At 61.5% G+C, this 57,671-nt stretch carries 46 protein-coding genes, 1 tRNA gene and 1 pseudogene (1 of these 48 running past the window's edge); 24 read left to right on the top strand and 24 right to left on the bottom strand.

Annotated elements, in window-relative coordinates; translation table 11 throughout:
- The first annotated feature begins 12 nt into the window (after positions 1-12).
- The 8 genes from AB8B20_RS29715 (at position 13) to AB8B20_RS29680 (ending at position 9,071) form a co-directional block, all read left to right on the top strand.
- Positions 13-645: a hypothetical protein gene (locus tag AB8B20_RS29715; RefSeq protein ID WP_439070728.1), complete on the top strand. Its 633-nt coding sequence runs from the start codon at positions 13-15 to the stop codon at positions 643-645.
- Between the two features lie 29 nt (positions 646-674).
- The gene (locus tag AB8B20_RS29710) at positions 675-1,127 is read left to right on the top strand and encodes a DsrE family protein (protein WP_439070727.1); all 453 of its coding nucleotides are present in this window, start codon (positions 675-677) and stop codon (positions 1,125-1,127) included.
- 365 nt (positions 1,128-1,492) lie between these two features.
- A complete protein-coding gene (locus AB8B20_RS29705) occupies positions 1,493-4,345 on the top strand; it encodes a bifunctional transaldolase/phosoglucose isomerase (protein ID WP_439070726.1) in 2,853 nt (950 codons plus the stop codon).
- A gap of 64 nt (positions 4,346-4,409) precedes the next feature.
- Positions 4,410-5,438 carry a phosphogluconate dehydrogenase (NAD(+)-dependent, decarboxylating) gene (gene gnd / locus AB8B20_RS29700; RefSeq protein ID WP_439070725.1) on the top strand — a complete coding sequence of 343 codons (1,029 nt, stop codon included), beginning with the start codon at positions 4,410-4,412 and terminating at the stop codon, positions 5,436-5,438.
- A 5-nt stretch (positions 5,439-5,443) separates the two neighbouring features.
- Positions 5,444-6,970 carry a glucose-6-phosphate dehydrogenase gene (gene zwf, locus AB8B20_RS29695; RefSeq protein ID WP_439070724.1) on the top strand — a complete coding sequence of 509 codons (1,527 nt, stop codon included), beginning with the start codon at positions 5,444-5,446 and terminating at the stop codon, positions 6,968-6,970.
- Positions 6,971-6,974: 4 nt separating this feature from the next.
- Positions 6,975-7,715, top strand: a complete 741-nt coding sequence (gene pgl, locus AB8B20_RS29690) for a 6-phosphogluconolactonase (protein WP_439070723.1) — start codon at positions 6,975-6,977, stop codon at positions 7,713-7,715.
- Between the two features lie 55 nt (positions 7,716-7,770).
- Positions 7,771-8,250, top strand: a complete 480-nt coding sequence (locus AB8B20_RS29685) for a gluconokinase (RefSeq protein WP_439072975.1) — start codon at positions 7,771-7,773, stop codon at positions 8,248-8,250.
- An 11-nt stretch (positions 8,251-8,261) separates the two neighbouring features.
- Entirely contained in the window at positions 8,262-9,071 is an 810-nt protein-coding gene (locus tag AB8B20_RS29680) for an HAD family hydrolase (protein WP_439070722.1), read from the top strand.
- Between the two features lie 41 nt (positions 9,072-9,112).
- Here AB8B20_RS29680 and AB8B20_RS29675 read toward each other — a convergent pair whose 3' ends face one another.
- Positions 9,113-10,912, bottom strand: a complete 1,800-nt coding sequence (locus AB8B20_RS29675) for a glycoside hydrolase family 15 protein (protein WP_089267451.1) — start codon at positions 10,910-10,912, stop codon at positions 9,113-9,115.
- 24 nt (positions 10,913-10,936) lie between these two features.
- Positions 10,937-12,889, bottom strand: a complete 1,953-nt coding sequence (gene malQ, locus AB8B20_RS29670; protein WP_439070721.1) for a 4-alpha-glucanotransferase — start codon at positions 12,887-12,889, stop codon at positions 10,937-10,939.
- 198 nt (positions 12,890-13,087) lie between these two features.
- On the opposite strand from malQ, the gene AB8B20_RS29665 reads away from it, so the two are divergent.
- Genes AB8B20_RS29665 through treY form a run of 6 tightly spaced genes read left to right on the top strand, consistent with a single transcriptional unit; the run spans position 13,088 to position 27,125 of the window.
- Positions 13,088-15,040, top strand: a complete 1,953-nt coding sequence (locus AB8B20_RS29665; protein WP_439070720.1) for an alpha-1,4-glucan--maltose-1-phosphate maltosyltransferase — start codon at positions 13,088-13,090, stop codon at positions 15,038-15,040.
- Positions 15,041-15,050: 10 nt separating this feature from the next.
- Complete coding sequence (gene treS, locus AB8B20_RS29660) at positions 15,051-18,350, top strand: maltose alpha-D-glucosyltransferase (protein WP_439070719.1); 3,300 nt, start codon at positions 15,051-15,053, stop codon at positions 18,348-18,350.
- On the top strand, positions 18,347-20,488 hold the full coding sequence (glgB, locus tag AB8B20_RS29655) for a 1,4-alpha-glucan branching protein GlgB (RefSeq protein WP_439070718.1): 2,142 nt from the start codon (positions 18,347-18,349) through the stop codon (positions 20,486-20,488). Before treS ends, glgB begins: the two co-directional genes overlap by 4 nt.
- Before the next feature lie 3 nt (positions 20,489-20,491).
- Positions 20,492-22,570, top strand: a complete 2,079-nt coding sequence (gene glgX, locus AB8B20_RS29650) for a glycogen debranching protein GlgX (RefSeq protein WP_439070717.1) — start codon at positions 20,492-20,494, stop codon at positions 22,568-22,570.
- Positions 22,567-24,333, top strand: coding sequence for a malto-oligosyltrehalose trehalohydrolase (gene treZ / locus AB8B20_RS29645; protein WP_439070716.1), 1,767 nt, complete (start codon positions 22,567-22,569; stop codon positions 24,331-24,333). Before glgX ends, treZ begins: the two co-directional genes overlap by 4 nt.
- On the top strand, positions 24,333-27,125 hold the full coding sequence (gene treY / locus AB8B20_RS29640) for a malto-oligosyltrehalose synthase (protein WP_439070715.1): 2,793 nt from the start codon (positions 24,333-24,335) through the stop codon (positions 27,123-27,125). Before treZ ends, treY begins: the two co-directional genes overlap by 1 nt.
- Positions 27,126-27,355: 230 nt before the next feature.
- Here treY and AB8B20_RS29635 read toward each other — a convergent pair whose 3' ends face one another.
- Complete coding sequence (locus AB8B20_RS29635; RefSeq protein ID WP_231077666.1) at positions 27,356-27,667, bottom strand: polyhydroxyalkanoic acid system family protein; 312 nt, start codon at positions 27,665-27,667, stop codon at positions 27,356-27,358.
- Positions 27,668-27,822: 155 nt separating this feature from the next.
- On the opposite strand from AB8B20_RS29635, the gene AB8B20_RS29630 reads away from it, so the two are divergent.
- The gene (locus AB8B20_RS29630) at positions 27,823-27,987 is read left to right on the top strand and encodes a DUF3309 family protein (protein WP_081422059.1); all 165 of its coding nucleotides are present in this window, start codon (positions 27,823-27,825) and stop codon (positions 27,985-27,987) included.
- Positions 27,988-28,094: 107 nt separating this feature from the next.
- Here AB8B20_RS29630 and ligD read toward each other — a convergent pair whose 3' ends face one another.
- Complete coding sequence (gene ligD, locus AB8B20_RS29625; protein WP_439070714.1) at positions 28,095-30,818, bottom strand: DNA ligase D; 2,724 nt, start codon at positions 30,816-30,818, stop codon at positions 28,095-28,097.
- Positions 30,819-30,961: 143 nt separating this feature from the next.
- Between ligD and AB8B20_RS29620 the strand changes: the two genes are divergently transcribed.
- Positions 30,962-31,849, top strand: coding sequence for a non-homologous end joining protein Ku (locus tag AB8B20_RS29620; RefSeq protein ID WP_439070713.1), 888 nt, complete (start codon positions 30,962-30,964; stop codon positions 31,847-31,849).
- Positions 31,850-31,868: 19 nt separating this feature from the next.
- Entirely contained in the window at positions 31,869-32,105 is a 237-nt protein-coding gene (locus tag AB8B20_RS29615; protein WP_439070712.1) for a hypothetical protein, read from the top strand.
- 149 nt (positions 32,106-32,254) lie between these two features.
- Here AB8B20_RS29615 and AB8B20_RS29610 read toward each other — a convergent pair.
- Positions 32,255-32,509 (bottom strand): annotated as a pseudogene (locus tag AB8B20_RS29610) (DUF6496 domain-containing protein); the annotation flags it as partial.
- Between the two features lie 184 nt (positions 32,510-32,693).
- On the opposite strand from AB8B20_RS29610, the gene AB8B20_RS29605 reads away from it, so the two are divergent.
- Positions 32,694-32,963: a hypothetical protein gene (locus tag AB8B20_RS29605; RefSeq protein ID WP_439070711.1), complete on the top strand. Its 270-nt coding sequence runs from the start codon at positions 32,694-32,696 to the stop codon at positions 32,961-32,963.
- A 10-nt stretch (positions 32,964-32,973) separates the two neighbouring features.
- Positions 32,974-33,948, top strand: a complete 975-nt coding sequence (gene dapA, locus AB8B20_RS29600; protein ID WP_439070710.1) for a 4-hydroxy-tetrahydrodipicolinate synthase — start codon at positions 32,974-32,976, stop codon at positions 33,946-33,948.
- Here the strand turns inward: dapA and AB8B20_RS29595 are convergent.
- The 5 genes from AB8B20_RS29595 to AB8B20_RS29575 form a co-directional block, all read right to left on the bottom strand.
- The gene (locus AB8B20_RS29595; protein ID WP_439070709.1) at positions 33,945-34,133 is read right to left on the bottom strand and encodes a hypothetical protein; all 189 of its coding nucleotides are present in this window, start codon (positions 34,131-34,133) and stop codon (positions 33,945-33,947) included. The two genes, dapA and AB8B20_RS29595, sit on opposite strands and share 4 nt — an antisense overlap.
- Entirely contained in the window at positions 34,130-34,426 is a 297-nt protein-coding gene (locus tag AB8B20_RS29590) for a hypothetical protein (RefSeq protein WP_439070708.1), read from the bottom strand. Before AB8B20_RS29590 ends, AB8B20_RS29595 begins: the two co-directional genes overlap by 4 nt.
- Positions 34,427-34,585: 159 nt before the next feature.
- Positions 34,586-34,849 carry a hypothetical protein gene (locus AB8B20_RS29585; RefSeq protein WP_439070707.1) on the bottom strand — a complete coding sequence of 88 codons (264 nt, stop codon included), beginning with the start codon at positions 34,847-34,849 and terminating at the stop codon, positions 34,586-34,588.
- Between the two features lie 87 nt (positions 34,850-34,936).
- On the bottom strand, positions 34,937-36,595 hold the full coding sequence (locus AB8B20_RS29580) for an OFA family MFS transporter (RefSeq protein ID WP_175367285.1): 1,659 nt from the start codon (positions 36,593-36,595) through the stop codon (positions 34,937-34,939).
- A 200-nt stretch (positions 36,596-36,795) separates the two neighbouring features.
- Positions 36,796-37,044 carry a sulfurtransferase TusA family protein gene (locus AB8B20_RS29575; RefSeq protein ID WP_093760742.1) on the bottom strand — a complete coding sequence of 83 codons (249 nt, stop codon included), beginning with the start codon at positions 37,042-37,044 and terminating at the stop codon, positions 36,796-36,798.
- 70 nt (positions 37,045-37,114) lie between these two features.
- Between AB8B20_RS29575 and mobA the strand changes: the two genes are divergently transcribed.
- Together mobA and AB8B20_RS29565 are read left to right on the top strand one after the other, a co-directional pair.
- The gene (gene mobA, locus AB8B20_RS29570; protein WP_439070706.1) at positions 37,115-37,747 is read left to right on the top strand and encodes a molybdenum cofactor guanylyltransferase MobA; all 633 of its coding nucleotides are present in this window, start codon (positions 37,115-37,117) and stop codon (positions 37,745-37,747) included.
- Positions 37,748-37,801: 54 nt separating this feature from the next.
- The gene (locus AB8B20_RS29565; protein WP_439070705.1) at positions 37,802-39,010 is read left to right on the top strand and encodes an ABC transporter substrate-binding protein; all 1,209 of its coding nucleotides are present in this window, start codon (positions 37,802-37,804) and stop codon (positions 39,008-39,010) included.
- A 214-nt stretch (positions 39,011-39,224) separates the two neighbouring features.
- On the opposite strand, the gene AB8B20_RS29560 is transcribed toward AB8B20_RS29565, so the two are convergent.
- A complete protein-coding gene (locus AB8B20_RS29560; RefSeq protein WP_439070704.1) occupies positions 39,225-40,196 on the bottom strand; it encodes a TAXI family TRAP transporter solute-binding subunit in 972 nt (323 codons plus the stop codon).
- Between the two features lie 148 nt (positions 40,197-40,344).
- On the opposite strand from AB8B20_RS29560, the gene AB8B20_RS29555 reads away from it, so the two are divergent.
- The gene (locus AB8B20_RS29555; RefSeq protein WP_439070703.1) at positions 40,345-41,322 is read left to right on the top strand and encodes a Bug family tripartite tricarboxylate transporter substrate binding protein; all 978 of its coding nucleotides are present in this window, start codon (positions 40,345-40,347) and stop codon (positions 41,320-41,322) included.
- A 16-nt stretch (positions 41,323-41,338) separates the two neighbouring features.
- Here AB8B20_RS29555 and AB8B20_RS29550 read toward each other — a convergent pair whose 3' ends face one another.
- The gene (locus AB8B20_RS29550; protein ID WP_093760748.1) at positions 41,339-41,551 is read right to left on the bottom strand and encodes a DUF1328 domain-containing protein; all 213 of its coding nucleotides are present in this window, start codon (positions 41,549-41,551) and stop codon (positions 41,339-41,341) included.
- Positions 41,552-41,702: 151 nt separating this feature from the next.
- On the opposite strand from AB8B20_RS29550, the gene AB8B20_RS29545 reads away from it, so the two are divergent.
- A tRNA-Ile gene (locus AB8B20_RS29545) sits at positions 41,703-41,778 on the top strand.
- Positions 41,779-42,806: 1,028 nt separating this feature from the next.
- Here the strand turns inward: AB8B20_RS29545 and AB8B20_RS29540 are convergent.
- Both AB8B20_RS29540 and AB8B20_RS29535 read right to left on the bottom strand, forming a co-directional pair.
- The gene (locus tag AB8B20_RS29540; RefSeq protein WP_439070702.1) at positions 42,807-45,947 is read right to left on the bottom strand and encodes a superinfection immunity protein; all 3,141 of its coding nucleotides are present in this window, start codon (positions 45,945-45,947) and stop codon (positions 42,807-42,809) included.
- 215 nt (positions 45,948-46,162) lie between these two features.
- The gene (locus tag AB8B20_RS29535) at positions 46,163-46,327 is read right to left on the bottom strand and encodes a hypothetical protein (RefSeq protein WP_439070701.1); all 165 of its coding nucleotides are present in this window, start codon (positions 46,325-46,327) and stop codon (positions 46,163-46,165) included.
- 10 nt (positions 46,328-46,337) lie between these two features.
- Between AB8B20_RS29535 and AB8B20_RS29530 the strand changes: the two genes are divergently transcribed.
- Complete coding sequence (locus tag AB8B20_RS29530; RefSeq protein WP_439070700.1) at positions 46,338-46,682, top strand: KTSC domain-containing protein; 345 nt, start codon at positions 46,338-46,340, stop codon at positions 46,680-46,682.
- 382 nt (positions 46,683-47,064) lie between these two features.
- On the opposite strand, the gene AB8B20_RS29525 is transcribed toward AB8B20_RS29530, so the two are convergent.
- From AB8B20_RS29525 to AB8B20_RS29480, 10 genes are all read right to left on the bottom strand, one after another.
- Positions 47,065-47,520: an SRPBCC family protein gene (locus AB8B20_RS29525; RefSeq protein WP_439070699.1), complete on the bottom strand. Its 456-nt coding sequence runs from the start codon at positions 47,518-47,520 to the stop codon at positions 47,065-47,067.
- 91 nt (positions 47,521-47,611) lie between these two features.
- Positions 47,612-48,811, bottom strand: coding sequence for an ABC transporter substrate-binding protein (locus tag AB8B20_RS29520; protein WP_439070698.1), 1,200 nt, complete (start codon positions 48,809-48,811; stop codon positions 47,612-47,614).
- Positions 48,812-48,841: 30 nt separating this feature from the next.
- Positions 48,842-49,825, bottom strand: a complete 984-nt coding sequence (locus AB8B20_RS29515; protein WP_439070697.1) for a zinc-dependent alcohol dehydrogenase family protein — start codon at positions 49,823-49,825, stop codon at positions 48,842-48,844.
- A 14-nt stretch (positions 49,826-49,839) separates the two neighbouring features.
- Positions 49,840-50,808, bottom strand: coding sequence for a polysaccharide deacetylase family protein (locus AB8B20_RS29510; protein ID WP_439070696.1), 969 nt, complete (start codon positions 50,806-50,808; stop codon positions 49,840-49,842).
- 73 nt (positions 50,809-50,881) lie between these two features.
- The gene (locus AB8B20_RS29505) at positions 50,882-53,431 is read right to left on the bottom strand and encodes a xanthine dehydrogenase family protein molybdopterin-binding subunit (RefSeq protein WP_439070695.1); all 2,550 of its coding nucleotides are present in this window, start codon (positions 53,429-53,431) and stop codon (positions 50,882-50,884) included.
- Complete coding sequence (locus tag AB8B20_RS29500; RefSeq protein WP_439070694.1) at positions 53,353-53,835, bottom strand: (2Fe-2S)-binding protein; 483 nt, start codon at positions 53,833-53,835, stop codon at positions 53,353-53,355. The genes AB8B20_RS29505 and AB8B20_RS29500 overlap by 79 nt, the downstream gene beginning before the upstream one ends.
- Complete coding sequence (locus AB8B20_RS29495; RefSeq protein ID WP_439070693.1) at positions 53,832-54,710, bottom strand: FAD binding domain-containing protein; 879 nt, start codon at positions 54,708-54,710, stop codon at positions 53,832-53,834. The genes AB8B20_RS29500 and AB8B20_RS29495 overlap by 4 nt, the downstream gene beginning before the upstream one ends.
- A 10-nt stretch (positions 54,711-54,720) precedes the next feature.
- Positions 54,721-55,419, bottom strand: coding sequence for an ABC transporter ATP-binding protein (locus AB8B20_RS29490; protein ID WP_439070692.1), 699 nt, complete (start codon positions 55,417-55,419; stop codon positions 54,721-54,723).
- The gene (locus AB8B20_RS29485) at positions 55,412-57,166 is read right to left on the bottom strand and encodes a branched-chain amino acid ABC transporter ATP-binding protein/permease (RefSeq protein WP_439070691.1); all 1,755 of its coding nucleotides are present in this window, start codon (positions 57,164-57,166) and stop codon (positions 55,412-55,414) included. The genes AB8B20_RS29490 and AB8B20_RS29485 overlap by 8 nt, the downstream gene beginning before the upstream one ends.
- Positions 57,163-57,671, bottom strand: partial view of a branched-chain amino acid ABC transporter permease gene (locus AB8B20_RS29480; RefSeq protein ID WP_439070690.1) — the 3' portion only. Its footprint extends 361 nt past the window's final position; only the last 509 of its 870 coding nucleotides appear in the window; the start codon falls outside the window, past its right edge — the gene reads right to left on this strand; the stop codon is at positions 57,163-57,165. The genes AB8B20_RS29485 and AB8B20_RS29480 overlap by 4 nt, the downstream gene beginning before the upstream one ends.

Genomic DNA, 57,671 nt, shown 5'->3' with positions numbered 1-57,671 from the left:
TGCGAGACGTCGATGACCATCCGTGTGCTGTCCCTTGTGGTTCTCACTACCGCTTTGATCATGAGCGGCCCGCTGACGCGCGCCGAGGACGAGCCGGCCAAGGTCGACGCCGTGAAGGCAGCCGAATTCAACAAGCTCATGTTTGCCGGCCCGCTGGGTCCGAAGCTGACCTATGCCTGCTTCGTCCGGCGCTATGACGCCGAGCATCTGGCGCGGCATCCCAAGCAGAAGGTCAGCACCATGAAGCTGCTGGTAGTCGCCGGGCATCCGCCCGAGGAAAGTTACACGCCCTACTCGTTCCGGCTCGGCTTCAAATATCGCCATCGCAAAGGCGACTGGGATTCCAGCGGCTCCTGCGGCCATATCCAGGATACCGACAAGGGCCAGGAGGTGAAGTTCGCATGCAGCGTCGATTGCGATGGCGGTGGCATTGCGATCGGCCTGGCCAAGGGAAACGACGCGACGCTGGTCCGCGTCGAGCGCGTCCGCATCTGGCAGAACAGCAAACCCGATGAAGAACCCGGCACAGACGCGCTTACCGGCGGCGAAGACGACAAGATTTTCCGGCTCGATCGCACGGACCTGAAGGAATGTGAATCGTTGATCACGGACCGCAAGGAACTCGCCGCGATGCGCAGCAAGTGAACGTGATTGACGCCAAAGCGGAGCGAACCATGAATCGACGCAGCCTATTGTGGACCGCCCTGTCGTCGGTCGGCGCGGGACTATTGGCATCGCGAGCGAATGCCGTGACGGCCGACAACAAGCCGCCCACCAGGCTCAAGGTCGTCTATCATCTCGCCGATGCCGACAGGGTGAATTTCGCCCTCGGCAATATCCAGAACCACTTCGATGGCGTCGGCGGCCCCGACAACGTTACCATCGCGCTGGTCGTGCTCGGCCCGGCGCTGAAGTCATTTGCCCGGGCTTCCGCCAATCCCGACATTACCGCGCGGGTCAGCAAATTCACCAAGGCAGGCCTGCAACTGGCCGCCTGCGGCAACACCATGAAGGCGCAGGATGTTACGCTGGACGGCCTGCTGCCGGGCTTCACTGTCGCCGACCGCGGCGGCGTGGTCCGGATCGCAGAGCTGCAGTCGCAAGGGTATGCGTATATCCGGCCTTAGAATGCATCCCAGGCTACTTGTTGAAACTCGTCATGCCCGGCGCACGCCGGGTATCCACGCCTTGGCAGCGCGTGAGAGAAGACGTGGATGGCCGGGTCAAGCCCGGCCATGACGTGGGGAGAGGTTCGTGCTTCCCCACACAAGGACCCTCCACATCGCCGCCCACAAAACCGACGCACAAAATTTACACAATCGTCATTCACGCACCGTTCTGGCCAAACACGGAATTGCGATCCGGCTCCCGCGCCCTGAATGGAACCGTTCGGCTTGCCATGCGTATGGGTTTGGGGCGATCATTGGAACCGGGCCGCGGCACGTTCACGCGGCGATCGGCCTTTTGATAATTGTAAGCAGAACAAGGCATCATGAATCCCGTCAAAGCACTCGAATCCCATGGTCAGGCCGTCTGGCTCGACTTCCTCGCCCGCGGCTTCGTCGCCAAGGGCGACCTCAAGAAGCTGATCGACACCGACGCCGTGAAAGGCGTGACGTCGAACCCGGCGATCTTCGAGAAGGCGATCGGAAGTTCGGACGAATATGATGCCCCGATTGCCGAGGCCTTGAAGTCCGGCGACAAGTCGCCGGCCGACCTGTTCGAGCACATCGCCGTCGAGGACATCCAGCACGCCGCCGACGTGCTGAAGCCGGTCTATGACAAGATGAAGGGCGATGACGGTTTCGTCAGCCTCGAAGTCTCGCCCTATCTCGCCAATAACACCAAGGGCACGGTCACCGAGGCGGAGCGCCTGTGGGCGAGCGTCAAGCGCCCGAACCTGATGGTGAAGGTGCCGGCGACGCCGGAGGGCCTGCCTGCCATCCAGCAACTGATCGGCGAAGGCATCAGCATCAATGTGACGCTGCTGTTCGCGCAGAAGACCTATGTCGAGGTCGCCGAGGCCTATCTCAATGGTCTCGAAAAATACGTCGCCGGCGGCGGCGATCCCTCCCATGTGGCGAGCGTCGCCTCTTTCTTCGTCAGCCGCATCGATGCGCAAGTCGACAAGCAGCTCGACGAGAAGATTGCCAAGGCCAACGATCCATCCGAGAAGGCGCGGCTCAAGGACCTCAAGGGCAAGGTCGCCATCGCCAATGCCAAGCTCGCTTATCAGGAATATCTGAAATTGTTCGCCGGCCCGCGCTGGGAGAAGCTGAAGGCCAAAGGCGCAAAACCGCAGCGCCTGCTCTGGGCCTCGACCGGCGTGAAGAGCAAGGACTATCGCGACACGCTCTATGTGGAAGAGCTGATCGGCAAGAACACTGTCAACACCGTGCCGCCCGCCACGCTGGACGCGTTCCGCGACCACGGCGAAGTGCGCGACAGCCTCGAAGAGAATGTCGAGGACGCGAAGAAGGTGCTGGCCGATCTCGCCAGGACCGGTATTTCGCTGGACAAGATCACCACCGAACTGGTGATCGACGGCGTCAAGCTGTTCGCCGATGCGGCCGACAAGCTGTATGGCGCGGTGGCGCACAAGCGCGCGACGTCGCTGGGTAACGGGATCGGATCGCAGAAGCTCGCGCTCGGCGACGGCATCACGAAGAAGGTCGCAACCTCCACCGAAGAGTGGCGCGGTTCGGCGAAGATCCGCCGGCTCTGGCACAAGGACAAATCGGTCTGGACCGGCGCCGATGAAGACAAGTGGCTGGGCTGGCTGAACAGTGCCTTTGCCGAGAAGGCCAAGCTCGCCGACTACAACGACTTCGCCAAATGGGTGAAGGCGCAGGGATTCACCGATGCGGTCGTGCTCGGCATGGGCGGCTCGAGCCTCGGGCCGGAAGTGCTGGCGCAGACCTTTGCCAAGGTGTCGGGCTTCCCGAAACTGCATGTGCTGGATTCCACCGATCCCGCGCAGGTGGCGGCCATGGGCAAAGCCGTGAAGATCGCCTCGACGCTGTTCATCGTCTCCAGCAAGTCCGGTGGCACCACCGAGCCGAATGTGATGAAGAACTATTTCTTCGACGAGGTGACCAAGGCGGTCGGTGCCGACAAGGCCGGATCTCATTTCGTCGCCGTGACCGATCCCGGCTCATCGCTGGAGAAGGTCGCGAAGACCCAAAAATTTGCACGCATCTTCCACGGCGACCCGACCATCGGCGGGCGCTATTCGGTGCTGTCGCCATTCGGCCTTGTGCCGGCCGCTGCTGCAGGCGTCGACCTCACCAAACTGCTGGATCTCACGCTATCGATGGTCCGCTCCTGCGGGCCCGACGTGCCGCCCGCTGAAAATCCCGGCGTGCAGCTCGGCCTTGCGATGGGCAATGCCGGGCTCGATGGCCGCGACAAGGTCACCATCCTGTCCTCGAAGAAAATCGCCGATTTCGGCGCATGGGCCGAACAGCTCATCGCCGAGTCCACCGGCAAGGACGGCAAGGGCCTGATCCCGATCGACGGCGAGACGCTGGGCGAACCTTCCGTCTATGGCACGGACCGCTTCTTCATCGACCTGCGCACATCTGGCGAAGACGACAAGGCGCATGACGACAAGCTCGCCGCGCTTGAAAAGGCGGGCCATCCCGTCGCACGCCTCGTGATGCCGTCCGTCGACCATCTCGGCCAGGAGTTCTTCCGCTTTGAGATCGCGACAGCCGTTGCCGGCTCCATACTCGGCATCAATCCGTTCAACCAGCCGGACGTCGAGGCCGCCAAGATCAAGACACGCGAGCTGACGGAAGCCTTCGAGAAAACCGGTTCGCTGCCGCCGGAAACGCCGGTGGTGTCGTCGAAGGATGCCGATCTCTATACCGACGACAGCAATGCCGAACTGCTGAAGAAGGCCGGCGCCGATGGCGATCTGACGTCATGGTTGAAAGCGCATTTCCGGCGCGTCACGCCCGGCGATTATGTCGCCCTGCTCGCTTATGTCGAACGCGACGGCGCGCATATCGACACGCTGCAGCAGATGCGGATGGCGGTGCGCGACAAGAAGAAGGTGGCGACCTGCGCCGAATTCGGCCCCCGCTTCCTCCACTCGACCGGTCAGGCCTATAAAGGCGGGCCGGATACCGGTGTCTTCCTGCAGATCACCGCGGACGATGCCAAGGATCTCGCCATCCCGGATTACCGCGCCTCGTTCGGTGTCATCAAGGCGGCACAGGCGCGTGGTGACTTCGGCGTGCTGACGGATCGCAACCGCCGCGCGCTGCGCGTCCATCTCAAGGGCGATCTCAAGGCCGGACTTGCTGTTCTCGACAAGGCGATGACTGCCGCATTGAACTAAACGACGATCCGCATGGCCCGGACATTGCTTCGGGTCATGCGCAATCAATAAAGGACATCACACAATGCAGCTCGGCATGATCGGTCTCGGCCGAATGGGCGGAAATATTGTCCGCCGCCTGATGAAGAACGGTCACACCGCCGTCGTCTATGACAAGGACGCCAAGGCCGTCAGCGGCCTTGCCTCCGAAGGTGCCACCGGCGGATCGTCGCTCGAAGATTTCGTGAAGAAGCTCGACAAGCCGCGCGCGGTCTGGGTCATGCTGCCGGCCGGCAAGATCACCGAAACCACCATCGATGCGCTGACTAGGCTGCTGGAGCCCGGCGATACCATCATCGATGGCGGCAATACCTTCTGGCAGGACGATGTTCGCCGCGGCCAGGCGCTGAAGGAGAAGGGCCTGTATTACATCGACGTCGGCACGTCCGGCGGCGTCTGGGGCATCGATCGCGGCTATTGCATGATGATCGGCGGTGAAAAGAGCGTCGTTGATCGGCTCGATCCGATCTTCAAGACACTGGCGCCGGGCATCGGCGACATCCCGCGCACGCCGGGCCGCGACAACAGCGATCCGCGCATCGAGAACGGCTACATCCATGCCGGCCCGGTCGGCGCCGGGCATTTCGTCAAGATGGTCCATAACGGCATCGAATACGGACTGATGCAGGCCTATGCCGAGGGCTTCGACATCATGAAGAACGCCAATATCGAGGCGCTGCCGGAGGCGCATCGCTTCGATTTGAATTTGCCTGACATCGCCGAAGTCTGGCGCCGCGGCAGCGTGATCCCGTCATGGCTGCTCGACCTCACATCGTCCGCGCTGGCCAAGAACGAGACGCTCGACACCTATTCGGGCTTTGTCGAGGATTCCGGCGAAGGCCGCTGGACGGTGAATGCCGCCATCGACGAAGCGGTCCCCGCCGAAGTTCTGACGGCGGCGCTGTTTGCGCGGTTTCGGTCGCGCAAGGAGCACACATTTGCAGAGAAGATTCTATCCGCGATGCGCGCCGGTTTCGGCGGCCACAAAGAGCCCGATCAGCATCCGGATCCAAAACGGCAGGACGCGCCTGATATCATCAAACCAAAGGCGTAGCCCGCATGACCGAGATACAAGCTCCAGGCCCTGCCAAATCCAAGAAGAAGCCAGACCCTTGCGCATTCGTGATCTTCGGCGTCACCGGCGATCTCGCCCACCGGCTGGTCATCGCGGCGCTGTATAACCTGCAGGCGGCCGATCTTCTGCCGGAGAAATTCTGCGTCGTCGGCATCGCCCGCAAGGACATGACCGGCGCGGAACTCCGCGACGACCTGATGAAGGGCCTGAAGCAATATGCGACGCGCCCGGTTGACGACGCCATCGCGCAGAAGCTGCTCAATTGCGTCACCTGTATCGAGGCCGATCCGGGCGAGCCGGATTCCTTTGATCGCATGCGCGACCAGCTCGACAAACTCGAGGAAGCGCGCGGCACCGGCGGCAATCGCCTGTTCTATCTGGCGACGCCGCCTTCGGCCTTCGCGCCGATCGCGCGTCAGCTCGGCCGCACCGGCATGCTGAAGGAAAACGGCTCGTGGCGCCGCCTCGTGGTCGAGAAGCCGTTCGGCACCGACCTTGAATCCGCGAAGAAGCTGAACAGTGAACTGCTCGGCCTGATGAACGAGCAGCAGATCTACCGGATCGATCACTATCTCGGCAAGGAGACGGTGCAGAACATCCTGGTGCTGCGCTTTGCCAATGGCATGTTCGAGCCCATCTGGAATCGCAACCATATCGATCACGTGCAGATCACCGTGGACGAGAAACTCGGCGTCGGCCATCGCGGCTCGTTCTACGACGCGACCGGCGCGCTGCGCGACATGGTGCCGAACCATCTGTTCCAGCTGCTGTCGCTGGTGGCCATGGAGCCGCCCGCGCGGTTCGAGGCCAATGCGGTGCGCTCCGAGAAAGCTGAAGTGCTCGCCGCCGTCACCACGCAGACCGAAGCCGAAGCGCTGCAGAATTCGGTTCGCGCGCAATATGTCGCCGGCCATGTGGGCGATACCGATATCGGTGACTATCTGAAGACGAAAGACGTCAAGGATGGCAGCACCACTGAGACCTATGCAGCGATGAAGCTGTCGATCGACAACTGGCGCTGGGCCGGCGTTCCCTTCTATCTGCGCACCGGCAAGGCACTCGGCATCAAGCGCACCGAAGTGGCGATCAAGTTCAAGCAAGCACCATTCGCCATGTTCCGCGACACGTCGGTAGAAAGCCTCGCGGAGAACTTTCTCGTTATCGCGGTGGAGCCGAACGAAGGCATCTCGCTGAAGTTCAACACCAAGGTGCCCGGTCCGGCTGTGGAGATCGACGGCGTCGAGATGAAGTTCCGCTACAAGGACTACTTCCAGGCTGCACCGGCGACGGGCTATGAGACGCTGATCTATGACTGCATGATCGGCGACAACATCCTGTTCCAGCGCGCCGACAGCGTGGAAGCCGGCTGGCGAGCCGTGCAGCCGTTCCTCGATGCCTGGATGAAGGCCGGCAAGGATGGGCTGAAGACCTACAACGCCGGCAGCGAAGGTCCCGAGGAAGCCAACGACCTGCTCAAGCGCGATGGTCGTAGCTGGCGCGTGCTGAGCTGACGCGATGACAGCGCCCAATCGCCATATCGTCGTGGTCGAGGATGCGGTGGCTCTCGCCGAGGCCGCAGCCGACCGGCTGATCGAGCGCATCGAGGCCAATCCCGGCCGCATCGCCATCTGCATGACCGGCGGATCGAGCCCGAAGCGGCTCTATGAACTGCTCGCCACCGAGCCTTACCGCAGCGAAATCCCCTGGGATCGCGTGCACTGGTTCATCGGCGATGATCGTTTCGTGGCGTCAGGCGATCCACTCAACAACATGAGCATGGCGCGCACTGCGTTTCTGGATGCATGCGCGCCGCTTGCGAATGTGCACCCAATCAAGACCGATGCGGACAATCCGGATGAAGCCGCCGCGCTCTATGCGCGCGAGTTGCAGTCTTTCTACGGTGCAGACACTTTCGACAAGGCAAAGCCGCTGTTCGATCTGGTGTTGCTCGGCGTCGGCCCCGATGGCCATGTGGCATCGTTGTTCCCCAGCTATCCAGCCATCGAGATCAAGGACCGCTGGGTTGTCGGCGTGCCCGAAGCGCATGTGAAGCCTTTCGTGCCGCGCGTCAGCCTGACGCTGCCGGCACTCGCCTCATGCCGCGAGATGCTGTTCCTGATGAGCGGCGAGGACAAGCGCGCAATCCTGACGCGGGTGCTGAAGGGCGAGGATCTGCCAGCCAATCGCGCGCGGTCGGACGGCGAAACCGTTTGGCTGTGCGACAAGGCCGCCCTGCCGGACGACGCGCGTGGCTGACACCGCGCCCAAGACTCTGGCACCCAAGATCCTGGCACCCAAGGCTCTGGTGGTGATGGGCGTCTCCAGCTCAGGCAAGAGCACGATCGCGAAGACACTTGCTGAACGCCTCGGCTGGCGCTTCGCCGATGGCGACGATTTTCACCCGAAGGCAAATATCGAGAAGCAGCGCGCGGGCCAGCCACTCACCGACGACGATCGCTGGCCCTGGCTGCAGAGCATTGCCGACGAGATCGACCGCGTCACCGCGTCCGGCGAGAAAATCGTGGTTGCCTGTTCTGCGCTCAAGCGCGCCTATCGCGATCTGCTGTTGCACCGCCGCGACGATATTCGCATCGTCTATCTCGACGGCTCCAGGGAGCTAATCGCCAAGCGCATGGCGGCGCGGAAGAATCATTTCATGCCGCCGACGCTGCTCGACAGCCAGTTCAAGACGCTCGAAATCCCCGGACCGGACGAACGTCCGATGACAGTATCCATCGACGACGATGTCGACGGCATCGTCTCCGCCATCATCCGCCAACTGCCGACCTGAAGGATCAGACCATGACCAAGATCGCTCTCGTGGTGTCCGATGTCGACGGCACACTCGTCACTCACGACAAACGCCTCACCGACACAGCCAAGGCGGCCGTGAAGAAACTGGAAGACGCCGGCATCGGCTTCACCATCACGTCGAGCCGCCCGCCCGTCGGCATGCGCTTCCTGGTGAAGCCACTGGGGATCACGCTGCCGATCGGCCCATTCAACGGCAGCTCCATGGTGGACGGCGACCTGAAGCCGATCGTGCAGCACCTGATCCCGGAATCCGCCACCAAGCGCGCCATCGAAGTGTTGGAAGACCACGGCGTCGATATCTGGATTTTCACCAATGATGAATGGGTGATCAAGCGCGACGACGGCAAATATGTGCCGCATGAGCGCGACACCATCCAGCATGAGGCCGTGATGGTGGATGACTTCTCGCCCTATCTTGCCAAGGCCTGCAAGATCGTCGGCGCCAGCGCGGACTTTCCGTTGCTTGAGCGCTGTGAGGGCGCGATGCAGAAGGCGCTGGGCGATACGGCTGTCGCCGTGCGCTCGCAGAACTATTATCTCGACATCACTCCGCCCAACCAGAACAAAGGCACCTTTGTGCAGGCTATGGCGCAGCGCCTCGGCATCTCCCTTGAGGCCATCGCCACCATCGGCGACATGCGCAACGACCTGCCGATGTTCAAGGTGTCAGGCATGTCGATCGCCATGGGCAATGCGAGCGACGATGTGAAATCGCAGGCGACGGATGTGACGACGTCGAATGAGGAGGAAGGCTTTGCGGGCGCGGTGGAGATGATTTTGAAAAGGAATGCCACGTGACGTAGCCCCCCTCCCCCTTGCAGGGAGGGTTAAGAGAAGAGCTACTTCGCCCGCTCCACCTTCTTCTCCTGCGGACGCTTGGCGCTCGCCAGATTATGCGCCACGGCGATCAACGCGATATGGGTCAGTGCCTGCGGGAAGTTGCCGGTCTGGCGTTTGACGCCGCTGTCATATTCTTCCGCCAGCAGGCCGACATCATTGGCGATCGCGACGACGCGATTGAAGAGTTCTTCCGCCTTGGCTATCTCGCCCATCTTGATATAGGCCTCGGCCAGCCACAGGCTGCAGGCGAGGAACGCACCCTCCGCGGGCTGAACCTCGCCGGTGACCTCGCGCGGATCATGGCGCAGCACGAAGCCGTCACGTATCAGATATTTCTCGACCGCTGCGATCGTGCCCTTCACGCGAGGATCGTCGGCCGGAAGAAAACCCAGAGCCGGCAGCAGCAGAATGGCGCCGTCGAGCACGTCCGAGCCATAGGATTCCACGAAGGTGTTTTCGCGGGGATCGAACCCCTTCTCGCAGACGTCGCGGTGAATCTCCTTGCGCAGCGCCTTCCACGTGTCGACAGGGCCTTTGAGATTGAAGCTCTCGGCGCTCTTGATGGCGCGGTCGAACGCAACCCAGCAGCCGACTTTCGACAGCACATAGTGCTTGCCGGGGCCGCGGCGCTCCCAGATGCCGTGATCGGGCTTGTTCCAGACAGAAGCGAGATGTTCGAGGATCTCGCATTCCACCGCCCAGGTGCCATCCTCGAGATCGAGTTTGGCAACGCGGGTCTGGTGGAAGGCATCAATCAACTCGCCATAGACGTCGAGCTGCAGCTGCGCATGCGCAGCATTCCCCACGCGCACGGGCAGCGCGCCGCCATAGCCGGGCAGCCAGTCGGCCTCCCATTCGAGCAGGCGGCGCTGGCCCATGATGCCATACATGATCTGCATCTCGGCCGGTGCGCCGGCGACGGCGCGCAGCAGCCAGCGATACCAGGCGCGCGCTTCATCCGTGTAGCCGCTGTTCATCAGCACCAGCAGCGTGAATGTCGCATCGCGCAGCCAGCAGAAGCGATAGTCCCAATTTCTGGAGCCGCCGAGCTTTTCGGGCAGCGACGTGGTCGGCGCCGCGACAATGCCGCCGGATGGCGCATAGATCAGCGCCTTCAGCGTGATCAGCGAGCGCATCACGAGATCACGGTGCTCGCCTTTGTAGGTGCAGCGGCTGCTCCATTCCTTCCAGAATTCCTCCGTGTCCTTCAGCGCCTCGTCGACATTGATCGGCGCTGGCACTTTGAGATGCGAAGGCCCATAGGTCAGCACGAACGGGACGCTGTCGCCCTGTTTGACTTCGAATTTCGCGACGGTCGTGAGGTTCTCGCCGTGGGTCTCGACGGGCGTGTGCAGCACCGTCATGTCGGGACCGCAAATCGCCAGCACGCCGCCGTCCTTGTCGCGCTTCACCCAGGGGATGGCCGCGCCGAATCCGAAGCGGATGATCAGCTCCATCCGGACCGTCACCGTGCCGCGATCGCCGCGGACAATGCGCACCACATCGGAAGCGGCGCCGCGCGGCGGCATGAAGTCGATCAGCGTGATGGCGCCGTCGTCCGTCTCCAGCGTGGTTTCCAGAATGAGGGAGTCGCCGCGATAGCGCCGTTTGCATGCCGTGATCGGAGCGTCGGGCGTGATTTGCCAGCGGCCGTGATCCTTGGTGCCGAGCAGCGCGGTAAAGCAGGCGTCGGAATCGAAGGCCGGCCAGCACAGCCAGTCGATCGATCCGTTGCGGTTGACGAGAGCGGCGGTCTCACAATCGCCGATCAGCGCGTAATCTTCGATATTGCTGTACAATGTCTTTCCGCCACCTGACAAAATTTACGTCAATGCGGACAAACTCCTGTCCGCGGTTGCAATGTGCAGCGCGTCACGATCGATCGACGTGGCCATCGTCTCCACCGTGGCCGGCAGCCGCTGCCGCCAGTTCGGATGCTCATTGATGGTGCCGGGAATATTCGGCTGATCGATCACACCCAACAAGTCTTCCAACGCGACGGCCAGCAAACGGGTCCGCGTGCGCGCGAGAAAGTGAGCGACGGCGTAGAGGTCTTCGGTATTGATGCCCTGGGCTCGCAGCGCCTCGCCGAGCATCTGCAGCGCGTAACGGCGGGCATCGTCGCTCTCGCCGGGATCGATGCCCAGCGAGCGCTTCAGCTGCAGATCGTGCAGGCTGCGCCAGCCGGCATAGGTCGGCAGATCGTGGGTATTGAAGGTCACCAGTGCATTCGGCGCGTAATAATCGACGCCGCGGAACGCATAGCGTTCATCGCGCTCGAACATCATCACCAGATACGACCAGATGCCCCAGGATGCGAGATGATCGCGGAAGCCGTCCGGCACGGTACCGAGGTCCTCACCGATCACCACGCAGCGATTGGCGACGCTCTCCTGCGCCGTCACCGCCAGCAGCGCTTCGAGCGGCATCTTCACATAGGCGCCGTTGTCAGCGTCATAGCCATGCGGCACGACATAGAGGCGATTGAGGCCGAGCACATGATCGAGGCGAACCGCGCCCGCATAGCGCATCGAGGCACGCAGCATGTCCTTGAACGGCGCGAAGCCCTGCACTTCCAGCCCCGCCGCATTGAAGCCGGCGAGACCCCAGTTCTGTCCGGCGGGCTGCAGCGCATCGGGCGGCGCGCCGACGGACAGATGACGCGAAATCGCGATCTGCTCATTCCAGGCATCGAAGCCGCCGGACTGCACGCCGACCGCGACATCGAGATAGAGGCCGACGGGCATGCCGAGATTCGTCGTCAGATCGAAACAGGCCTTGAGCTGCAGGTCGGCATTCCACTGCACGTATTCGATATAGGCGACTTCCTTGCCGTCCGGCCCGGCGCGGAAGGCCTCGCAGGTCGCGTCATCGGGCAGCAGCCATTCCGACGGCCAGTCCCACCACGCGGTCTGCTGCTGATGCCGCAGCACCTCGAAACAGGCGAAGCGCGTCAGCAGCGGCGCGCGCTCGGCGCGGAATGCGGCGAAGGCCTTCTGACGCTCGGAGGTCGGATCGGCATGAAATATCTCAAAGGCGGCACGCATCGCTGTCGACTTCGCCGCGGCGATATCCGCATAGTCGACGAATTGGCTCGCGCGCATAGTGGCCAGCATATCGCCGCTATCATTGGCCGCATATTCGGGCAGCGCCTCGACGTCGATATAAAGCGGATTGAGAAACAGCCGGCTGTTCGGCGAATACGGGCTGCATTCGGCCGGCCGGTCGTCGAACAGCGCATGCAGCGGATTGAGCCCGACACCGCCGGCGCCGCTCGAGGCGGCCAGTCTGATCAGGTCCTGCAGATCGGTGAAGTCGCCGATGCCCCAGTTGCGCTCGGAGCGCACGCCGTAGAGCTGTACGGCGAGAATCCAGGAGCGATCGAAGGTCCCGGGAAATGCCTTGGACGGCGCGACGATGAACGGCGCCTCATCGGGGAATTTCTTGGCGTCGACCAGCCTGAGCCGGTGCACGCCGACCGGCAGATCGCGCGGCCAGGTGATCTCGCGCCCCTCCGTTGTTCCCTCGGCGATAACCTTAACCCCGTCGAGAATTTTCCAGGTCAGGGGAAACGTGGCAGCCTCATTGAGGACCGTGCGGGCACCCTCGCCGGCCCGGACCACGACCGGACTCGCCACGAAGCGATGCGGCGTGCGCACCGGCATGGCGTCCAGAATGAGCTTCAGGGCAGCTTCGCCCGTGGTGTGCCACTGGCCCTGACCGTCGTGAAAACCGGTCTGGATTCCGAGTTCGGCAGCTTTGGTGAAAAGGTCCATTCGGCACGCTGTTTGCAGAGCAACAATCGAAAGTTGCTGGGAAATTTCTGAATTTGCGGAAGAGGATAGCCGATTTCAACGCGTCGATCTAAGCTGAGTTCCATGGGGAACCAAACCCCTGTCACGGGGCTTTGTATATGATCGCACCGTCTCTTTTTGAAAAATCGAACAGGGACGACACCTCATGATGGCATCACCGTGAACAGAACATCCCAAATCGTGGACACCGCCGGTATCGGCGGGGCTTTCCATATCGAAAACATCTATCCGATCATCGACGCTGGCCGCTTCCCGGTCAAACGCATCGTGGGCGAACCTGTCGCTGTCTATGCCGACCTGTACCGCGATGGTCACGAGATCATCGCCGCTGCCATTGTCTGGCGCCGTGAACAGGACCGCGAGTGGAATCGGGTCCCGATGACGCTGGAAGTGAACGACCGCTGGGGCGGCTCATTCATCCCCGATGGCATCGGACGCTATGTCTATGCGATCGAGGCCTGGACCGACGAATTCGCGACCTGGCGCCACGGCTTCGAGCTGAAGCTGAAGGCCGGACAGGACGTCACGCTGGATGCGCTGGAAGGCGCCGGCCTGATGACCAAGGCGCAGAATGGCGGGCCCGAGGCTTCGGCGCTCATCGTCAAGCAATGCGAGAATTTCCTGCAGACCGGCGACAACGAGCCGCTGCTGTCACCCGAGCTGCGCATCGCCATGGCCGAAGCGCAGTTGCGGCCTGACCTGACGCGCTCGCCGCTGCTGCCTCTGATGATCGACCGTGAGCGTGCCCGCAACGGTGCGTGGTACGAGATGGTGCCGCGCAGCCAGAGCACAGTGCCCGGCCAGCATGGCACGTTCCGCGACTGTATTGCCCGCCTGCCCGACGTGCAGGCCATGGGCTTCGACGTGCTGTATTTCACGCCGATCCACCCCATCGGCAAGACCAACCGCAAGGGCAAGAACAACTCGCTGACCTCCGAACCAGGCGATGTCGGCAGCCCCTATGCCATTGGCGGCGCCGAGGGCGGCCATGACGCGATCCACCCCGAACTCGGCACCATGGAAGATTTCCATGCGCTGATCGCTGCGTGCAAGGAGCACGGTCTGGAAGTCGCGATCGACGTGGCCGTGCAGTGCTCGCCGGATCATCCGTGGGTCAAGGAGCATCCGGACTGGTTCAAGCGCCGCCCCGACGGCTCGATGAAATACGCGGAGAACCCGCCGAAGAAATACGAGGACATCCATAATCCCGACTTCGACTGTGAAGATGCGGGATCGCTGTGGAACGCGCTGCGCGACATGCTGCTGTTCTGGTGCGACCAGGGCGTTAAAATCTTCCGCATCGACAATCCGCACACCAAGCCGTTGCGGTTCTGGGAATGGGCGATCCATGAGGTGCAAATCAGGCATCCGGACGCGCTGTTTCTGGCGGAAGCCTTCACGCGTCCGAAGCTGATGAAGGGCCTCGCCAAGCTCGGCTTCTCGCAGAGCTACACCTATTTCACCTGGCGCACCGCGAAGTGGGAGATCGAGCAATATCTCAACGAGCTATGCGGCTATCCCGAGCGCGAATTCTATCGCCCGAACTTCTTCGTCAACACGCCGGACATCCTGCCCTATCACCTGCAATCCGGCGAATCCTGGATGTTCAAGGCGCGCGTGGCACTGGCGGCCGCACTATCGTCGACTTATGGCATCTATAACGGCTTCGAATTGCTCGAACACGAAGCCATCCCCGGCAAGGAGGAATATCTGAACTCGGAGAAATACGAGATCAGGACCCGCGACTGGAATGCGCCGGGGAATATCAAGCCCTACATCACCGCGCTGAACCACGCGCGCCGCGCCAACCCGGCGCTGCAGCAGACATCGAACCTGCGCTTCATGCCGGTCGACAACGACAACATCATCGGCTTCGTCAAGGAGTCGGTGGATGGCACCAATACGGTCGCCGGCGCCATCGCGCTGTCGCGCGATCCGTATGAATTCTGGCTACCGATCGACACGCAGGTGATGGTCGATGGCGAGCTACGCAACGTCGCCGCCGTCGAGAACATCATTACCGGCGAGCGCCATGGCGTCGAATGGGGCGGCATCCGCCTGCGTCTCGATCCCCAGCGCGATCCCGCCATCTTCTTCCGTTGCCTCGCCTGAAAGCGTTGACATGAACGTAATGACCGATATCGACGTTAAAGCGAAACAGCGCGCCGAGGAGATCGACAAGCTCTGGTACAAGGACGCCATCATCTATCAGCTGCATGTGAAGACCTTCGCTGACAGCAACCATGACGGCATCGGCGACTTTATCGGCCTGACCGAGAAGCTGGATTACCTGCAGGATCTCGGCGTCACCACCATCTGGCTAATGCCGTTCTATCCGTCGCCAGGCCGCGACGACGGCTACGACATCGCCGACTATGGTTCGATCCATCCCGACTTCGGCACGATGAAGGATTTCAAGCGCTTCATCCATGAAGCCAAGCGCCGTGGCCTGCGCGTCATTACCGAACTCGTCATCAATCACACATCGGACCAGCATGACTGGTTCAAGCGCGCCCGCCGCAGCCCGGCCGGCTCCAGTGCGCGCAACTGGTATGTCTGGAGCGACACCGACCAGAAATATCAGAGCACCCGGATCATCTTCACCGATACCGAAAAGTCGAACTGGACCTGGGACCCGGAGGCCAAGGCCTATTACTGGCACCGCTTCTTCTCGCATCAGCCGGATTTGAATTTCGACAATCCGCGCGTCGTCTCTGCCGTGGTGCAGGTGATGAAACGCTGGCTGGATGCCGGCGTCGATGGCTTCCGTCTGGACGCGATCCCCTATCTTGTCGAGCGCGACGGCACCAATAACGAGAACCTGCCGGAAACGCACAAGGTCATCAAACATCTGCGTGCCGAGCTCGATGCCTATGCGCCGGGCAAGCTGCTGCTCGCCGAGGCCAATCAATGGCCGGAGGACGTGCAGGAATATTTCGGCAACAGCGACGAATGCCACATGGCGTATCACTTCCCGCTGATGCCGCGCATCTATATGGCGCTGGCGCAGGAAGACCGCTTCCCGATTACCGATATCATGCGACAGACGCCGGACATTCCCGGCGACTGCCAGTGGGCGATGTTCCTGCGCAATCACGACGAGCTGACGCTGGAAATGGTCACGGACGTCGAACGCGACTATCTGTGGTCGACCTATGCGAACGATCCGCGCGCGCGCATCAATGTCGGCATTCGCCGTCGCCTGGCGCCCTTGATGGACAACGATCGCCGCAAGATTGAGCTGCTGGATTCATTGTTGCTGTCGTTTCCCGGCACACCGATCATCTATTACGGCGATGAGATCGGCATGGGCGACAATATCTATCTCGGCGACCGCAACGGCGTGCGCACACCGATGCAATGGGCGCCGGACCGCAATGGCGGCTTCTCGCGCGCCGATCCCGCGCGGCTCTATGCACCGCCGATCATGGATCCGATCTACGGCTACGAGTCCGTGAACGTGGAGGCGCAGTCGCGCAGCCTGTCGTCACTGCTGTCGGCGACCAAGCGGCTCATTGCTGTCAGGAAATCGACGCTGGCTTTCGGCCGCGGCACCATGACCTTCATCCGCCCCGACAACCGCTCCGTTCTCGCTTATGTGCGCCAACTCGGCGACGAAGCGATTCTTTGCGTCGCCAACCTGTCGCGCGCCGCGCAGGCCACCGAACTCGATCTTTCGCCGTGGAAGGAACGCGTGCCGCTGGAAATGCTCGGCCGCACCAAATTCCCGCCGATCGGCGATCTGCCTTACATGATCACGCTGGCGCCTTACGGCTTCTACTGGTTCCAGCTGCAGTTGCGCGATGTCTCCGAGCATTCGCAGCCGCCGGTGGTACCGGAATTCGAAACGCTGGTGGTGCCGCTCGGCTCGACCTGGATGACGCTCGCCCGTACGCGCGGTGTGTTCGAGCGCGACGTGCTGCCCTCCTTCCTGGCGCGCAGCCGCTGGTATCCGGAGCGACAGCCAAAGGCGATCCAGCCCGTGCTCACCGGTGCGATCCCGTTCTGCGAGATCGGCGACAATCGTCCATGGCTGGTGTTCTTCGAAACCACGCAGCGCAATGTGGCGACGCGCTATCTGCTGCCCATGCAGATCGAGTGGACCCGCTTCGACCGTGAACGCTACAATCCGAAAGCCTTTGCCGCTGTCCGCCAGGGCGCACGCGAAGGCACCCTGCTCGATGTCGCCACCGACCACATCTTCATTGCGCTGCTGCTGCACAATTTGCGCATTTCACTGACCGTCGAAGAAGAGGGCAACCGTCTGGAATTCCGGCCGACGACCAAGCTCGCCGAAAAGCCGGCTGCGCCGCTGGAGAACATCCGTGCGGTCGAAACCGAACAGTCCAACAGCACTGCATTGGTCGACAACGACTATGTCGTGAAGATCTATCGCAAGCTGCAGGCCGGCATCAATCCGGAGATCGAGGTCAGCCGTTTCCTGACGGATATCGCCGGTTTCACCAATACGCCGGCTTTGCTTGGCAGTGTCGAACTGGTCGAGGGCGATCAACGCACCGCCGTCGCCATCGTGCATGCCTTCGTGCAGAATCAGGGCGATGCCTGGACCGTGACATCGGCCTATCTCGACCGTTTCGCCGATGAGCAGCGTCTGCTGGCGGTGGATGACCACGCCCCGCACAGTGAAGAGCAGGTGCCGTATCTGCTCTATATGTCGCAGACCGGCCGCCGCGTCGCCGAGATGCAGATGGCACTGGCCAGCCGCGACGATATCCCGGATTTCAAGCCGGAGCCGACGTCGCCTGACGATATCAGGCTCTGGATCAACGAAATCGTCACGCGTGCGGAGCCGGTATTTAGTGCGCTCGCCCAGCGTCGCAATGCTGCAAAGGATTTGGATCGCGCACTGATCGATCAGGTGCTGGAACTGCGCCACGGCTTGCGGGGGTGGCTGACCGAGCTGCTGCCGGAGAATATCGACGGACTGAAGATCCGCCATCACGGAGATTTCCATCTCGGCCAGATGCTGATCGTCAAGGATGATATCTTCATCATCGACTTCGAGGGTGAACCGCGCAGGTCGATCGATGAGCGCCGCCGCAAGGCGCCTGCTGCACGTGATATCGCCGGGCTCATTCGCTCGATCGATTATTCGGCAACGGCAGCGCTGGAACGCGCGCTCAAGGTAACTTCGGACGACACCGGCAAGCTGGCTGCGGCACTGGACGCCTGGCGGGAACGTGCCACCACGGCTTTCGTTGACGCCTATCGCGAGACCATGACCGATGCGCGGCTGTGGCCGGCAGACGCGGGAGCCACCAAGGAAATGCTGAACTTCTTCCTTCTGGAAAAGGCGCTTTATGAAATCGAATACGAACTTGCGCATCGGCCAGATTGGCTGCGCGTGCCACTGACTGGCATTCTGCGCATTCTGAACCAGTATTCTGAGGAAGCCGTATGACCAATTTGCCCGCCGAGGCTTACGCAATCGTCGAAGGCCGCCACTCCGATCCATTTCACTATCTCGGCCCCCACAAGGAAGCCGACAAGACGGTCGTGCGCGCTTTCCTGCCGGAAGCCGTGAAGGTCGATGCCATCGACGATCACGGGGCGACGACGGCATTAGAACGCGTCCATGACGCCGGCCTGTTTGTCGGCGCACTGGCCAATGGCTCGACCAAGTATCAACTGCGGGCGCGCTATGGCGACAGATCCGTCGATCTTGACGACCCTTATCGCTTTCCGCCGATCCTGACCGAATTCGATCTCTATCTGCTCGGCGAAGGCACCCATCAGCGGCTCTATGACAAGCTCGGCGCCCATCCGATGGTGCTCGAAGGCGTGAGCGGCGTCGGCTTCGTCGTGCTTGCACCCAATGCAAAGCGCGTCAGCGTGGTCGGTGATTTCAATTTCTGGGATGCGCGGCGTCATCCCATGCGCGTGCGCGGTGCCGGCTACTGGGAGCTGTTCATCCCGGGCGCGATGCCCGGCGATCACTACAAGTTCGACATCATCGGCCCGCACGGCCAGTTGACGCAAAAATCCGACCCGATGGCCTTCGCCGCCGAACTGCGGCCCTCCACAGCGTCCATCGTGCTCGACGAAACCAGGATCCCGCATCCGCGCCCTGCGCCGGATCACATCAATGCGCTGAACAAGCCGATGTCGATCTATGAGGTGCATCTGGGCTCGTGGCGCCGCAAGGGTGACAATGAGTGGCTGACCTATCGCGATCTCGCCGAGACACTGCCGCGCTATGCCCGCGATCTTGGTTTTACCCATGTGGAATTCCTGCCCGTCAACGAACATCCGTTTGACGGTTCATGGGGCTATCAGCCGACCGGCATGTTTGCGCCGACCAGCCGCTTCGGAACGCCGGCAGAATTCGCATTGCTGATCGACGCTTGCCACGCCGAAGGGCTCGGCGTGCTGCTCGACTGGGTGCCCGGGCACTTCCCGGATGATCCGCATGGCCTCGGCAATTTCGACGGCACGGCCCTTTATGAACATGCCAACCCGCTGCAGGGCCGGCACATGGACTGGGGCACGCTGATCTACAATTACGGCCGCACCGAAGTCGTGAACTTCCTCGTCTCCAACGCGCTGTTCTGGCTCGAGCGTTACAATGTGGATGGGCTGCGCGTCGATGCCGTCGCCTCGATGCTGTATCTCGATTACAGCCGCGAAGCCGGCGCCTGGATTCCGAACAAATATGGCGGTCGCGAGAATATCGAGGCCGTCAGTTTCCTGCGCCGTTTCAACACCGAAGTATTTGCGAAATTCCCGAATGCGACCACGGCAGCGGAGGAATCCACTGCTTGGCCGCAGGTCTCAGGCCCCGTCGAATTCGGCGGGCTCGGATTCGGCTACAAGTGGAACATGGGCTGGATGCATGACACGCTGAATTACATCAGCAAGGATCCGATCTATCGCAAGTACCAACACAACGACATTCTGTTCGGACTTCAATACGCCTTCTCGGAAAATTTCGTGTTGCCGCTCTCCCATGACGAAGTGGTGCACGGCAAGCGATCCATTTTGGGCCGCATGCCGGGCGACGACTGGCAGCGGTTCGCCAATCTGCGCGCGTATTACGCTTTCATGTTCGGACATCCCGGCAAGAAGCTGATGTTCATGGGCTGCGAATTCGCCCAGGAGCGCGAATGGAATCACGACACGTCGCTGGACTGGCACCTGCTGGAGCAGGACAAGCATGCCGGCATCCACTCGCTGATCCGCGATCTCAACGAGCTGTATCGCAACCAGCCGGCACTGCATGAACTCGATTGCGATCCGGCCGGCTTCGAATGGATGATCACCGACGATGCCGGCAACAACGTCTTCGCCTGGCTGCGCAAGGGCGCCAACCCGCGCACGCAGTGCCTCGTGGTCGTGAACTTCTCGCCCAACGTCTATCACGATTACCGCGTCCGCGTGCCGTTCACCGGCACCTGGCGCGAGGTGTTGAATTCCGACGCCGCGCATTATGGCGGCAGCAATGTCGGCAATTCGGGCGAAGTCATTGCCAAGGGGCTTGTCCCCGAACTCAGTCTAACCCTTCCACCGCTGGCCGCACTCTTTCTCGTACCGGAATTCTAGAGCATGAGACTATCCGCCGGCATGCCCTCCCGCCTCGGCGCAAGCTGGGACGGACGGGGGACCAACTTTGCCTTGTTCTCTGCGAACGCCACCAAGGTCGAACTGTGTCTGTTTGACAGCCAGGGGCGGCGCGAGCTCGAGCGCATCGAACTGCCGGAGTATAACGAGCACGTCTTTCACGGCTATCTCAATGATGTCTCGCCGGGCCAGCTCTATGGCTATCGCGTGCACGGGCCTTATGAACCGGAGCATGGACATCGCTTCAATGCGCACAAGCTGCTGCTCGACCCCTATGCCAAGAAACTGGCCGGGCGCCTGGTCTGGAGCGATGCACATTTCGGCTATCGCACCGGCTCGTCGCGCGAGGACCTCTCTTTCGACCGCCGCGACAATGCGCGCGGCATGCCGAAGGCCGTGGTGGTCGACGAGACCTTCAACTGGGGCCGCAAGGAAGCGCGTCCCAGCGTACCCTGGGAAGACACCATCATTTATGAGGCCCATGTCAAAGGCCTGACGCAGACGCGCAAGGACGTGCCGCCAGGGCTGCGCGGCACCTATCGCGGCCTGTCGTCGCCGTCGATGATCGAGCATCTCAAACGGCTTGGCGTTACCACCATCGAGCTGCTGCCGGTGCACAGCTTCGTCGATGACCGGCGTCTAGTCGAGATGAAGCTGGTGAATTACTGGGGTTACAATACCCTCTCCTTCTTCGCCCCGGAAGCGCGCTACGGCACCGACAATCCGCTCGATGCTTTCCGCACCACCGTGGCGCGGTTGCATGACGCGGGCATCGAGGTGATGCTCGACGTGGTCTATAACCACACCGCCGAAGGCAATCATCTCGGCCCGACGCTGAGTTATCGCGGCATCGACAACGCCTCCTATTACTGGCTGATGCCGGACAATCCACGATTCTATGATGACTTCACGGGCTGCGGCAGCTCGATGAACCTTACGCATCCGCGTGTGTTGCAGATGGTGATGGATTCATTGCGCTACTGGGTTGAGGTGTGTCACGTGGATGGCTTTCGTTTCGACCTTGCAACCACGCTGGCGCGCGGGCCGAATGGCTTCGATCGCAATAGCGGTTTCCTCACCGCCATCCGGCAGGACCCTGTCCTCGCGAACGTCAAGATGGTCGCCGAGCCCTGGGACCTCGGCATGGGCGGCTATCAGGTCGGCGCGTTTCCGTCGCAGTGGTCGGAATGGAACGACAAATATCGCAGCGCCATGCGCCGCTACTGGAGCGGCGAGGGTTCGCTGATCGGCGAAGTCTCCAGCCGCATGACCGGCTCGTCAGACGTGTTCAATCATGACGGCCGCAAGCAGCGCGCCGGGATCAACCACGTCACCGTGCATGACGGTTTCCCGCTGGCCGATCTGTTTGCCTATAACGAGAAGCACAACGAGGCCAATGGCGAGGACAATCGCGACGGCTCCAGCGACAACCTGAGCAACAATTTCGGCGTCGAGGGCCCGACCGACGATCCCGAGCTGCTGGCGCTCCGCAGGCAGCTGCGCAAGAACCAGCTCGCCTGTCTGTTCCTCGCGCAGGGCGTGCCGCTGCTGCTGGCCGGCGACGAGGTCGGTAATACCCAGGGCGGCAACAACAATGCCTATTGTCAGGACAACGAGATCGGCTGGGTCGGCTGGGACAATCTCGGTGATAAGGACGACGATCTCACCGACTTCATCGGCCATATGGCGCAACTGCGGCAGCGCTTTCCGCAGATCACCACGCAACGCTGGCTCGACGGTCGCCGCGCCGATGGCAGCTATGGGGTGCTGTGGCTGACGCCCTCGGCCGACGAGATGACCGAGACGGACTGGGCGTTTCCAGACGGGCGTTTCCTGTCCTACGTGCTTAGCGCTTCCGGCGACAACGCCAATCCGATTTTCATCGTGCTGAACGCGGCGCCCGAGGGCATTCCTTTCAAGCTGCCGAAGATGCTGGAATACAAGAACTGGCGGCAGGTACTGAACACCGCCGACGAAAAACTCTCCATCGCTATCCTGCCCCCCGGCAGCGACATTGATGCGCCACCGCGCTCGGTGCTTGCCTTTGCGGGGACGCCAGCATGAGCGCTCATTCGTTCGGACCACGGCTCACTGAGAAAGGCGCGATCTTCCGCCTCTGGGCGCCGGCTGCGCAACGCGTCGACGTGGTGCTTGGCGATCAGACACATCCGCTGAAGCCCGGCGGTGACGGCTGGTTCGCCGCCGAGATTTCCGATGTGAAAGCCGGCGCCACCTATCGCTTCAGGATCGACGGCAAGACCGACGTGCCCGACCCCGGCTCACGCTTTCAGCCGAACGATATCGCCGGCCCTTCCGAAGTGATCAACCACAAGGCCTATCCGTGGCGCGCGACCGACTGGCGCGCGCGGCCGTGGGAAGAGACCGTGCTGATTGAAACCCATGTCGGTACCTTTACGCCGCAGGGCACCTATCGCGCGATGATCGACAAGCTCGATCACCTTGTGGCGACGGGGATCACCGCGCTCGAATTGATGCCGCTGGCCGATTTCGCCGGCAAGCGCAACTGGGGCTATGACGGTGTGCTGTGGTATGCGCCGGATGCGATGTTCGGCCGCCCGGACGATCTGAAGGCGCTGATCGACGAGGCGCATCTGCGTGGGCTGACGGTGTTTCTGGACGTCGTCTATAACCACTTCGGCCCGGAAGGGAATTATCTCGGCCTCTATGCGCCGTCTTTCTTCGGCGATGCGCATACGCCGTGGGGCTCGGCGATCAACTATCACCTGCCGGAGGTGCGGGCCTACGCGATCGAGAATGCCGTGGCGTGGCTGCGCGACTATCGCTTCGATGGGCTGCGGCTCGATGCCGTTCATGCGATCCCCGAACAGGGCGAGATCCCGATGCTGCACGAGCTGAGCCGCGAGGTCGGCAAGCTAGCCGCCGACACCGGCCGGCTGATCCATCTGGTGCTCGAGAACGACGACAACCGCGCCACTCTGCTCGATCCCGCCACCAACCCGCCGCGCGGCAAATATCGCGCGCAGTGGAACGACGACTATCACCATGCCTGGCACGTGCTGCTTACCGGCGAGGACAAGGGCTATTACAGCGACTACGCACCGAAGCCGCTCGATCATATCGTACGAGCGCTGGGCTCGGGCTTCGCCTATCAGGGCCAGTCGTCGGCGCATCGCGACGGCGCACCGCGCGGCGAACCATCAGGCGAGCTCGCACCGGCGGCCTTCGTGAATTTCCTGCAGAACCACGACCAGATCGGCAATCGCGCGCTTGGCGATCGGCTGGAGACCTTGGCCAAGCCCAAGCCCATCGAAGCTGCACTGGCCATTACATTGCTGGCGCCGATGGTACCGATGCTGTTTCAGGGCGAGGAATGGGGCTCGAAGGTGCCATTCCCGTTTTTCTGCGATTTCGAAGGCAATCTCGCCAATGCCGTACGCAATGGCCGCAAGAAGGAATTCGCCAGCGCCTACGAAAAATATGGCGACGAGATTCCCGATCCGCTGGACGAGAGCTCGTTCCGCTCGGCCTTCGTCGATTGGGACAATCGCGAAACGACCACGGGCAAGACGCGGCTGACGCTGGTTCGCGAGCTGCTCGCATTGCGCAAGCAGCACATCGTGCCGCGCCTCGCTGGCGCACGGTTCGGCCAGGCTGAGGCGAGCGACGACGGTTTGCTCACGGCCTTCTGGACAATGGGTGACGGCAGCAGGCTGCATCTCACGGCCAATCTTTCCGACAAGGCCGTCAACGCAGCACCGCCGAGCACAGGTACAACAATTTGGGGCAACACTACCACCGGCGTGGGGACGCCGTGGTCCGTCGTTTGGCGGATCGGAGATAGATAATGGCTCCTGCGATTCCCGTCGCGACCTACCGTATTCAACTCACCAAGGATTTCGATTTCGATGCCACCGCGGGCATCGTCCCCTATCTGAAGGCGCTTGGCATCACCCATCTCTATGCCTCACCCTTCATGAAATCGCGCGCCGGCTCGACCCATGGCTATGACATTGTCGATCACACCAAGCTCAATCCGGAGCTGGGCGGCGAAGAAGGTTTCGAGCGCCTGAGTGCCGCGCTGAAGGCCAACGATATCGGCCTGATCCTCGACTTTGTGCCCAATCATGTGGGCGTGCATTTCGCAGACAATCCGTGGTGGCTCGACGTGCTGGAATGGGGACAGGCCTCGCCGCACGCCGTCTCCTTCGACATCGACTGGGACACCCTGCCCTATCGCGCACGCGGCGGCCTGCTGCTACCGATCATCGGTAGCTCTTATGGCCAGGCACTGGACAACGGCGAGATCGAGCTGAAATACGACGCCGAGGAAGGCAACTTCTCGGCCTGGTATTTCGAACATAGGCTGCCGATCGCGCCGGAGCGCTACAGCGAGATGCTGCGCACCATCGTCAAGGAAGCCGACGCCGGCAACACGCCAGCCGGCCGGGCAATCCTGACACTCGCGGCCAAACACAAGGGCCTCCGCCATCCCAACCGGCGGGAAGCGCCGGCTTTCAAGCAGCAGCTGGTGTCGATCGATGGCGCTGCCGAGGTTATCACGCGCGGCCTCGACGCCTATCGCGCCGGGCCGGATCGGCCCGCCCAGATTCAGGCCATGCACATGCTGCTGGAGCGCCAGCACTACAAGCTCGGTCAGTGGCGCCTGGCATCGAGCGAAATCAACTATCGCCGCTTCTTCGACGTCAATACGCTGGCTGGTCTGCGTATCGAGGACGCCGATACGTTCGAGGCAATCCATTCGCTGGTCAAACGGCTGATTACCGAAGACAAGCTGCAGGGGTTGCGGCTGGACCATATCGACGGTCTTCACGATCCCTCGCAATATTTCCAACGGCTGCGCCGGCTGATCCGCGAGGCGCATGGCAACAGCACCAAACCATTCTATGTCGTGGTCGAGAAGATTCTCGGCGAGCACGAGAAGCTGGTGCCCTTCGCCGGCGTGCATGGCACCACCGGCTATGAATGGCTCAATGTGATCACACAGGTGCTGGTCGAAGAAAAAGGCCTGGAACCACTGGGCGAAACCTGGCGACAGGTGAGCAACGTCTCGCCGAAATTCGAACCACAACTGGTGGAAGCCAAGCGCCGCGTGCTCGATACGCTGCTGCTCAGCGAATTCACCGTGCTGACGCGTCTGCTGGCACGGATCGCCAACGGGCATTATTCGACGCGCGACTTCTCCGCCGACACGCTGCGTCAGGCTTTCGAACTCTACGTGCTGCATTTTCCAGTCTATCGCACCTATCTCTCCACCGCCGGTCCATCTGCCCTCGACCGACAACTGATCGCCACGACCATCGAGAAAGCTCGCGCCGACTGGTTCGGCGCCGATGAAGGCTTGTTCGACTTCTTGCGCGACGCTCTGACGCTGGACCTGCTGAAACCCGGCCGCCCCGCGCATAGCAAGCCGCGGGTGCGACGCTTTGCATTGAAGGTGCAGCAGTTCACCGGGCCGACGATGGCGAAGTCGCTCGAAGACACCGCCTTTTATCGCTATCATCGCCTGCTGGCGTTCAACGAAGTTGGCGGCGAGCCGGCAGCGGAAGCGATACCTGTCGCCACGTTCCACGAGATAATGATTACACGCGCGCTCGAGCGGCCGCATGGCATGACTTCGACCGCTACCCACGATACCAAGCGCGGCGAGGATGCCCGCGCGCGTTTGCTGGCGCTGGCCGAAATGCCCGGTGAATGGGCCAGTGCTGTCAGCCGCTGGAAGTTGCTGAACGCGCCGCATCTGGTTGTTGACGGCGAGATGCGCGCGCCCTCCGCAGCGTTCGAGTATATGTTGTATCAGGCGCTTATCGGCGCTTGGCCGCTCGGCGGACAGGACAATTCCTTCCTCGAGCGGATGCAGGCCTATGCGCTGAAGGCGGCGCGCGAGGGCAAGCAGGAAACGAGCTGGCTCAACCCCAACGACACCTATGAGAAGGGTCTGCGCACGTTTCTGGAGCGCATTCTCGACCCGGCCCAGTCGCCGGAATTTCTTGCAGCGCTTGAGACCTTTGCCAAACGCACATCGCTGATCGGCGCGTTGAATTCACTCAGCCAGATCACGCTGAAGGCGACCATTCCCGGCATGCCGGACTTCTATCAGGGCACCGAATTCTGGGATTTCTCGCTGGTCGATCCCGATAACCGCCGCCCGGTGGATTTCGCCGAACGCGCGAAAGTGCTGAAGGCACTGCAGCAACCGGATTGGGCGGCACTGGCGCAGCACTGGGATGATGGCCACATCAAGCTCGCCTGGACGCGCGAGCTTTTGAAACGCCGCACCGAGATGGCAGCCGTCTTCACCGATGGCGATTACGAACCACTTGAAGTGACCGGACCTCATGCCGCGCACATCATCGCCTTTGCTCGGCGGCATCAGCGCGACGCGGCAATCGTCGTGATCCCACGTGCTTTTTCCGAAGCGACACAAGGCGGGCGGCATTGGCCGGAGGCGACGGCCTTCGACGCGACGGTGATCGCGCCCGGCTACCTCGTTGAAGGTTCTGCGCAGAAGAACGGCGCGATCCAGCTCGCCGTTGCCAAGCTCTTCAGGCAGATTCCGATGGCGATCGTGAAGGCACATGCCGCGCCGAAACGCATTCGTTCGACGCGTTTGCGATAGCACACACGACAAGGCCGCCCGGGATCGATGGCCGGACGGCCTGGCGGATGTCGTGCCGACTCGAGAAAGGTCGGTTCCCTTCCTCCGCGTGCTCAAAGCTTTTCATCAAATTGTTTGCGAGTGGTTTACGATCAAACTCGTGTGCGCCGCACTATCGCACGGCATTTTTATGCTGCAGAGCGGCAGGCACGGAAGATGCGTGAGATTTTCTGCACGCCGCAATCGCCGCTTCAACTCTTTTTCGTGAGCAGCAGATTTCCGCGCGATTTGATCGCTGCCTGCGCCACCTCGGCGAAGCGCTGCAGGAGCCAGGGCAGCACCACTTCGACGGTGACATGATCCTCGGCAACATCGACATGACCGGACGCCGCCTGCCCCATGGCACGGACGCGGAAGATCATCCGGTCGCCGTCCCAGCGCTCCTCGTCAACTTTCAACATTGGTACATTAGTTGTTGCCCGTGTCAGTCCTGTCTTGAGCCGGCGCGCAGCTTCCTCGCGGCCGAGGCTGTGCGGAATGGAAACGACGAGCGGTGCAGACATCTCATGATCCTTTGTTAGCTCACACGGATGTAAGCGCGATTTCGCCCGACGGTAGTCGTAATCAAAGTTTCACTCATGGAACCTTGGGGATGCCTGCGCGTTTTTATCGCATGAAGGCAGCAGGCTTGTCCGTCTGCCAGGCTGAGGAGAAATCCATGTCCATTGGTACTATCATTCTGATCATTCTGATTATCGCCTTGCTTGGTGGTTTCAGCGGTATCGGCGGCGGTCCATTCTACGGCACCGGCTATTACGGCGGCGGTGGCCTCGGCCTCATCGTGGTAATTCTGCTGATCCTCCTGCTGCTTGGTAAGCTGTAAGAGCGGATATTGATTTCAAGGCGCGCGATCCGGAAGGATCGCGCGCTTTTCCATGTGCGTACGCTCTCACCGTCATCACCCGCGAAAGCGAGTAATGACGGTAAGAGTCATTTCAGTTTCCCGATCGCCGACTTGATCGACGACGCAGCATCCTCGTAACCCGCCCACGCCTTGCTCTTCGCCATTAGCGACGGGACGCTGCGCACAGTGAAATTCTTCGGACCCAGATCTTTGCGCAGCTGCGGCCATGTCAGCGGCATCGACACCGTGGCCCCCTTTCGCGCCCGCGGCGACAGCACCGAGACCGCGGTCGACATCCGGTCGTTGCGCAGATAGTCGAGGAAAATCTTTCCACCACGCAGCTTCTTCGACATGTTGAGGAGGTAGCGCTCGGGGTCGTCACTGGCCATCTGCTGGCACACGGCCTGCGCAAAACTCTTGGCCGTTTTCCAGTCGACCTTGTCCTTCGCGCCGTGCAGCAGTGGTGCCACCACATGCAGGCCCTTGCCGCCGGTCGTCTTGCAGAAACTCTCCATGCCGAGGCTCGAGAGCCGTTCGCGCATCTCGCGTGCCGCATCCATGACGGCAATGAACTCCACATCAGGCGCCGGGTCGAGATCGAACACCAGACGCCCCGGTGTATCCGGCGCATCCGGCGCGCAATTCCACGGATGCAGTTCGAGCCCGCCGATCTGCGCGACAGCCGCAAGACCTTCGACGCGATCGATCTGCAGGTAAGGCTTGCGGTCACCGGAGACTTTCACGAGTTCGAGCAGGTTGGATGTCCCCGACATTGCGTGGCGCTGGAAGAACTGCTGTCCGTCGATGCCGTCGGGCGCGCGCACGATCGAACACGGGCGGCCCTTGAGATAGTCCATCATCCAATCGCCGATGGCCTCGAAATACACCGCGAGATCGCGTTTGGTAACCGACTCGCCATCGCCGGCATCCGGCCACAGCTCCTTGTCGGGTTTGGAGATCGATACGCCCATGACAACGGCATTGCCTGCCGCAGCTTTTGCGGGCGCGGCTTTTCTTGCGGAGCTTTTGGCAGTCTTCTTCGCGCTGCGCTTCGGCGTCGGCTCGACAAGTTCGGTCCTCTTGGGAGTCTCGGCCTCGACCTCATCGGCCGGCTTGTCGTGCCGCAGCCCCTTGAATGACGCCTGACGCACCATGCCCGCGCCGGTGAAGCCTGCGAATTCGATCTCGGCCACCAGTTCGGCCTTGAGCCAGTGCACGTCCCGGCCACCCGGCGGCGTCTCCTTGCCGCCGAACGGGCTGGTCTTCGCCGCCGCTTTCTTCAATGCCGGCATGATGCGCGTGACCTTGTCCTGGCCGAAGCCGGTGCCGACGATGCCGACATAGGCCAGATGATCGCCTCCGTTGACGCCGACCATCAGCGACCGGAACTTGCCGGCATTACTCTTCCATCCGCCGATCACGACCTCATGACCGGCCCGGCATTTGGCCTTGGTCCAGTGTTGCGAGCGGCCGGACATATAGGGCTCCGACAGCTTCTTGGAGACGATGCCTTCCAGTGACAGTTTGCAGGCCGACTGCAGAATGGCGTCACCACCAGTCTCGAAATGATCGACATAGCGGATCAGGCTTTCCTTGCGACGGCCGCGGGCTTTGTCGAGTAGCGCCTTCAATCGCTCCTTGCGCTCGCCAAGCGGCAGCTTCCGCAGGTCTTCGCCATCAGCAAACAGCAGGTCGAACACGAAGAAGATCAGCGTATCGGTCTCGTCATCCGACAGCGCCGCCTGCAGCGCCGCGAAATCCGGCGCGCCATGAGCGTCAAGGCCGACAATCTCGCCATCGATGATCGCATCCGGCAGGCCGGTGGCTTCCTTGGCGGTGGCCTGAAACTTGTCGGTCCAGTCGAGCCCCTTGCGTGTCTTCAGCGTGGCCTCTCCGTCTTCGACGCGGAGCTGCACCCGATAGCCGTCGAACTTGATCTCATGCGCCCAGCCATCCGCGGAGGGTGGCCGCTCCACGATGGTGCAAAGTTGAGGCGCGACGAAGCTAGGCATCTTTGCGACCTTGACCGGCTTCGCCGATGGTTTGGCCGCCTTCCTTGTCACGGCTTTTTTGCCTGCAGCTTTCTCGGTCCTCGCCTCCCCTACATCAGCCTCGTTCTTGCCGCCCTTCTTCGCACGCGCATCAGCAGCACTGCCCTCGCTGGAATCCCACACCGCGTCCGGCTTGATCTTCGCCGTCTTCGCGATCATGAAGGGCTTCGGCGCCTTCCCTTTTCCTGAGGCGATGGCGCTCATGGTCCGGCCGGACGCCACTGACTTGTCATCGTCGAGGATGGTGTTGGCCTTGCCCTCCTTCGCGAAGTCGTCGCGATGCTTGATCAGCAGCCAGTTGGTGCGCTTGCCGCCATTGCGGTCATGCTTCATGCGCACCAGAACGAAGCCGCCATGCAGCTTCTCGCCGTCCAGCGTGAATTTCAGGTCGCCCTTCTTGAAGCCCTTGTCCGGATCGTCGCTCTCCCAATAGCCACGGTCCCACAGTTGCACGGTGCCGCCGCCGTATTGTCCCCGGGGAATCGTGCCTTCGAAATCGCCGTAATCCAGCGGATGGTCCTCGACCTCGACAGCGAGGCGCTTGTCGGCGGGGTCCATCGACGGCCCGCGCGTGACGGCCCAGGACTTGAACACCCCGTCCATCTCCAGCCGCAGATCGTAATGAAGCCGCGTGGCATCGTGTTTCTGGATCACGAAGCGGCGGCGCTTCGCCGGCGCGACCACGATCTGGCCGGCGGGCTCCTTGGTGAGCGCGAAATCGCGTTTCCGGCGGTAGATCTGAAGCTGCTTGTCGGCCACACCGTCCCCCACTCACCGCATTGGGCGCATGATCCGGCCCGGAACCAAAACCGGCAACTGCCGTTGAAGTTCCTGGAAATCCACGCCAGCGCAATACTTTGCGGTCTGCGCGCTTCATTTGTAGATCGAGTTGGAGGACGAGTATGGCCCCGCCCCGCGCCTACTGGAAAGGCTCTCTCAAGCTGTCGCTCGTCACCTGCCCGGTGGTGCTGTATCCGGCCGCGACCTCGGTCGAGAAAACCAAATTCCACATGATCAACCGCGAGACCGGAAACCGGCTAAAACAGCAGATGGTGGATGCCGAGACTGGCGACGTCGTGGAGAAGGAGCAGAAGGGCCGCGGCTACGAGATCAGCAAGGGCGAATATGTCGAGATCGAGAAGGAAGAGCTCGAGGCCGTGCAGATCGAGAGCAACCACACCATCGACATCGACAACTTCGTGCCGCGCGACGAGATCGACAGGCGCTATCTGAACAATCCCTATTACATCGCGCCCGACGGCAAGGCCGGTGCCGATGCGTTCGCTGTGATCCGCGATGCCATGAAGGACAAGGACCGCGTAGCGCTGGCGCGCATCGTGCTCACCAATCGCGAGCACATCATCGCCATCGAGCCGCTCGGCAAGGGGCTGCTCGGGACTACGCTGCGCTTCCCCTATGAGGTGCGCGACGAGGAGGACTATTTCGACGATATCAAGAGCCCGAAGATCTCCAAGGACATGATCGACCTTGCGGTGCATATCCTCGACAGCAAGGCGTCGCATTTCGATCCCAGCAAGTTCAAGGATGAATATGAGACCGCGCTGAAGACGCTGGTGAAGCGCAAGGCTGCGGGCAAGCCGGTGAAGGTCGTCGAGCAGGAGGAGAAGCCGGACAACGTCATCAACCTGATGGATGCGCTGAAGGCGAGCCTCAAGGGTGGCAAGGGCAAGTCGACCAAACGCGCTTCGTCGTCACGACCACATGTAGCACGCAAGCGTCCGGCCAAGAAGGCCGCGCGGTCATCGGCGCGGCACCGCAAGGCAAGCTGAGCGCATGAAGATTTTGGGAATGATCATAGGCATCGCGTTGATGCCAACCATGGCAGCGCAGGCGCAGCAGCTACAGACACGGGAATGCAACGCCTCGAATATCGCCTTCGTCGCCGAAGCCATCGCCAAGATGGCCGATGGCAAGCAAAAGAAGACCGCTTCCGACGAGATCGGCCTGGCCAGCGAAGCAATGGCGGAGGGCAAGGACGATGAATGTAAGGACCACCTGCTGAAGGCGACGCTACAGACCAAGTGAGGCGATGACGCTTCGGTCGAAACTGTCATGGCCGGGCCCGGCCATCTACGTCCCTTCTCTCCCCAAGACGTGGATGCCCGGGACAAGCCCGAGCATGACGAAGATTGGTTCATATGCGTCGATCAAGGTACATCGGCGCAGCCTCAGGCCTTCGTCGACTTCCGGGATTTTTTGGCCGCTTTCTTTTTCCCCGCCGTCTTCTTGCTGGCTTTCTTCACCGTCTTTTTCTTCGGCGCCTTCGGCACCTTCTTGCCCTCGGCGCGAGCTTCCGACAAGCCGATGGCGATCGCTTGTTTGCGGCTGGTCACCTTCTTTTTCGAACGACCACTTCTCAGCGTGCCGGCCTTCGCCTTCTTCACCGCTCGCGCGACCTTCGCTGCCGCCTTCTTGGAATATTTCGCCATTCCATGCTCCCGTTGTGATGGAAACGATCAATCGTCATCATCGGTGATGGTTCCGCGTGGGTGATGTGCGAACGGACGCACTTATGAAATCCCTATAACGCGGCACTGCCGCTCATCTCGTTTTCAAACGGGCGGCCGATCATCTTGCAGCCATTCGCTCAAGCGAATGAACTGGAGACTGCAAGTGATCACCATCGAACCTCCCTCGTGTAGCTCATCCCTCGTTTTCATCGGCAAGAACGGCCGCGGCCAGTGGGTCGCGCAGGAGCAGAACGGCCTATTCGGCGGATTGTTTGTCAGCCGCGCGAATGCCGTGCGTTATGCACTGTTCGAGAACGGTCATCGCCCCGAAGCTATCATCGAGGCGGCGGGCCTCATCGAACTCGATATGAACGCCCTGCCTTTCACGCCAGCAACCTCCGTCGAACGGTTACAACAACGGCGCGTCGCCTGAGCTTCCCGCCATGTCCACAGTTGCTCTTCGGGCTCATGCCCTCCCGCAAGCTCATGCCTCCCATCACGCCAACGACTGGCTGCACGGCATCATCGCCGACGTGCCGACGCCGTTCGACGCGCATGGCGCGCTCGATCTCCTCACTTTCGCGCGGTTGTGCGAGCGTCAGGTCTATGCCGGCGCCAGTGCCATCGTGGTCGGCGCGACCGCCGGCGAAGCCGACACACTCACCTCGAAGGAGCGCGCCACGCTGATCCGGACTGCCGCCGGCGTCGCCCGCGGGCGCATCCACGTCATTGCCGGCGCGGGATCGAACTGCACCAGCCGCGCCATTGAATCAACGCGGCTGGCAAGGGCTGCCGGCGCCGATGCCGTCATCTCGGTCGTGCCGTATTACAACCACCCGACGGCAGATGGCATCGCAGCGCATTTCCGTGCGATCCTGGAGGCGACATTGCTGCCGGTCATTGTGCATGACGCACCATCGCGTTGTGCTCGCGCGCTGACCGACGACACGCTCATCGGCCTCGCCGCCTCGCCACGATTGATAGGCCTGCGCGACGACACCGGCGACGCCGGACGGCTCGCGCGATTGCGGCCGCTGCTGCCGGCGGGTTTCCGGATGCTGACGGGACAGGACACCGCAGCCCTGCCTTATCTGCTGCTCGGCGGCGACGGCGTTGTCTCCGCGATGGCCAATGTGGCGCCGCAGCTCTGCCGCGGCATGTATTACGCGGCCCGCCAGGGATGCCCGCGCTATGCGACGACCATCTCCGACATGCTGGCGCCGCTCGCAGCAGCTCTGCCGCCGGACCAGGTTACATCGGCGGTGAAATATGCATTGACCTTGCGGGGCCTGGGGAGTGCCGCCGTGCGCCTGCCGCTGATCGAGCTTACAGATGCCGAGCAGCAGCAGGTACACACCGCGATGGACGCGATCTGGGCACAGCCCGACGACGCGCCGCCCCTGCGCCGCGCCCGCTAGGATTGGGGGGGCGCGCGCTCGTTCTTCTCGCGACATTTCGGGCCGGGTCCGCGCATATAATGCGCAGCCGGCCGATAGACAGCAGGTCCAATGACAAAACGCCATAGCCGGGCGAGAACGCCCGGCATGATGGTCGCATAGGAGGGGATACGTGCGAACAGCGCTGCAGAACGGTCTTCCCTCATGGCACGCTCCGGCGATCCGGAAGCACCGGCGTATCGGCGGCGCGCACACGGACGCGCGCCAGCTCACGCCGCGCGCGGCGCATCTTGTCGGCCACCAGGGCCATGTGGATGGCGGCGAAGAAGCCCTTGACGTGGTTACGCGTCAGCCTGATGGCTACGCAAAGCCGTTTCCATTGGATATCGCCCGAGTGATGGACGATCGCCGGCTGATTGCGGCTGATGAGGTAGCTGCGATAGGCGCTGTCGGCCGAGAAATCGTGCAGCTGCGTATCGCGATTGTAGAACATCGTCATGGTCGTTGTCCGTCTTCTCAAATCCCTGGCGCATGAGCGCGTCGGGATGGTGAGAAGATGCGGACATCGCCATATGAAATCGAGACGGGCAGCCGCGCCTGTTCATAGGCGCGGCATAAAGATCAGGAGGCTGGAACTGCCGGAAAGACCAGCGCTCGCTCAGCTCTTGGCCATGCAGTCTTCGATGTAGAACCAGCGATCGTCGCCGGCGAGACCCTTGACCTTGACGTCCTTGCGGCAGGCCTTGAGCTTGCCCTTGTTGGCGCTCCACTTCGCCTTCATGTCCTTCAGACTCTGCTTGTTCAGCTTCATCTTGGCGGGCGCAGCAGGGGTTGCCGGCGTCGCAGGCGTCTGTGCCGAAGCAACGCCCATTGAAGTCACAACGAACAGTGCGGCCACGAGGCCCGTAGTGATGCGTGTCATCGTTATCCCCGAATGTGCTTGTTTTGAAGATTGTTCGTCAGATGTGAAACGGGACCGGAAGCTTTCGCTGCCGGTCCCGCGCGGATTTTACTGGAAGATGCGCGCGGCGCTCTGCAGCGTCAGCCAGACGCCCCAGCACAGCGGGACACCGACGAAAGCCCAGAAGGCAATGGCTGCGCCATCGAAACCGCCCTTGCCGATGCCATAGGAGCCTCCGCCGGCCGACGCCGCCTCGGCGCCCTTGGCCTGCAACTTCGCTACTTCTTCCGGCTTCATAAACCAGTGCGGCGCCAGTGGCTTCACCAGCATGTTGCAGATCAGTCCCAGCACCAGCATGCCGGCGAGGATGTACATCGTGAAGTCATAGACCTGCGCCCGCGGCACGCCGGCGGCGATCTGGAATTCACGGATGTAGTTCACCACCACCGGACCGACGATGCCCGCAGTCGCCCAGGCCGTCAGCAACCGGCCGTGGATCGCACCCACGAACTGAGTGCCGAAGATATCGGCGAGATAGGCCGGGATGGTCGCGAAGCCGCCGCCATACATCGAGAGGATGATGCCGAAGGCCAGCACGAACAGAACCTTGCTGCCCATCGCCGCGAAGGTCGGCACCAGTGCGTAGAGCACGATGCCGAGAATAAAGAACGTGTAGTAGGTGTTCTTGCGGCCGAGCTTGTCCGACAAAGACGCCCAGAAGAAGCGGCCGCCGATGTTGAAAAGCGAGATCAGACCCGCGAAGCCGGCGGCGATGCCGGCGATCGCCGTTTTCTGTGCAGCCGAGAGCTGGCTGAAGGAGAGGTCAGGCGCACCGATCAGCTTGCCCGCAAAGATTTCCTGCAGCATCGGCGAGGCCATGCCGATGACGCCGATGCCCGCCGACACGTTCAGGCAGAGCACGCCCCAGATCAGCCAGAACTGCTTGGTCTTGTGCGCATTGTCGAGATGCACGTGGCCGGTCGTGATCATCGCATTCGCCGTAGCCGGCGGGGTCCAGCCTTCCGGCTTCCAGTTCGGTGGCGTGATGCGATAGGAGAACGCGCCAATGGTCATGAACACAAAATAGATCACGCCCATGGCGAGGAAGGTCTGCCAGACGCCGACATCGGTCGGGGTCTTGAAATAATTCATCAAGAGGTTAGCCAGCGGCGAGCCGATCATCGCACCGCCGCCGAAGCCCATGATGGCCATGCCTGTGGCCATGCCGCGACGATCCGGAAACCACTTCACCAGCGTCGAGACCGGCGAGATGTAGCCGAGACCGAGACCAACGCCGCCGATCACGCCGGAGCCGATCCACAGCAGCCAGAGCTGATGCGTGTAGACGCCGATCGAACCGAGCACGAGGCCGCCGCACCAGCACATCGCTGACACGAAGCCCGCCTTGCGCGGCCCGACGCGCTCGAGCCAGCCGCCCCAGATGGCGGCGGAGACTCCGAGCAGCACGAAGAACAGCGTGTACATCCAGCCGAGGCTGGCGACCTTCCAATTACAGGTGGTGGTGAACAGCTCGGTGGCGAGGCTCATGCCCTCGCACACTTCCTTCGAGGCAGGTGTCGTGATTGCTTGCGACAGCGGCAGCCAGAACACGCTGAAGCCGTAGGCCATGCCGATACAGAGATGAATACAGAGTGCAGCAGGTGGAACCAGCCACCGGTTGAAGCCGGCGGTCGCAATGATGCGTTCGCGTTCCAGCAATCCTGGCTTGGTGCCAGACAGTGTTCCGGCGTTGCCCACACTTGTCATGAAAGTTCTCCCCTGCAGCCGACCCTTCTGAGCCGGTCTGCGATTTGAAAAAGTCGCTTCGTCAATTCCCCTGCGGCGCGCGGACAAAGATTCACGCACGCTCGCACTTTAGAACAGGGCCAGAAGCGACTGCGGGAGTCGATAGTCCAAAGGTATCAGGAGCGAAAATTTATCAATGATTTCCACTGCATCGCAGCAATTCAATCGCGATTTGCAATCGCAGCATTTCGTTTTTCGATGAAGAAAACGATCACATCGCCGCTGCGTTCGGAGGCTTCGATCTGATCGCCGCTTTGCTGGATCAATGCAGGGATGTCGATCACCGCGAGGGGGTCCGTGCAGTGGACTTCGAGGCGGTCGCCGACCGACAGTGCCTTCATCGCCTTGCGCGTCATCAGCGCCGGCAACGGGCATTTCAATCCGGTCAGGTCGAGCTTGGTCACGGGCATCGCGCGGTTCCACTTGGTGCAACTGCGTTATATCGGGCTGGCGTCAAATGTCATATGCAGCGGTATGGCGATGACGAACACATATCCGGCCGCGCTCGGCGTGCTTCTCGCGGGCGGTCTCGCGCGCCGGATGGGCGGCGGCGACAAGCCGATGCGTGAAATCCGCGGCCGCAGCATCCTGGCCCGCGTGATCGCACGCATCGCGCCGCAATGCGACGGACTGGTGCTGAACGCCAATGGTGATCCCGCGCGATTTGCGTCCTTCGGACTGCCGGTGATCGCCGACGACGTCGCGGATTTTCCCGGCCCCCTCGCCGGCATTCTCGCAGGTCTTGAATGGACAGCCGCCAACCGACCTGACGTCACGTGGATGCTGAGTGCCGCCGGCGACTGCCCGTTCCTGCCGCGCGATCTCGTCACCCGCTTGCATCAGGCCCGCATCGCGGAGAATGCGCAGCTTGCTGTTGCCTCGTCCGCAGGACAGTCGCACCCCGTCGTCGGCTTGTGGGATATCTCCCTCCGCCATGAGTTACGGCACGCACTCGTCAACGAGGACATCCGCAAGGTCGGCCGCTGGACATCCCGCTACGCGCTCGCGACCGTGGAATGGCCGACTGATCCTGTCGATCCGTTCTTCAATGCCAATACGATGGATGACATCGCGGAAGCCGAACGGCTTGCATTGCTCGACGACAAAGCCTGACCTAAGCTTCTCCCAACACGCGACCGAAGTGTCGCGACAAATGGGAGGACCTTCATGCGCGGCACATCTTTGTCCGTGATCTCAAGCATTGCACTTGCTCTCCTCGCCTCAACCGCCTCGGCCCAGGTCTCCGACGACGTCGTCAAGATCGGCGTACTCACCGACATGAACGGTCCGGCCTCGACGCCATCCGGCCAAGGCTCGGTGACAGCTGCACAAATGGCCGTCGATGATTTCGGCGGCAGCGTGCTCGGCAAGCCGATCAGCATCATCATCGGCGATCATCAGTTGAAGCCCGATGTCGGCGCCAGTCTCGCGCGGCGCTGGTACGATGTCGATCAGGTCGATCTCATCGTCGACGTGCCGGTCTCCGCTGTTGGCCTTGCCGTTCAGAACGTCGCCAACGATCGCAAGCGGCTGTTCATCACCCATTCGACGGGCGCCGCCGATTTCCACGGCAAGTTCTGCTCGCCCTATACGATGCAGTGGGTGTTCGATACCCGCGCCCTTGCCGTCGGCACCGCGCAGGAAGTCGTGAAGCGCGGCGGCGACAGCTGGTTCTTCATCACCGACGATTTCGCCTTCGGCCATGCGCTGGAGCGCGATGCATCTGCGGTGGTGACCAAAACCGGCGGCAAGGTGCTGGGTAGTGTGCGCCCGCCCTTCGGCGCGTCGGACCTGTCGTCCTTCGTGCTGCAGGCGCAGGCCTCGAAAGCCAAGATCATCGGCATCGCCGGTGGGCCGCCGAACAACATCAACGAGATCAAGACTGCCGGCGAATTCGGCGTGTTCAAGGGCGGCCAGCAGATGGCCGCCCTGCTGGCGCTGATCACCGACATCGACTCGCTGGGGCTGCAGACAGCACAGGGTCTGCTGCTGACCACCGCCTTTTACTGGGACATGGACGACAAGACCCGCGCCTGGTCGAAGCGCTTCTTCGAGAAGACCAAGCGGATGCCTACCATGTGGCAGGCCGGCGTCTATTCCTCCACCATGGTCTATCTCAACGCCATCAAGGAAGTAGGTACCGACGAGCCACTGAAAGTCGCCGCCAAGATGCGTGAGAAGCCGATCGAGGATTTCTTCGCCCGCAACGGCAAACTGCGCGAGGACGGCTTGATGGTCCACGACCTGATGCTGGTACAGGTCAAGTCGCCCGAAGAATCCAAGTATCCGTGGGACTACTACAAGATCCTCGCGAAGATTTCCGGCGAGGACGCATTTGGACCGCCGGACCCGGCTTGTGCGTTGGGGAAAAAGTAGCAGAAGAGAAACTATCGGCGGCGCTCCACCTTCCCTCTCCCCTTGCGGGAGAGGGTGGCCGCGCGAAGCGCGGACGGGAGAGGGGTGCGCAGAGCTCGGAGTTCGTGGCGCCCACTCCCGTCTGCGCGCCTTTTCGGCGCGCATCCACCCTCTCCCGCCTAGCGAAGCTGCGCTTCGTCTGGGGGGAGAGGGGAAGCAAGAGCGATCCGCTACGCTACTTCACCAATCCAATTTCTCGATAATACTTCAGCACCCCGGGATGGATCAGCGCCACATCAGGCGCTGACGCCACCGTATTCGATGCTGTCGTCTCCTTCGCCTGTGCGAGCCGCGCACCGAGCGTGGCTTCGGCGCCGTGCAGCGTCTTCGCAAGCCGATAGGCGACATCATCCGGCAGCGTTTCGCGCGCGAGGATGTAGCTCCACGAGCCCACTGACGCGATCGGCATCGGCTGGTTCGGATAGCTGTTGGCGCCCACCAGCATCGGCTTGAGGAAAGTATGTTTGGCGCGGATCTGCGCGATCTCCGCCGCATCGGGCGCAATGAAGCGCGCGCCGCCGGGGCTTTCGCTCATGGCCTTGAAGCCGGGCCAGCCGAGGCCAGCGCCCCACAATGCGGCAACGCGGCCGTCCTGCACCATCGCCGGACCGTCGCCGGCGCGGTCGAGATAGACCGCCTGAAAATCCTTGTCCTGATCGAGGCCGATCCCGTCCAGCACATAGCGCGACAGGAACACGAGGCCGGAGCCCTTCGCGCCGAAGGCGATCGGCTTGCCGACAAGATCGCGGATCGTCTTGTAGGGACTGTCGGCGCGGACCACGAACATGCCCGGATTGGAATACAGCGCGGTGATGATCTTGAGCTTCGTCGGCGCCCGGCCGATGCCCTTGAACGCTTCATAAGCGGGCTCGCCGGCCACCAAAGCGAGATCGAGCTGACCGGCTTCGAGCAACGGGATGTTCTCGGTCGACCCTTTAGTGTTGCGCGTCGCCAGCGTCAGCGACGGATCGGCCTTGTTCATCACCTCGGCAAAGGCGTCGCCATAGAGCGGGAAGCCGCCGCCGGGCGTCGCCGTGCCGAGACTCAAGCTGAGAGGCATGGTGGTCGACATCGGCTTGGCTCCCTCCTGCGCAATGGCCGTCGTGACAGTCAGGAATGCTGCGCAAACAAGCGGCATCATTTTCATGGGGCACCTCGACGTCGTTCGGTCTGCATCGTTCGACCAAGCTTGTAGGCAAAATCCGAATTCTATGAAAGCATGGAGGTAACGGGCGGCAAGCCCGATCGAACGACGTCGCGCATCAGCGCTGCGATTTTCATGTCTGGGAGGAACTATGATCGCTTTTCTGCGTGCCGCTGTGCTGTGTCTCGTCGGCCTCGCGAGCCTTACCACGACAACTCTCCCCGCCTCTGCCGCCGGCTATCCGGATCGCCCCGTGCGCTGGCTGATCGGCTTCGCTGCCGGCGGCCCTGTCGATATCGTGGCGCGCATCATGGCGCAGTGGCTGTCGGATCATTTCGGCCAGCAATTCGTCGTGGAAAACCGCGCTGGATCGGGCGGCAATCTGGCCGCCGCCGCGGCCGTGACCTCGGCGCCGGACGGCTATACGCTGCTGTTCGTCGCGCCGAACAACGCAATCTCGGCCTCGCTCTACAAGAAGCTGCCTTACGATTTCATCCGCGATACCGTGCCGGTCGCCAGCATCATGCAGCTCACCAATATGCTGGTGGTGTCGAATGGCATGCCTGTGAAAACGGTCCAGGAGTTCATCGACTACTGCAAGGCCAATCCGGGCAAGATCTCCTATGCGTCCTCGGGCAATGGCACCTCGGTGCATATGTCGGCCGAATTGTTCAAGGCGATGACCAAATGCGACATGATCCACGTGCCCTATCGCGGCTCGGCGATCGCCTTTCCCGACATCATCTCCAACAAGGTGCAGTTGATCTTCGACAACCTGCCCACGGCGCTCGAACAGTCGCGGGGCGGCACCGTCCGCGCGCTCGGCGTCACCTCGCCGCAACGCTGGCCCATCGTGCCGGATGTCCCGGCCATTGCCGAGACGGTGCCAGGCTTCGAGTCCATCGGCTTCTACGGCATCTCCGCGCCGAAGGGCACGCCGCCGGAGGTGATTGCCACCCTCAACAAGGCTGTGGGCGAAGCGCTGAAGGATCCGAAGCTGATCGCACGGCTCGCCGAGACCGGCGGCGTACCGAAGCCGATGACGCCCGAGGAATTCGGCAAACTGGTTGCCGCCGAGACCGAGAAATGGCGCAAGGTGGTGGAATTCGCCGGCGTCTCGGTCGATTGAGCTGGACGCTCTTCGTCTAGACGCTCACGGCGACCATGGCGGGCAGCAGCTCAGAACTGCTGACCGCCCCGGCGACCAGATAGGCGAAGCCCAGCAAAGCCAGGAAGCCGAGGAAGAACAGCGCAAAGAAGATGATCGAGAGCTTCTTGGCGAAAGCCGAGATGTTGGTGAGGCCGAGGCCGCCGGCAATCAGGGAAATGATCAGACAGATGACAGCCCAGCGAAACACCCGCGCCTCCCTACGTTGAAATTGCGCGGGCCAACGCCACCGCCCGGCCAAAGTTCCGCCCCCGGGAACGCGGCATTGCCCACAGGCGATGGCCGATATAAGGAATGCCTGCACCGCCGTCCCCGGTCCTCACGTCCGCTGGACGCCGGCGGGGCCTGTAGCTCAATGGTTAGAGCCGACCGCTCATAACGGTCTGGTTGCAGGTTCGAGTCCTGCCGGGCCCACCAATGATTTAGTGTTTTATGCGGACTACGAAAGAACGACTCGATTCCGGTTTAAGAACGACTCGGTTCCCTCTTTAAGAGTGACACGTTTTTTCGATCTCCCTGAAATCTTTGATTTAATTCTCCTGATTTTTTCTTAGCCGCGCTCAGCGCTGAAAAGATCGACGGGGGTCATTTCGAGCATTGTGCAGATATTGGGGGCGGTAAATTGCCCCCTCAATTCGCTTTGCAGTAGCTGCGGAAGCCAGTCACTTTGGCGAGAAGCCAGCTGGCTCGTCCAAATCCGCGTCCGCCTGCAACGTTCGGCACGATCGAGACCCACCCGTTCTTCAAGGCACAGGCAGAGTCCCGCCAGCACATCCGGAACACCCCTAGGCTCAAGGTCTGCGAGGAGCTACTGCGCGATTTCGGGCCGAACGGTCTTAGGTTTCCGGGACTCGTACGGCGCTAATCCACTCGAAGCAGGCCTGCGTCGCCTCCGACGACAGAAGCGGCAGCAGGCATAACGGGACAGCGTCCAGCGCGGTGACAACGCGCTAGTACGCGCCGAATAACAGCGGTTCAGGCAGCAACCTGACTGACAACTTCCACAGTTGCGTGCGCCAACACTTGGGGAGCGGCCTTAGTCCATCGAATTGCCTCGGCCGGATTCGCCGTCATCAGCTCCAAATGCCACACCATGGGCGGCTTACCTTCGGGCATCGGCGTCGTTACGCGGACTTTGGTAGTTTGCATTTCACACCTCGAATCTGTGGAAGCAACGATTTTACGCTTCCCCACAGGGGTTGGCCAATCCTGTGCCGCCCTTGACGAATCTGTAAACCCGCCTGGTGGCCGGAGAAAGCGGACGCGCCGAAATGCTCCCCGCCAAATCGAGAAGATCGGACACCACCGAGCCGACCCGCCCCTCCGTCTCGCTCGAGCATGTAATGCTGCGCACCACGACCATGAGGGCACCCGCGCGTTCCTTGAGGACGTCCTCGGCGTCGCGCCGGGATATCGCCCGCCGTTCTCCTTTTCTGGTACTAGTTCTATGCAATACCGATGCCCTCCATGCGGTCTTGGTTTCTACTGGCGATGAGCTGCCGCACTGCGTCCGACATCGCCTTGGCATCGTGAAGCTGCTCCGACAAGCCCGCCAATTGCAGCCTCGCCTCGTCGCGATCCGCGAAGGACGAGCCCTCCTCCGCCTGCACCGTCATCCGGTCGACAGTCTTCTGTGCTTTCGCGACGGCTTCGTCCATTTCCAGGATCACGCGAGGCCCATCATCGGCCATGCGCTTTATCTTGCCCAACTGCTCGGCGGTTTCTTCGGCACGCTCATCTGAGAGGGCCTCGGGCGGCATCAGTGCGCAGAATTTTTCGTAATGCGCTGCATCGCATTCGAATATCAGGGATGAGAAGTCGGAAAAGACGATCAGGCCGGTGACCGTCTCGGTGGTCTCGTCGCCGGCGAACCTGTAATCAAGGATGGCGCCCCCGAGCGCCGCATGACGTCCCGTGAAGATGGCGGCGCCGATGCCTGTGAGGGCGGAACGTCCCAAGGTCCGCCCGACGCTTATCTTCGTCGCGGCGTCGATCTTTGCTATGCAACGGATCTGGCGCTTCACGTCGTACCTGACGTCGAAAGACCCGGACCGACCTGACGAGGCGCGCGAAATTCCGATGAACGGGTGCTTGAAGTATGCGACGAGGTCGTCTGAGCCAAATATTACGGGGCCTCGGGCGATCGCAAATCCGAAAATCTCGGCCTGCTGGATCGGAATTTTCCAGCCGGAGTATATCTCACGGTCACTCATCTGCCCCAACACCGCGTCGGGGCGTCGGGAAAGACCGATGGCCTCAGCACTGTTCATTCCGTCGAGCGCCGACCTCGCAGGTCCGGTGAAAGCCCAGATGATCAGCGCCAGCCAGCCGAGTCCGGTGACGCCGAAAATCACGTTCAGGACCAGGATGGCCCAGCTGTAAACGTGTCGCCTTTTGAATCCGACGAACGTCGGCAGCAGATACGCTGTCGCCAGAAGCGGGATCAGGAGGATTGGTCCTCCGATGGTCGCCAAAAAAGTCGATACGGCCACCACGGCGGCCCATCCGTAAATGCCAGCATGAGGATGGGCCAGCAGGTCCTCGAGCGCCGAGCCTTGCTCGGTGACCGCGACCGCCGTCGTGGCCGATGCCGCGGCACGGAATGGCGGCTCTACCCGTTCAGCGCCGGGGCTCCCGGTCTTCTCCGTTGCCGCTGCGGGCGGTTCGACGATGGTCGAGATCGGCTCCGTGCCGAGATCCATCTTGGGGACAGCCATCACGATCGTCGGCAAGTCGGCGTTGCGCGGCGGAGCGACATCGCGGGGTTCCGTCGGGGGCTCGATCTTATCATCACCCGGCACCCGCGCGACGACATCGCGCTTGCCCTTTAAGGCGAGGTAGAGCACGGACGCCAACAACAAGAGGATCACAGCCACCAGCGCCGTGACCAGACCGCTGGATGCAGACGCCGCTTGAGGAAGAGGCGCTGTTGAGGCTTTCGATGAGTTGGCGACGGGCGCGCTGGGGGGGGCTTGCGCGCCCGCCGTCTCGTCACCTTTTGTCCGCGAGTTCTCCGTCACGACGACCAACGGCAAAGGTGCCTTCTCTGCGGAAGGCGCCGTGCCGGAGACATCCTGCCCGTTGGCCGCTATTTTCGCGTCGGTCCGCGTCTCGGCGGCAGCCGGCGTGGGCTGAGGGGCGAGAGGGATCACTCGCGGAGCCACGGCTTCGGCTTCGGGTTTCGGGGGCTGACTAGGCCGCTCCGGCGCACCGACTGATCCGTTGGCGTTCGTCTCGCTTGTGGCAGGCTTGGCAGCCGCCTGCGCGGTCGCTGCCGACGAGGCTTGTGGTTGAGCCTTTGCTGGCTCGCTGGGAGGCACTGCGGCCGTGTCGAGCGACTGGACGGGGGGAGCCGCTGCAGTGGAGGCTTCCGGCATTTGCCTGGCCGGAGGAGCCGCCGAGGCGATGGGCGCGGGAGAGATCTGTGAAGCGTCCACGGTGAGGAAACGAAGCGTGCCGCGACCGTTCGCGTCCCAGCTTGCAGCCCAGACGTACCCGGCCCCCCCGGTGAGCCTGTAGACGGGCAGACCGAGACGCGCGGAGCGTTGGAAGTTTCCGATATGATCGACGATGAGTCCTGCACGGACGTCCCTCCCCGCGGCCAGTTCGCCCATCGACTTCGGATCGAGTGGTTGCAGGACGACGTCGCCCCAGTAGGCGATCAGACCGTTCGGAGCGTCCGGCCGTCCGGGCATCGAGATCGTCCGCGGCGGCCCGAACTTGATGGACAGCCGATTGACGTCGTCCTGCGCTTCATTACCGGCGAATAAGGCGGGCTCGAGATAGCGGTTCACGTACCGAGCGGTCCCGTCCGCCGTGTGGAGTATCGAATTGGAAGACATGTACTGCCCGCGCGGGGAAGTCTCGGCGCGCCGCTTCTGGCACCACGTGAAGTCCGGGAACTGCTCGCTCGGAGCGCAGCGATAGTCCCTGTAGGAGGCGCTGTCAGGGACAATGCGGCCGCCCAATGCCAGGCCGTCCACCGAATAGATCGACTTCGTTGCCACCGCCGGAACAACGGGCTCTGGCTGGAACGCTGGCGCGCCTCGCCGTTGGAATTCAGACATTGTAGCAAGCTGCGCCTGCCTGATGCAGTCGACGTCGGCGCCGCAGCTTTGTCGCGACCGGAGCAGCGGACCTGCAACGGACCTCGCTGCGGGCTCGCCATATCGTGCGCGAAGGAATTCGTAGCGCGCAACGACGGCCCGGTCGAGACGCGACAATTCCGCGTTGGAGCAGATGGCCATCTCGTCGGGACGGTTCGCCACCGCGCAATTGAAGCTCGGCCCGGGCCGGTCCGCCGGTGCGACCGCCTGCGTGCGGCACGCCGCCCGGATTTCGGCAACACGAGGATCGGAAGGATTGATGCCTTGCCTGATGGCGGTGTTAATGGACGAGCCGCTCTGGCGCAGTGCCTGGTCGACACACCCGACCTCCCGTGCCGGTAACCTTTCCCACTCTGCCTGGGCCGCAAGGGTGATGCCTGACCTCACCATCGACCCGAACAGATCGATGACGTCTCCTTGGCTTTGGGCATTCGCGCCGACCGTAAGCAACGAGATAACGAGACCCAGAAGCCCACCCAAGCAAATCCGCATTGCAACCCCGCTCCAAGGAATCTCCTAGTCCTCGGTACCGAACGAAGCGCAGCAGTGCAACTCATAATAGAAACTGCGATTACCACTTTACTCCGCGAACTGACCTTTGGCGGGCAGGATAAAGGGCTTTCGTTCGATTCCAAAGAGATCAGCTTTAATCAGATCAACCGGGCCGTGGGCCACCGACGCCACACGGGCGTCAACTAATCCGTCTGCCCCAGCAGCTTCGCCATGCGCCTTAAGACCTCAGCGTCTTCCGGATTACCAGTCTCGATAAGCTCGGCAAGCTCTTTCATTTCAGCATCGGCCGGTTCATCTTGATGCTTCGGCTTAACTACTTTCAGCCAGGTCACGATCTTCTCGAACATCGGAATTCCCATGCTTCGATTTGTTCTGCTACTCAGCTCTTCGATTGCGGGTGCCACCTGGGCCACTGCCGAGACCGCGGATGTAGAGTATTACGGCCAGCTGAACCTGAAGACTTTTGCGTGCACCGAGATCATGCGCAGCAGCTTCGTCAATCGTGCCTGTTATGACAAGGCCCAGAAGTTCATGGTCGTGCAACTCAACGCCACCTACTACCCCTACTGCGAAATGCCAGCGGCCACCTACGATGCGTTTCTGGCAGCTCCGTCCATGGGTAAGTACTACAACGCCAACATCAAAGGTTCGGATAGCGATGGGCCATACGACTGCCGGACGCATCGGAAACCGACTTACTGAGCGGCGTCAGAACCACCAATACGCCACAACTAGGAAGAGCAAGCCGCTCCGATGCCCAACACCCGTTAGGCGTTGCAGCGGAGAAATCGCCATAGCTAGATCGCGTCTGTCATTCTTAAGACCGCATCGGTATCAGCCCGGCTGGACGCTCGGGAAAAATGAAGTCGGGGCTTACGCGTGGGTCGTATAGGAACGAGCAGCGTTCGATACGAGGTCGGTCTATTCCAGGACGACGCTGAGGAAGCCTCCGCACAGGGGTATTTTCGTGCACGTATATGTTGACCGTGCGTCCGGGCGCTCGTGGCGCTTCCGGAAGGGCTTCGATCCGCAGTGTCCGCTTGGCAAGATAACATTGACGACGAGCCAGTTGCCGCTCCAACGGCTATGGCTCATCTCCGCCAACGGCCTTTGCAAGATTTCCGAAGAATTCGTCGGCAATTTTCTTGGCCGAGCCATTGATGAGGCGCTGACCGAGTTGGGCAAGCTTGCCGCCGATCTGCGCCTCTACATCGTAGGTCAGGACCGTGCCGTCGCCGTCTTCCTGAAGGACCACCACTGCCCCGCCCTTGGCGAACCCGGCGATGCCGCCCTCCCCCTCGCCCGCTATGCGGTATCCATTGGGCGCATCGAGATCGCTCAGGGTAACCCGCCCTTTGAATCGAGCTGATACGGGTCCGACTTTGATCTTCGCCGTGGCCCGAAAGCCGCCGTCCTCCGTCTGCTCCAACTCTTCGCAACCGGGGATGCAAGCCTTCAGCACTGCCGGATCGTTGAGCTTTGCCCATACCGCTTCCCGCGCGGCTTCCAACCGGACCGAGCCGTTCATCGTCATTGCCATGAGTAACTCCAGGTTATCCGGTCTTAAAATTGAATCCGTTCGCCATAGTCGCCGATTGATCGTCACAATCGACTGACGCAAGGTATTCGTGTCACTTCTTCACGAGCGGGCATCTCGAAAGCGACAGCGGTTGGAAGGCTGACTCGCCGGGGATCGTCGCCAGAAGTCTGTAATTGTCCCATCGCCCCTTCGACTCCGAGGGCTTCTTGACTTCGAACAGATACATGTCGTGGATCATCCGGCCGTCCTCCCGGATATAGCCCCCCTTAACGAACATGTCGTCGATCCGGGTTTTCTTCATTTCTCCCATCACAGCAACGGCATCGGTGGTGTTGGCAGCCTGTACAGCCTTCAGATAGGTCAGGACCGATGAATAGATGGAGGCCTGTGCCGAGGTTGGCATGCGGTTGATTTTCGCCTGGAAGCGTTTTGAGAAAGCGCGCGTCTCATCGTTCAGGTCCCAATAAAACCCTTCGGTCAAAATGAGGCCTTGCGCGGTGTTCAGACCTAAAGTGTCGATGTCGGTGATGAAGGCGAGAAGCGTCACCAGCCGCTGCTTGGCTGTAATGCCGAATTCCGCTGACTGCTTGATCGCATTCACAGTATCGCTGCCCGCATTCGCCAGCCCGATCACCTTCGCGCCCGACGCCTGTGCTTGCAGCAGGAAGGAGGAGAAATCCGATGTGTTCAGCGGATGTCTCACACCACCGAGCACCCGTCCGCCCGTCGCCTTCACGACATTCGTCGTGTCCTTTTCGAGATCGAGGCCGAACGCATAATCGGCCGTCAGGAAAAACCAGCTGTCAAATCCCTGCTTAACGGCGGCGAGACCAGTGCCGTTCGCCAGCGCGAACGTGTCGTAGTTATAGTGGACAGTGTAAGGACCACACGCCTCGTTCGTCAGCCTCGTCGCGCCCGGACCACTCAGCATGATAATTTTTCCGCGGGTTTTCGCAACTTCATTGGCCGCGAGTGCGGTAGCGGAGGCAGCGACGTCGATAAGCGCTTCGACGCCCTGATTGTCGATCCATTCACGTGCGATATTGCTGGCGAGATCGGCCTTGTTCAGATGGTCCGCCGATAGAATTTCGATCTTTCGGCCGAGTACTTCGCCGCCGAAATCTTCGACCGCCATCTTCGCCGCATATACGCTGCCTTCACCCGTAATATCGGCATATGTCCCCGACATGTCGAGGATCGCACCGAGTTTCAGAGGTGCGGTGTTTTGCGCCCATGCCACCGGCGCGAAGAGGATTGCGGCGACCGCAGTCGCAAGTCGTAGCGTGTTCATGATGATGAATCCTTGGTGCTTTGCAACGCGTCAATGATCGCTGGGGGCGACCAGTATTTTTCCGCTATGAGCAGCCCGCTGGGCATGCGTCAGCGCGGCCTTGATGTCGTTGATCGGATAGACCCTTTCGATCACCGCATGGGATTGTCCGCGCATTATTCGCCGAGTGATGGCGTCGTAGATGGCGCCAATCTCCCCGGTCGACCGGCGGTCCAGGAAGCGGCCAAGCAGGAACCCTTCATAACGAAGGCCGCGATAGACCAAATCGGACGGCGGAATGACGATGCTTTCGCCAGACATTGACCCGTAGGTGCAGACCGTACCGCCGTCCATGACGCACGACGCAATGCGGTGGGTCGCTTCACCGGCTACGGCATCGATGCCGAGCTTGACCCGGGCGCCGCCGGTCGCTTCGGCGACCACCGTGTCCAGGCCGGGTTGATCGACGACACAGACATCCGCGCCGAGCGCTTTGAGCTCGTCGAAGACTTCCGGACGACGAACAACATTCACGGTTTTGACGCCCTTCTCGACTGCGAGAGCGACGATCAGCTTGCCGACGGCGGAGTTCGCCACGTTCTGGATGATCCAATCCCCCGGTCCCGTATCCACCAGATCGAGCAGCAACATCGCAGTCGGGGGATTGATCCGAATCATCGCTGCCTGGTGGATATCGATCTCCGCAGGAAGGACAATGACACGATCGCCCTTCACTTTTCTCCGCTGCGCCCAGTTCTCGCGATCGAGATTGATGACGAGATCGCCGGGACTAACTCGCGAGACCGAGGCCCCCACGGCTGCAACACGGCCGACGCATTCAGCGCCCGGTGTCGCGGGCAGCGGAGGCTTCAGCCGATAGTTTCCCTTGCAGAAGGAAATGTCAGCAGGATTGATCGGAAATGCCAGTACGTCGAAAACAACTTCATCCGAAGCTGGCTCCCCAACATCTGGCGCCTCGGCGCAGCGCGCGATCTGAGCGGGATCGCCGTAGCTATCGAGCAGGATCTTCTTCAATTGTGCGTCCCCAATCAGTACATCTTCGGAAAAAACACGCCTTCGGCCTCGTCCGAGATCGCCTTGAAGACCCGGTACATAAATTCAGGCGTGGCGAGCCCGGGCATCGGATGGATCTTTTCGATCTCGGTGATCGCGGCAGGCGGACAATCCTCGATTCCCACGGAGCGGAGATCCGCCCATTTCTGGATATGATTCAGGAAACGTGGCGTGATCAGTGGCACAGGCTGGCTGTTGAATGGATCCCGCATCGCCTCTTCAAGGCCGATGAACTCCACCCCCGCGCGCTCGAACTCCTCAAGGATCCGATCGATGCAGTCCGCTGCGAGGGGGGTGCCATGGATGAGCCAAATGTATGCTGGGTCCCGCCCGAACATGGTCCGGGCCGCTGCCGACTGGTGTCTCAGTTGGTTTACGGCTGTCTGGACGAACGTGTCGCGCAATCCACTCACGGCCATCTGGTCTCCGGCCAGCACGGCGCGATAATGGGCACCGATGAATTCGGTGTCGTAGAACCAGACATTGATTGGCGCGGCCGTGTAGTTGTTCAACTTCAAATACGTCGCGACGGCATCAAACTTCTGCTGGGTGTTGCCCCAATTATCCATCGCGTAACGGAAGTATTTCACCGGCGAACAAGCCGACCATCGGTCTATGACGGCCTCGGTCCGCTCGATGTCTTCGACATAATGGTGCTCATCGAGCCAATTCAGGTTCGCGTGATAATGGGTATGGTTGGATATCCAGTGCCCCTCCTCTGCCCAGTGATCGAAGACGCGCAACAGAGCGGGGTCGTCGGTCGCGGGCGCGGTTCCGGAGAATGCATAAACGCCCTTGAGGCCGAAGCGCGCAAATGCTGACGTCAGTGATCTGGTGACCGACAACGGATTATAGCCTGTTGCCCAGGGTATCCCCTTCCAAAGCAACAAATCGTCGACCGTGACGGCCAGCTTCACTTTCCCGAGGGGAGAGATTGGGCGCATCGCAAGCGTTTCCTCGACTTCGCCTCGACGATCCACGGCCGTCAGGGTCGTTATTTAATTCGTCCGCCGTCGCCTATATCGCTGGTGGATACATCGCACCTGGCTCGTAGTACCGCGTGGTTGGCTTCGGCGACGGGGCGCTGACCCGTCCCCTCAACTCATGCAAGAACGAGGGAGTGACCGGTAATTCATCGACGAATATCCGTTCTTCGGAGAACGCGTCGTCGATGGCCGAGGCGATGGCGGGCATCGCTGCCAGTCTGCCGCCCTCCCCGCACCCCTTGATACCAAATTCTGTGAAGGGCGATGGCGTCTCCACGTGATCTACAACGATGTCCGGCACCTCGTGTGAGGTCGGCACCGCATAATCACCAAGGGTAGCCGTTACGAGCTGCCCTTGTTCGTCGTAGTGATACTTCTCGTAGAGTGCCGTCCCGATGCCCTGCGCGATGCCGCCCCGGATCTGGCCATCCACTGTTTTCGGATTGACGATCGTGCCAGCGTCATGGACGGCTACATAATGCAGGATCTCGGTCTTGTTGGTCGCCTCGTCGATCTCGACGACGACGACGTGGCAGGCATGGCCGACGATCGGATAGAAGACGCCGAGGTCCGAGCGATCCGCATTCGGCATCGTGGTGTACGGGTGGTCGTATGTGTATTGCGCTACCAGCCCACTCCGGAAACTCTCATCGGCCGGAAATAGAAGTCGGAAGCTGTGCGCGGCCCGCGAGACCTCGGCGAATGAAAGACCCTTTGTCGGCTCATTTCGCGCGAAAATCCGCTCGTCGTAACATTCCAGCTCCTCGACCGCGACACCGGTGCGATGAGATGCATAACGGAACATCTTCGCCTTCAGCTCGCGGCACGCGCCTGCGATCGCGCCAGCCAACATGACGGTGTAGCGGCTGCCAACCGGCCCTTTCGAGATCAGTCCGTTATCTGTTGCAGCGTAGTTGATCGTGATGCGCTGCGGATCGATGGACAGGTTTTCCGCAACAAGCTGAGTAGCCATCGTCTCTGGATTGTTGCCCCAGTGCGGAGCGTAGAGCGTTACAATCGCGACACCGTCCGGATTAAGTTTAATCTGGACGCTTTCAGGGCTGCTGGACTGCGGCAGGATCGGATTCTTGTCGAGAAACCACAACTCGGTCACGCTGAGCACGCTGCGCTCGTTCACCGTCGAGATGCCTATCCCGATGCGCTTGCCGCGTTTACTGGCAGCAGCCTTCTTGGCGCGCCAGCGCGGAATATCCGCGAGGCTCAGCGCGCGGTCGAGGACCCGCGCGTAATCGCCACTGTCATAGATGTTGCCGTTCGGAATGCGATACGGAAACTGCTCTTTGGCAATGAAATTCTGACGCCGGAGCTCGATCGGATCCCGCCCGAGCCTCCGCGCCGCTTCATCGACTAACCGTTCGATGACGAAGTTTCCGACCTCGCCGCCGAAGCCGCGATACGGCGCCTGCTGCGTCTTGTTCGTGACGACCGCGGTCAGGTCGTATTCAAGGGCCTCTATCCGGTACGGGCCGGTGGCCTGGGCCAGCGCGTTACCGTGCGAGCCCGTGTTCATCATGAAATAGGCCCCGTAGTCGTCGAGCACCTTGAGGCTGAGACCGGTGAACCTGCCGTCCTCATCGACCGCAAGCGCAGCGTCGTAGACACGGTCCGACGCGTGCTGGTTCCCGTTGGCCATATGTTCGAGGCGGTCCTCCAGATATTTCACGGGACGGCGGACCTTGCGTGCCAAGGCGGCGGCGATCAACGGCACGTGATATAGCGAGGACTTACCTCCGAAACTTCCACCCACGTCGCGGATGTGAAAGTTCATCTGGTACGGCTCGACACCAAGCGCGCGCGCCAGCCTTGCACCGATCACGCTCTGCTGAGACATGTTGGAGTAGACGGTGAACTTGCGCTCTGCAGGATCGTATTCAACGACGGCGCCGCACGTCTCGATGGGCTGCGGCGACACGCGCGGCCAGCGGAACCGGCGGCGTATGATATGTTTGGCATTTCCGAAGGTATCGTCCACCGGTCCCCACTTGTAGTGGCTCCGATGCACGACATTGCTGCCGAATTCTTCGTGAAGCACCGCGTCTCCCATCGCGGAGACGGCCTGCTCGGGATCGACAACTGCCGGAAGCGCCTCGTAATCGACCTGGATCAGAGCCACTGCATCTTCAGCGACATACCTGCTCTCGGCGACGACCGCGACAACCGGTTCACCGACGTGACGAACCTTATCGATAGCGATGCAATGCTGAATGACGGGCGGATTGCTAAGCGTCGGCAGAGGACCGGTGGTCTCCGCCAGCTCGCGGCCGGTGACGACCGCAAGCACCCCCGGCAAGCGACGCGCATCTTCAACATCGATGGACACGATGCGCGCATGGGCATGGGGGCTCGCTAGAATGGCCACATGAGCCATCCTCGGTAGCGCAATGTCATCGACATACTTGCCGCGCCCCATCAGGAAGCGGGCGTCTTCCGGACGCTTGATGCTCTGGCCGATCCACCGGAAATTCCGTCCCGAAGGGCTATTCATGGCTGATCTCCTCCCGCAGCCCGGCCAGCGGCCTCTACTGCATCGATGATGGTCTCGTAACCGGTGCAGCGGCACAGATTGCCGGAAAGAGCTTCGCGGACTTGCTCGCGGCCAGGGGACCTGACGGCCCGCAGCAATTCTGTCGCGGTCATCAGGAAGCCTGGCGTACAGAACCCGCACTGAAGAGCATACGCATCACGAAACGCGTTCTGCAGCGGTGAAAGGGAATCGTCTTGCGCCAGACTTTCTACGGTCTCGATGACGCATCCGTCCGCCTGGGCAGCGAAAGTGAGGCAGGAACGGACAGAGACGCCGTCAAGCAGGACCGTGCAGGCACCGCAGACACCGTGCTCGCACCCGACATGTGTTCCGGTAAGTCCGAGGTCACCCCGTATGAAATCCGAGAGAAGCAGTCTGGGCTCCACGCTCTTAGTCATGGCCTCACCGTTGACGGTGAGCTCGATGGTTATTTTGGTCACGAGACATCCTCCGACGAACGGTCCCGGGCATTTGTGAGCGCGCGCACTATCAGGGCCCGGGTCAAATCCTTGCGGTACGCGGCGCTCACACTGGCGGTGGAATGAAACTCCACCTCCGTCACAACGGCATCTGCGACCGCGGCAATCTCCTCGGCCGACAGGCGGGTACCTGCGAGCTTCCGGTCTACATGCTCGATTCTGACGGGCTGATCCGAGACCCCAGTCAGATATACAACCGCCTCGTCACACGTGCCGTTCGATATGCGGATCTTGGCCGCGACGGCCGCCATCGCGAAGTCGCCCTTTCGCAGATTCATCTCTTCGAAAGCGCACCATTCTCCAGCGGTCCGCTTGGGTATCCTGATTTCGACAAGTAGCTCATCTGCCTCGAGCGCCGTCGTGAACACCCCCAGAAAGAAGTCGCGGGCTCGGACGGACCGGCCTCCCCCATGGCTGCGCAGCACCATCGTGGCGTCCAAAGCGCACATCACCGCTGGCATTTCCGAGGCAGCGTCTGCATGCGCAAGGTTGCCGCCGATCGTGCCGCGGTTGCGGATGGTCGCGTGCGCAACATGTTCGTACGCCGCGGTAATCATCGGGGCGTGCTTCGCAATCACCTCGCTCGACTTGAGCGCAGCATGGCGGGTCATCGCGCCGACGACGAGCCCGTCGTCGCTCTCGCGGATATATGCCAGATCATGAAGCCGATTGATGTCGATGATGATTGCAGGCTGAAGCACCCGGAAATTCATCATCGGCACGAGGCTTTGCCCGCCCGCGAGAAGCTTCGCATCGTCGTTCAAGTGGGCGCGCAAGGCCAGCAACGCCTCGTCCACGGTCGCTGGACGTACGTATTCGAACGGAGCAGGTTTCATCTTTGCTTCCTCAGAATCCAAGATAGGCTTTTTGAATCGCCGGATCGGCAGCGATCGTCGCGCTCGGTCCGTCTTTCACAATAGCACCTGTCTCCATCACGTACGCCCTGTCAGCCACCTCAAGCGCCATTTCGGCGTTCTGCTCCGCCAACAGAAGCCCGAGTTTGCGCTGCCGAAGCTTGACCAAAAGCTCCGCTATCTGATCGACGATGATCGGAGCAAGGCCAAGGGTGGGTTCGTCAAGGATGAAAATCTTCGGCTCGGACATCAGCGCCCTGGCGATCGCGAGCATCTGTTGCTCTCCACCCGACATGCTACCCGCCCGCTGCGTAGATCGCTCGCGCAGCCTCGGGAACAGGTCGAACATCTCCTCCGCCAGCGCGGCCTGCCGGAACTGGGTCCGGGCGACCGTACCCAACTGCAGATTCTCGAGAACGCTCATCTGTGCGAAGACGTGACGGCCTTCCGGAGACAGCGCGATACCGTCACCGACGCGCTGCGTGCTCGACGTCTCGGAGATGTCCTTGCCGTCAAAGCGGATGCTGCCCGTCGCCTCAGCCAAGCCGACGATGGCCTTCATGGTGGAGGACTTGCCTGCCCCGTTCGCCCCGACCAGCGCGACGATCTCGCCGGCGCCGACCGTGAGCGATATCTCGTTGACGGCGCGTACGGGACCGTAATTCACCGATAGCCTTTCGAGCTCAAGCATGGGCGACCTCCTTCTTTAGCCGCTTTTCGCCGAGATACGCCTTCACCACATCGGGCATGTTGCGCACGGCGACAGGATCACCCTCCGCCAGTTTCTTCCCGTGATGCAGAACTATGAGTCGATCGCAGAAGCTCATCAACATGCGCAAGTTGTGATCGACGACGGCGAGCGTCATTCCTTCGTCACGGAGCTTGCGCAGCAAATCCGCAAGCCGCAGGGCCTCGGTGTGATTCAATCCGGCCGCAGGTTCGTCAAGAAAGAGGATGTCAGGACGCGCGGCGATGGCGACCGCAATGGACAGCATCCTCTGTTCTCCGTAGGCCATCGTGCCCGCCGGTTCGTCAGCGCGCGCCGAGAGGCCGACCTTGTCAAGACATGCTGTCGCCCAAGCAGCCCGGGCCCGCTCCCGTGCGACGAAACTTCCGGAACGAAAAAGCGCGGCGAAGAAGGTCTCGTTAAACAGGAGATGGCTGGCAATCATCACGTTCTCGAATGCGGACAAGCCCGGGCATAACGCCGTGTGCTGGAAGGTGCGGACGAGCCCGAGCGACGCGATCTCGTGCGGAGGCAGGCCGCCGATCTGATGTGCGCCATAGGTGATGGATCCCGACGTCGGACCGACAAAGCCGGAGATCAAGCTGAGGCTCGTCGTCTTGCCTGCGCCATTGGGTCCGATGATCCCTACAATTTCACCGGGCGTGATGGAGAAGGATACGTCCTGCACAGCCTTCAGGCCACCGAAGCTCCGCGACAGCCCTTTGATCGCCAAGGTCTGCAGTTTCGGTTCGGATGCAGGAATGGCGACATCTGACTTCCCACGGGGATTGCCCGCCGAAGACCGCACGGGAAGCAACGACAGCAGGCCCTCCGGCCGTAGGCGGACGACGAGAAGCAGGCTGAGCGCGAAGATCGCGATCCTGTATTCATCGACGAAGCGCAGCGTTTCCGGAAGTATGGCAAAGATGATGCCGCCGACGACCGGTCCGAGGAGCATGCCGCGGCCCCCGAGGATCGCGGCCAGCAGTCCCGTAGACGACTGCGACAAGCCAAACAGATCGGGGCTGAGAACGAGGATCTTTGGCACCAGAAGCGCGCCTGCGAGCGCCGCGATTCCGCCAGAAAGTCCTATGGCAAGGATCCTGAACTTGAGCCCTGCGATCCCGATGCTCTCCGCCAGATTGGGCTGGTCGCGCAAAGCGAACCAGGCCCTGCCATAGGGACTGTTGACGAGCCGCTTCAATGCCAGCAGCACGAGCGCCACCACCACCAGGCAGATGATCAGGTGATATTGCGCGAAGGTCAGTCCGACCGCTTCGAAAGCCGGTATACGTGGACGCGGCACGATGATGCCCAGAGGACCACGCGTCAGGCTGACCCAGTTGAGCGCGACGAGGCGGAAGATCTCGGCCGTAGCGAGCGTGGCAATAGCGAAATACGGCCCAGCCAGGCGCAGCGAGGCGAAGCCGACGAAAACACCAAGGATCACGCCGGGAATGATCGCGATTGGAATTGCCGCCCAGTAATTCAGGCCCAGATTGACCGAAAGCAGCCCGGCCGCGTAAGCGCCAACGCCGAAGAACGCCGCATGTCCAAACGAGATCAGGCCAAGATAACCAAGCGTGACATTGACCGACAGACCGAGAAGAGCGAGCACCGCGGCATACGTCGCAAGCCCTGCATAATAGGTCGGCGTCAGACCTGCAGCGATGGTAAGGCCGACAAGTACGATTGCTGGAATGAATTTCATGAGAGACCACCTGAGAAGAGCCCGCGTGGCCTGACCAGCAACGTCACCAGCAGCAGACCGTAGATAAACGCGGACGCGACTTCCTGTGGGAGCCAAATGCTCGACACCGACTCGACGATACCGAGCAGCAGGCCACAGACAACTGCGCCCGACACACTGCCCATGCCGCCGATCACAACCACGACGAAAGCATTGATAATCGCATGCTGGCCCATAGCCGGACTGAAGGCGACCGTGGGTGCGAGAAGAGCGCCTGCGAGACTGGCGAGTGCAGCCGCGATGATGAAGGTCGCCGTCCTTATCTTCGGCACGTCGATACCGACCACCTTGGCAGCGAAAGCGCTCTGCGCCACAGCGCGGAGCTTTCGTCCAAAGGCGGTGCGCCGGAGCGACCATTCGAGAATAGCCAGCAGGCATATGCCCACCACGATCGCAAACATACGCTGGTAGCTCAGCGTCACCGACCCGAGCACGAACGTACCGGGCACACCATCGACGCGGATGG

This window comes from Tardiphaga sp. 866_E4_N1_4, from assembly GCF_052076075.1.
Classification (GTDB): domain Bacteria; phylum Pseudomonadota; class Alphaproteobacteria; order Rhizobiales; family Xanthobacteraceae; genus Tardiphaga; species Tardiphaga robiniae.
This window is presented reverse-complemented; position numbering and strand designations above follow the sequence as displayed.

Bases quoted from the DNA above. Each gene is read 5' to 3' on its own strand.
- pgl (WP_439070723.1), top strand. From the start codon at position 6,975: ATGACAGCGCCCAATCGCCATATCGTCGTGGTCGAGGATGCGGTGGCT.
- AB8B20_RS29510 (WP_439070696.1), bottom strand. From the start codon at position 50,808: ATGCGCCCAATCTCTCCCCTCGGGAAAGTGAAGCTGGCCGTCACGGTC.
- AB8B20_RS29620 (WP_439070713.1), top strand. From the start codon at position 30,962: ATGGCCCCGCCCCGCGCCTACTGGAAAGGCTCTCTCAAGCTGTCGCTC.
- AB8B20_RS29680 (WP_439070722.1), top strand. From the start codon at position 8,262: ATGACCAAGATCGCTCTCGTGGTGTCCGATGTCGACGGCACACTCGTC.
- glgX (WP_439070717.1), top strand. From the start codon at position 20,492: ATGAGACTATCCGCCGGCATGCCCTCCCGCCTCGGCGCAAGCTGGGAC.
- AB8B20_RS29565 (WP_439070705.1), top strand. From the start codon at position 37,802: ATGCGCGGCACATCTTTGTCCGTGATCTCAAGCATTGCACTTGCTCTC.
- AB8B20_RS29715 (WP_439070728.1), top strand. From the start codon at position 13: ATGACCATCCGTGTGCTGTCCCTTGTGGTTCTCACTACCGCTTTGATC.
- AB8B20_RS29590 (WP_439070708.1), bottom strand. From the start codon at position 34,426: ATGACGATGTTCTACAATCGCGATACGCAGCTGCACGATTTCTCGGCC.
- AB8B20_RS29560 (WP_439070704.1), bottom strand. From the start codon at position 40,196: ATGAAAATGATGCCGCTTGTTTGCGCAGCATTCCTGACTGTCACGACG.
- AB8B20_RS29495 (WP_439070693.1), bottom strand. From the start codon at position 54,710: ATGAAACCTGCTCCGTTCGAATACGTACGTCCAGCGACCGTGGACGAG.
- AB8B20_RS29585 (WP_439070707.1), bottom strand. From the start codon at position 34,849: ATGACACGCATCACTACGGGCCTCGTGGCCGCACTGTTCGTTGTGACT.
- AB8B20_RS29595 (WP_439070709.1), bottom strand. From the start codon at position 34,133: ATGAGGGAAGACCGTTCTGCAGCGCTGTTCGCACGTATCCCCTCCTAT.
- mobA (WP_439070706.1), top strand. From the start codon at position 37,115: ATGACGAACACATATCCGGCCGCGCTCGGCGTGCTTCTCGCGGGCGGT.
- dapA (WP_439070710.1), top strand. From the start codon at position 32,974: ATGTCCACAGTTGCTCTTCGGGCTCATGCCCTCCCGCAAGCTCATGCC.
- AB8B20_RS29520 (WP_439070698.1), bottom strand. From the start codon at position 48,811: ATGAACACGCTACGACTTGCGACTGCGGTCGCCGCAATCCTCTTCGCG.
- treZ (WP_439070716.1), top strand. From the start codon at position 22,567: ATGAGCGCTCATTCGTTCGGACCACGGCTCACTGAGAAAGGCGCGATC.
- zwf (WP_439070724.1), top strand. From the start codon at position 5,444: ATGACCGAGATACAAGCTCCAGGCCCTGCCAAATCCAAGAAGAAGCCA.
- AB8B20_RS29555 (WP_439070703.1), top strand. From the start codon at position 40,345: ATGATCGCTTTTCTGCGTGCCGCTGTGCTGTGTCTCGTCGGCCTCGCG.
- AB8B20_RS29530 (WP_439070700.1), top strand. From the start codon at position 46,338: ATGCTTCGATTTGTTCTGCTACTCAGCTCTTCGATTGCGGGTGCCACC.
- malQ (WP_439070721.1), bottom strand. From the start codon at position 12,889: ATGGACCTTTTCACCAAAGCTGCCGAACTCGGAATCCAGACCGGTTTT.
- AB8B20_RS29490 (WP_439070692.1), bottom strand. From the start codon at position 55,419: ATGCTTGAGCTCGAAAGGCTATCGGTGAATTACGGTCCCGTACGCGCC.
- AB8B20_RS29685 (WP_439072975.1), top strand. From the start codon at position 7,771: ATGGGCGTCTCCAGCTCAGGCAAGAGCACGATCGCGAAGACACTTGCT.
- AB8B20_RS29705 (WP_439070726.1), top strand. From the start codon at position 1,493: ATGAATCCCGTCAAAGCACTCGAATCCCATGGTCAGGCCGTCTGGCTC.
- treY (WP_439070715.1), top strand. From the start codon at position 24,333: ATGGCTCCTGCGATTCCCGTCGCGACCTACCGTATTCAACTCACCAAG.
- AB8B20_RS29630 (WP_081422059.1), top strand. From the start codon at position 27,823: ATGTCCATTGGTACTATCATTCTGATCATTCTGATTATCGCCTTGCTT.
- treS (WP_439070719.1), top strand. From the start codon at position 15,051: ATGAACGTAATGACCGATATCGACGTTAAAGCGAAACAGCGCGCCGAG.
- AB8B20_RS29635 (WP_231077666.1), bottom strand. From the start codon at position 27,667: ATGTCTGCACCGCTCGTCGTTTCCATTCCGCACAGCCTCGGCCGCGAG.
- gnd (WP_439070725.1), top strand. From the start codon at position 4,410: ATGCAGCTCGGCATGATCGGTCTCGGCCGAATGGGCGGAAATATTGTC.
- AB8B20_RS29710 (WP_439070727.1), top strand. From the start codon at position 675: ATGAATCGACGCAGCCTATTGTGGACCGCCCTGTCGTCGGTCGGCGCG.
- glgB (WP_439070718.1), top strand. From the start codon at position 18,347: ATGACCAATTTGCCCGCCGAGGCTTACGCAATCGTCGAAGGCCGCCAC.
- AB8B20_RS29485 (WP_439070691.1), bottom strand. From the start codon at position 57,166: ATGAAATTCATTCCAGCAATCGTACTTGTCGGCCTTACCATCGCTGCA.
- AB8B20_RS29535 (WP_439070701.1), bottom strand. From the start codon at position 46,327: ATGTTCGAGAAGATCGTGACCTGGCTGAAAGTAGTTAAGCCGAAGCAT.
- AB8B20_RS29580 (WP_175367285.1), bottom strand. From the start codon at position 36,595: ATGACAAGTGTGGGCAACGCCGGAACACTGTCTGGCACCAAGCCAGGA.
- AB8B20_RS29525 (WP_439070699.1), bottom strand. From the start codon at position 47,520: ATGGCAATGACGATGAACGGCTCGGTCCGGTTGGAAGCCGCGCGGGAA.
- AB8B20_RS29575 (WP_093760742.1), bottom strand. From the start codon at position 37,044: ATGCCCGTGACCAAGCTCGACCTGACCGGATTGAAATGCCCGTTGCCG.
- AB8B20_RS29615 (WP_439070712.1), top strand. From the start codon at position 31,869: ATGATCATAGGCATCGCGTTGATGCCAACCATGGCAGCGCAGGCGCAG.